The sequence below is a fragment of the Rhizobium sp. BR 314 genome (genome assembly GCF_047445805.1).
Taxonomy (GTDB): Bacteria; Pseudomonadota; Alphaproteobacteria; order Rhizobiales; family Rhizobiaceae; genus Rhizobium; species Rhizobium lusitanum_B.
In genome coordinates, this window is sequence record NZ_JARWLA010000021.1 from 56,446 (window position 1) to 112,371 (window position 55,926).

Here is a 55,926-nt window from a genome sequence, read left to right on the forward strand (position 1 = left end):
GCCGTCGATCTCTAAGACGAAACCCTCGCTTCAGTCGGCCCATTGAAATTGTCCCTCGTCACAGCGACGTTGTTGGCATTCCTAAGCCTGCTGAATGAAGACTGAAAGACAGCTGACATGCCCGGTTCAAAGACCGGCACGCTTCCCGTTCCATTCCTGGCCAGGAAGATGCGTCTGAAAATTCCACCGAAACCGGTTCAATTTGAAGGTGTCAAATCACTACAGGATCCAGGTTGACGCTCTCTCTATTTCACGTTACACTGCGTAACATTAAATCGAGAAGGCGTCAACAGCATGTCTCCGCGAGCTTATCGTCAGTCGGCGCGCGCCGATGCGGTTCTGGATACCGAGCAGCAGATCGTCGACGCCTTAACCGCGCTCCTCGCGGAGCGCTGGTTCGACGAGATCACTCTCGACGACATCGCCGCCGCGGCCGGCACCACCCGCCAAACCGTGATACGGCGCTTCGGCAGCAAGACCGGCGTTCTCAGTGCCATGGCGGCCCGGCTGGATGTCTCGATCCAGGCCCAGCGTTGGAGCACGCCCGCTGAAAGCGTGGCCGACATCGTCGCGGTCCTGATGGACGATTATGAACGCACCGGCGACGTCATCGTGCGCACGCTCGGGCAGGAAGCGCGCTTCCCCGAGTTCACTCCCATTCTCGATCGCGGACGCGAAGGTCATCGCGGGTGGATCGCAGACATGTTCAAGGCCTGGCTCGACAAGCTTGATGACAAGGCCCGCAGGGATCGGTTCGCCCAGTTGTTGGTCCAGACTGATGTCTGGATCTGGCATCTGTTGCGTCGAGCGCAGGGACATTCGGCGATGGAGACACAGCGGCTTATGACGCAGGCGATCGAGCGCCTGCTGCGGGAGGATGGAGCGCACTAATCCGGTCTCCATCGAGTAGGGACTAAGGCGATGATAAAGACAATAGATGCGAGGCAGCATCTGCACATCCTGGTAGCCGCATGGGAAGGTGGCGGCAACGTGCCGCCGACGCTCGCGGCAGTGCGTGCCCTGGCGGACCGGGGCCACGACGTGCGCCTTATCGCCGACGACACGATGAGAGCGGAGGCGATCGCAGCAGGAGCCCGATTCCTGCCATGGAAGCGCGCGCCAAACCGGCCGGATCGGACCTTCGAAAGCTGCTTCATTCGGGATTGGGAAACTGCCGATTCCCTGGCCGGCTTCCAAAGGGGGTGCGAACGGATCTTCGTCGGGCCGGCGCAAGCCTACGCCGAGGATATTCTCGAAGCACTGGCAGCGGAGCCTTGCGATATCCTTATCGGCTCGGATCTGTTGTTCGGCAGCATGCTCGCGGGCGAAGTTGCGAGGGTTCCGACGGCCTTGCTCGCGAGCAACATCTCGCTTTGGCCCCTTCCCGGACACCCGCCATTCGGTCCGGGCTTTCAGCCTGCTCGATCGGCGGCGGACAGGGCCCGCGATGCCGAAGTTTCGGCAATGGTGGAACAAACATGGGATGGCTTCCTGCCTTGCCTCAACGCCGCCCGTGCTCATTTCGGCGTCGCGCCGCTGGCCCATGTTCACGAACAGCCCTTGAGCGCCGGCCGCCACCTCCTTGCCACCAGCAGCAGCTTCGATTTTCCCACCGAGCATCTGCCGGACCATGTACGCTATGTGGGGCCGCTTCTGGAGATGCCGAGTTGGGCTCACGAAGGCTGGACGAGCCAGCAGGCGCGGGCGATGCGGCCACTCGTACTCGTATCGTTCAGCACAACCAATCAAGGGCAGGCCGATGTGCTCCAGCGGGTGATATCCGGCTTGGCTGGGGAGCCGGTCGAGGTGGTCGTTACCCTCGGAAAAGCGCTTGAGGCACTTCATCTTCAGTCGTCGGCGAATATCACAGTTCTTCCCAATGCGGTACATGACGACATCATGGCCAAAGCCGACGCGGTCGTCACTCACGGCGGACACGGCACGATCATGCGATCACTGCACCACGGCGTCCCCCTCATCATTCTCCCAATGGGGCGCGATCAGAACGACAATGCCGCCCGTGTCGCCTACCACGGTGTCGGCCTGCGCCTCGATCCTTCGGCAGCACCGCAAATGCTCTGCGAGGCCGTGCGGCGCGTCCTTTCCGAGCCGAGCTTTGGTGACCGGGCGTTGGCACTTGGGCGCGCCATCGCAGAAGAAGGCCCAGGGGCGGCCCGGCTCGTCGCAGAAATTGAGGATTTCGTGCAAAGGTCTGCCCAAGGAGCCCTGTCCGCCGCGTGATTGACACCCACCGATCGCGGCAAGAACATCGCGACCGGCACCATGCCAAATCCTCTCCCCCTGCCCAACGTCGTTGCCTCCGCATCGGCGAAGGAAGGAGCTTTACGCCCATTTGCTTCATCGGCAGGCATCCGTGTCAGCGCTTGAGTGGAACCAAGACCATGAAGCGCAGGCTGACAGCATAGCCGCATCGGAAATCTCGAAAGCAGTCCATCAAAAGGAACCAAAGGATGACAAGCGCCTCTTCAAGCCAAAATGGAATGACCCTGACGTCCGGCCAACTGGACGCCTATCTTGCAAGGATCGGAGTGGACCGGCCGGTTTCACTCGATTGCGAGAGCCTGTCGAGGCTTCACCGCGCCCATCTCATGGCCTTCACCTGGGAGGCGCTGGATGCTTTCATGGGATGGCCGTCCTCGATCGCCCCATCCGTCGCATTCGCCAAAATGGTGGAGAGCGAGCGCGGCGGCTGGTGCTACGAGATGAACGGTCTGTTCGGTGCGGCGCTTACGGCGCTCGGCTTTCGCGTGACGCGCTTATGCGGCGGCGTCAATCGCGAAATGATAGGCGATGCCGCGATCGGCAATCATCTCACTCTGCGTGTCGATCTCGACCGGCCGTACCTTGCCGAGGTTGGCCTGGCCGATGCCATCGTCGAACCGGTACCGCTTGCCGTCGGGCCGATCAGCCAACGTGGCTTTGATTTTTCGATCTCGCCCACGGACGACGGTTGGCTGCGTTTCAATAACCATACGAACGGCCTCGCGCATAGCTTCGATTTTCGGCCCGATCACAGCGACGAGAGCGCCATCGCCGCCACGCTTGGCTGGCTGACCCAGGATCCCGGTTCACCATTCACAAACGCGCTTGCGATCCTGCGGCATACTTCGGATGGCTATGTCGCCCTGAAGAACGATTGCCTGCGCAGCGTGACGGCAGACAAGATCAGCGAACAGCGCATCACAAGTGCGGACCATCTCGCGGATACGTTCAATACGATTTTCAAGCTCAACATTCCCAAGTCCGATCTCGTGTGGGAAAAAGTCCAGATGGTCGCGCGAAGCGAAACCACCTGAACGAGCACGCTTACCACCCCACCAGGTCGGGCGGCGGATCGAGGCCTGGCTGCGGCAGAATCCGCAGCTCAGCACTCTAAAACTGCGCGACATCGTCCGCCGTCAATGCTTACTCAACCGAAAGCACTTCACCCGTTCGCCGGTCGATCACAACCTTTATGTCGTCGCCATCTCGATCCGAACCTTCGACGATGAACACATTTCGCCTGCGGGCGACATTATCGACTTCGCGCACGCCTTCATCCCGTGCGATGCGAATGGCCTGGCGTTCGCTAATACCCATGTCAACGGGCGGCGGCTCCATGCCGGGATTGACGCGCACACCACCAGGACCGATCTCAATACTTTGCGAGAACGATGGTGTTGCCGATATGATCAGCACTAGTGCAGTGGCCGCTATAGCAAGATTCTTGAACATGGGGGCATCCAGAAAAATGATTAGATTCGTATCGTAGCAATTTCGTCTCGCTTTTTCACGACGAATAATCAAGGGCCTGATTTGGACTCTGATAGCCCCAGGCACTAGCATCGCGAGTAACTTAGCGGATCATTGCACCAGCACGGTTGCGGCTATGACGGCATGAGGTCTTGCAAACCGGATGACCTTGGAGCGGTGCGCAAATTGGGATTCCGCCTTCAGCAAAAGATCATCAATCAGCTTCATGAGATCCACGTCCCGCAAGCCCGGGAAAGTCAGGGCGGCCTCGCCCATAAGCGTCGCGAGAATGACCGCCGGCGGATGGTTTGCGGCGATCAAAGCCATAAGATTTTCAGCCAGGTCATTCATTGATTTGCGTACGCCGCCAACCACATCATGTGCTTGTCGCATTTAAGGTTTCTCGTTGTTGATCTAACGCGGTTCCGGTAGCAGCCCGTGCCTTGCCCAATGGTGTAAACAATCAGTCGCATTTTAACGATCAGGACCAGGATCGGCGCAGCTACGTCCTGTTCAGCTTTTGGGCCTGCCAAAGTATGACAGGCCTGATCGGTGCTGTCCGAAGGGGACCATCGCATAGACGATGCGCCTGGATATCATCATCGATCGAGATGGCGCGCCAGCGAGAAAGAGCTGACATTCGTTCGAACAATGTGGGGGCCAAGGAGCCGCTTGTGGCGGCGTGTCAGACTATGGTCTGAATACACAAGGCATAGGTCCTATGGTCGGAGAAGGATGCGATTTTAGCGATATCGCAGCGCACAGTTTTGCGGAAGCCAAATCAATTGAGACGTCTGAATCGAATAGCTGCAACTCACTTCAGGCTGATTGATCCTTTGGGTTGGCCGCCCGCAGGGCGTCGCTGAGCTCCATCCTGGCCGTTCCGATCAGTTGCTCCATGGCAAAGCGGGCGGCATCAGGCCGGCGCATGCGGATGGCGTCCAACACATCCTGATGCCGAGCGATCGCATATTCGTGCGACTGGCTCGCGCGATTGGTCAATCGAAAACTGGCAAGCAAGGCAGCTCGGATGGCTGTGGCGAACTGGCGAAATACCCAATTGCCGCTCGCATTGATGATGGCAGTGTGAAACTCCAGATCAGCCTGGCTCCACGCTTCATTGTCACGGGCGTTGGCAGCAACCATGTCTTCGAAAGCCCCAGCGATCTGCGCGAGCTGCTTTGCCGTGGCGTTGGCGGCCGCCTGCGCTGCAGCGGCGGGTTCCAACACCTGTCGCGCATCAAGCAGGGAGTCATAGAAGCTGCGGTCATTGCTAAGCGCCAGAGTGGCATCGAGAACCAGCGGGTCCAGATAGTTCCAGTTTTCTCGCGGGAGAACCGTGGTGCCGGCGCGGGTTCGTGAGCGCACCATTCCCAGTGCCGAGAGATACTGCATCGCCTCACGCAAGCTGGTCCGGCTGACACCATGGACGTCGGAAAGCTCGGCCTCATTTGGGAGAATTGAGCCTTCGGCAAGACTGCCCGACACGATCTGCCTGATGAGTTTCTTTAGCAGCTCCTCGCGCACGGTGCGCTTCCCCTGTTCGGGGGTAGCACCACCCCGCTTTGTCCGCAATGACCCCAAACGCGTACTCATCACTTGCACTCCCTTCCGCTGGCCCGGTGGCGATCATGAGTGGCGCCACGCCCAGACATCAATGCGCAACTGCAAGCTCGGCAAACTTCCCCCAAGAAATCTGGTCACTATCAGCGGCTGCCACGCCCTGCCGCCGAAGAGCGCAGATTGTCAAGCAGAACAGCGATCAACAGGATGCAGCCACGCACGAGATATTGATAGAAAGCTTGGATATTGAGCAGGTTCATCACGTTTTCGGCGATGCCCATGATCAGGACGCCGACAATCACGCCGGTCATGGCGGCACGACCGCCGGCGAGCGACACGCCGCCCAGTACGCAGGCAGAGATAACGGAGAGTTCGAGCCCGGTTGCCGCATTCGGCTGTCCAGAAGTAATGCGCGAGGCGAGCAAAATTCCGGCGATGGCGCAGACCAACCCCTGAAGCGCAAAGATCCAGATCCGCATATTGACGACGTTGACGCCGGCAAGACGAGACGCTTCGGGATTGCCGCCGATTGCAAGCGTGTTCTTGCCGAAAACCGTGCGGTTAAGCGTGAAGCCGAAGATGACGAACAGCAGCACCATAATCCAAATCGGCGTCGGCACGGTCAGGAAGCGCGACAGCGCCAGTTGATAGAAGGTCGGATCGTTGATGCCGACAGCGCGCCCATCCGAGGCGATCAGCGCAAGGCCGCGCACGATCTGCATGGTTGCGAGCGTGGTGATCAAGGCATTGATGCGGAATTTGGCGATGACGATGCCGTTGACGACACCGACGACGCTGCCGCAGATCAGGGCCGCCACAAGCCCGAGCGGAATCGAGCCGGTGGAATTCGACACCATGACGGCGATCATGCCCGAGAAGGCGACAGTGGAGCCGACCGACAGGTCGAAGTCGCGCGAGGCAAGGCAGAACATCATGGTGCAGGCGACGATGCCGATCGTCACCACCGACTGTAGCAGGCCGAGCATGTTGCGCTCTGTCAGGAAGCTCGGAACGAGGAGCGAGACGATCACGAATGCGATCGCGAAGATCACCACCAGACCCTGTTCGCCGAGGAGGATTTTTTTCAATGAATTCATCACTACCATTCCTGAATTAGATTGTGCCGGCGGCGCTCTTGTCGGGCAGCGCCGCGGTCAGAATGGCCCGCTCATCGAAATCGACGCGGGCAACATTGGCAGCGACGCGGCCCTGGCACATGACCATGATACGATCGGAGATGCCCATGACCTCGGGAAGCTCGCTGGAAATGACCACAATCGCCATTCCGCCAGCTGCCAGTTCATAGAGAATTTCATAGATTTCCGACTTGGCGCCGACATCGATGCCGCGCGTCGGCTCGTCGATAACGAGAACCTTGACGCCCTGCTCTGAAAGCCAGCGGCCGAGAATGACCTTTTGCTGGTTGCCGCCCGAGAGATTGACGATATCCTGCTTGCGTGTGGGCGTGCGAACCCTGAGCTTGGCGATGAACTGATCTGCGACCGAGGCTTCTTTCTTCGGATTGATGATGCCGAAGGGCGAGAAATGCCGCCGCGAGGAGATGGCGATGTTCTCCTCAATCGATCGTCCCTGAATAATGCCGTCAAACTTGCGATCTTCCGGGCAAAGAACCATGCCAGCACTAATGGCAGCCTTCGGATTGTTCGGCGAAACGGCGACGCCGTCGATTGAGACGCTACCTTCGTGGCGATGGTCGGCTCCATAGAGAAGGCGGGCCATCTCGCTGCGGCCGGCACCGATAAGGCCGAAAAAGCCGAGAATTTCACCCCTGCGGACCGAGAAGGTGACGGGATTGCGCAGCTTCGAGCCCGAGAGCCCGTGGGCTTCGAGACGAACTTCGCCGAGCGGACGTTCGCGCCAGCCCCAGATATTGCTGATCTCGCGGCCGACCATCTGCGAAATGATCTGCTCGCGCGTCGTATCGGCGATCTTTGGATGATGCGCTGCAAGCCTGCCGTCGCGCAGCACAGTGAGACTGTCACAGAGCCGGAAGATCTCATCCAGGCGATGCGAGACATAGAGGATGACCGTGCCGTTGGCTCTCAGCCGGCCGATCAAGGAAAACAGGATTTCGCTCTCGCGTGACGATAGCGACGAGGTCGGCTCGTCGAGCGCAATCACCCGCGCATCGACCATGACAGCCTTGGCGATCTCCACCATCTGGCGGGCGCCGATCGACAGCGAGGAAATCTTGGCTGCCGGATCAACGTCGATGCCGATTTCCCTGAGCTTGCTGCGAACGGTTTCGATCAATGTCCTGCCGTCGATCACACCGGCCTTGCCGGGAAAGCGGCCGAGCCAGAGGTTCTCGGCAACGGTCAGTTCCGGCACCAGCTGTAACTCCTGGTGGATGACGATGACGCCGGCGTGAAAGGCATCGCGGACGGAGCTGTAGTGCTGCTCCACGCCATCGATGACGATGCTACCGGTATCCGCGGCCTGATCGCCCGAGAGGACCCGGATCAGCGTCGACTTGCCGGCGCCGTTTTCACCCATCAGCCCATGCACCGCGCCTCTTTCGACATCGAATGAAACATCCGATAGCGCCTGGACACCGGGATAGCCCTTGGAAATGCCCTTGAATTCAAGGAAAGCCATGCTTGCTCCATCGAGAGAAGGTCCGGCGGCAACAAGCCGCCGGACGGACATCATCCTGGCAGGGCTATCATTCGATGCCGAGATCCTTGCGAACCTTCTCATAGTCGCCGCGCAGCGCAAGCGAACCGGAGGTGAGCGTCAGCTTCGGCGGCTCCTTGCTGTTGGCAATCCAGTCATACATGTTGAGGGCCGTCTCGTAGCCGTGGCGCTTCGGCGAAATGATGACCGTGCCGAAGAATCCGGTTGCAGCAGGCTTCTTGAACTCGTTGATCGCCGAATCCGCGCCGCCGATGCCGACGCCGATCATGTTCGCTGCGGGAATGCCGACCGATTCCGAGGCACGGACAGCACCGAGCACAGCCTCGTCGTTAAGGCCGAAAGCGACCCAATACTTGACATCAGCATGCTTGTTAAGAACCGTGGTCGCGGCGTTGAGGGCAGCTTCAGTATCGGTCTTGGCCTGCGGCGCGTCATAGATATTTGCCGTTGAGAAACCTGCCGCCTTCAGGACCGAGATTGCGCCTTCGACGCGGTCGACAGCGGTCGGCAGCTGATCGTAGGAAACGCGAACCGCGCCGACATTCTTCATGTCCCAGCCGCGCTTCTTGATTTCATCGACGATCGCCTGGCCGACGGTCTCGCCGATCTTGGTGGCGGAAATACCCATATGCGGCACGTCTTCGAGCGGTTTGCCCTCGGCATTGACCAGGCGGTCGTCGACGGTCATCAGCTTCAACTGATTGGCCGTGGCCTTAGCAACGATGCCGGGGCCGAGCTTAACGTCAGGCGTGCAAATGATGAAGCCCCGCGCGCCCTGTGCGCCGAGGTTGTCGATCGCCGACTGCACCTTCTCGCCATCCTCGGCGCCAATCTTGACGAGCGTGAAGCCCTTCTCCTTGGCAGCCTGGTCGGCGAATTTCCATTCATCCTGGAACCAGGGCTCCTCCGGCTGCTTCACGATGAATCCGATCTTGACGTCCTCGGCAAGCGCCGAGCTGGCTGCCAAAACGGCAAACGCCCCCGCAAGGATGGCTGCTTTGAAAAAGCGCATGGTCTCTCTCCCTGAAATCTCGCTCTGCCATTGGTCGGCAGCAGAGTTTGAATAGAAAAAAACATCATACCAGTCAACATTTGTGTATGATTTTTTATCGCGCGGATGCCACGTCCATACCGTCTCTATTTCGGATGTCTGAAATTACTCAAGAAATTCAACGTGCACAGCTGCAATGAGCCGCAGGTCATGTTAAAATAAATCCTATATATCTGTTGACATTGGATGGCGCGAATATAGGGTGCCGCTCCATTCGGGAGCCGCCTTGGCCGTTAAGAGGAAAGCAGCCGCTTCATGAGCATCATCAATTTGCAGAACGGCTTGCTCTCGGCTCGCGTATCGACCGCGGGCGGCACATTGAGGGACTACTCCTGGATGATGGATGGAAGTAAAATTGCACTGTTGAGACCTACCCAGGACGGTGCCAATGCGTCTTCCTCTGCTTGCTATCCCCTCGTTCCCTTCGGCAACCGTGTCAGGAACAACCACTTTACGTTCGAAGGCCGCGATTATCGGCTTCGGCCGAACACAGCCTCGGATCCTCATTATCTGCACGGCGATGGCTGGCAGGCTGAATGGTCCATTCTTTCCCGCACCAGCAGCGAAGTGCAGATCGGTTTTCACCATCAGGAGGCCGATACGCCCTATCGCTACGATACCAGGCAGATTATCACCCTGTCTTCCGAAGGGCTGACGCTTCATATGAGCGTCGAGAATACCGGCATTCACGCGCTGCCGTTCGGGCTCGGCTGGCATCCCTATTTTCCGTTAACCGCACAAACGACGCTCTTTGCACCGGCGCGGCACTTCTGGACCGAGACCGAGGGCTTTTTGCCGGGGCAGCGAACGGACATTCCCGCCGACCTCGATTTCTCGCGGCCGTTGTCGCTCCCCCGTCGCTGGGTCAACAACGGCCTCGAGGATTGGAGCGGTGAGGCGCTGATAGCGTGGCCGGAGAAGCGCGCCAGCCTGCGACTGACAGCGGACGCCACTGTCAGGCACGCCTTCGTCTTCATTCCCGATACGGATTTCATCCCAGCATACCGCCATGACTATTTCTGCTTCGAGCCGATGTCGCACATCGCCAATGGTCATAACCTTCCCGATCTGGGAGACTTGAAGATCCTGCAGCCGGGGGAAACCCTTGCAGCATCCATTCGCCTGCAGCCGCAATCATATCCGCAATAAAGCGCGACCTGCTCATCGGCCGAATTTTCGGAACAAGCTGAAAGAGGAACACCAAATGCCAAATCGCCTTTCCGGAAAGCGGATCTTTATTACCGGAGCCGCGCAAGGAATCGGACTGGCAATTGCCGAGGCCTATGCCGCCGAGAACGCGAGCATCTTTCTGATCGACCGCGACGCGGCCCTCTTGGAACAGGCTGCCGCCAAGCTGAAAGGAGACGGCGCGAATGTCGGTTATAGGGCCGCCGACATCACAGACGCTGCCGCCGTGCGCACCGCGGTCGCTCGAGCTGGTGAAGAGATCGGTAGCATCAATGCACTGGTGAACAATGCTGGCGTCAACGTCTTTGCCGAACCACTGCAGTTGACGGACGAAGACTGGCAGCGCTGCTTCGACATCAACCTCAAGGGCGCCTGGAACTGCTGCCGCGCCGTTCTGCCAGAGATGATCGCCCACGGTGGCGGCGCCATTCTGAATATCGCCTCAACCCATGCCTTCACGATCATTCCGCACACCTTTCCCTATCCGCTCGCCAAGCACGCACTTCTCGGCATGACCAAGTCGCTCGGGATCGAATATGCGTCGAAGAACGTGCGCGTGAATGCCCTGGCGCCGGGCTACGTCGCGACCCAGAAAGTCATCGATTACTGGAACAGCTTTCCTGATCCAGAACAGGCAAAGGCCGAGACCATGAAACTACATCCATGCGGCCGTATTGCCACCCCGCAGGAAATCGCCATGGCTGCCGTCTTCATGATCTCGGACGAATGCCCTTTCATGAATGCCACCTGCCTTACGGTCGATGGCGGCCTGAGCGTCTTGCAGCATCAATGATTGTCGATCGACATCAAGGAGACGCGCAACATGAAATCCGGCGATGCGGAGCGAACTCGGCTTAGGGCCGACCGGGCCAGCAGATCGCCTATGTTCTGGAGTACCTCTCTCCCGGACATCTGCCCAGAGATCGCGCTTTTGGCCGGCTGTTGGGACAGCTCGTACCGGAGGATGAGACGGTACCTGATAATGATCCATGCCATTCCAAAGGAACGTGGATTGATGTCGGCACCGAATGGTGGAATTGAAAGGATTCGAAGCAACGACCCTTTGGCGAGCACGCTTGGCATAACACCCTGTTGTGAAGCGGATACAAACTTCGTGTTGTCCGCCAACCGGGCGGCCACCAAATTCAGGCTCAGCTTTGCGAAGCCAGGGGCATTATTCTTCGCCGACTGAGGTTGGCGTGGTCGTTACGCCTGTGATGACTCTGCTGTTCCGCTAATACCAAGCTGCTGAGGGTGACGTGCTCCCTGCTTGTCCGACGGGATCACGAGCGGAAAATCCAATTCCAAATGGCCTAAAATAATGCAGGTACGTAACTATCAATAGCATTCGAACAGCGTTGACCGCGGGCGACGTTGGATTGAGGGCACTCAAAATGTTGTCAAGCCACACCTGTGTACTACCGCATACGACAAGAACAGAAAATTACTCTCGACATTCCTCGCCTTGGCGGCGGTCAATATACGGCTGCCGTACTTTATCAACAGCGTCTGGCTAGGGCGCGTATCACTGGTTAATTTAGGCGATCGATCTTCGCAAAATATTTAACTGTACCAGCTAGAGCAACACTAACCTGTGACCTTGCTTTGGTGCTCGATGATCAACCAACTGGATATGCCAACAGTCCTCTTTCTGCAGAAGACATCCTACATCGCGGGCGCCTTGACCTTGGGGTATTTGCGGTTGACCTCGACGGAGAGCCGTGGGGTTGGACTTCTGGTCGCCAGTTTTGTTGTCCTCGCGGGAGGCTCGACGCTTGCCGGACATGCCGAGATTCACCCCGCGCTCTACGGTCCCCTGAGCCTTGTGAACATCGTCCTTGCCGTTCTCGGATATTGTCTGCTGGGGTTGGCGTTTGTCGTGATCAGCAACCCTGACCGAAAAATCAAGACCTGGCTCGTCGCTTTACCCGCAGCGGCGACGCTGGTCATTGGTTTGACCACGGCCTTTCACCTGAACAATACATACAGAGCGACGACTTTCACATTTCTAGGCTGCTTAACGATGGCGGCAACTGCAATCATTGTCCTACTCGATGCCCAGCGCGAACCACTCCCAATTCGCAAGCTGGTCGCGGCGATACTCGGCTGTGCGAGTGTTCTTTCTTTGATAATGGGACTGGAATTCGCGTTTAACACGTTTCCGCTACTTGACGTAGCGAACGGTTTTTTCCTGATGATCTTGTCCAAGTTCGTGCTCGCCATCTCCATCGTGATCTTCATAAGCGAGCGCCAGCATCTCAAGATTAGGCGCCTGGCCGATCGTGACGCTCTCACAGGGCTCTATAATCGTCGCTTTTTCAACTCGGCCGTGCCTAGCCGCCTCCATCTCGGCGACGCGATCCTCTATCTCGATCTCGACCATTTCAAACAGTTGAACGATCGCTGGGGACATGCCGCGGGCGACGAGGTCCTCCAAATAATGGGCCAAGCGGTACAGGCAATCCTCCCGCCGCATGCTTTGCTTGCGCGACAAGGAGGCGAAGAGTTTATTGTCTTTCTTCCGGCTGAAGCCGACGATGCTATGATTCACGCGGAAAGAATCCGAAAAGCGATTTGCGACCTTCGCTATCCCTCTCTTCCCGCGGACATCACCGTTACCGCCAGCATCGGCATTGCAAGAGCCTCACAGGCTGGAAGTGACTTGCCCTACTTATGCCGAGAGGCCGATCGGGCCTTGTATTTGGCGAAGGCCGCAGGGCGAAATCGTGTTTGCGATGCCGATGCCGAGATCTTCCCCCAAGACCAGCAGCGACTTGCCGCTATCGGGTTCAGTAGCGGCGTGAAGTAGCGTAAAGGTCACGATGGCGACTAAACTTCTCACGCCCGGTGAGGAAGACATTCGCAGGCTTGGGCGAGAGCGAAAGACCTGATTGCGAAGCGCGCTTTCCAAGTCAATCGGAGGCTCGCCGGAAAGATCGCCCGTGTGACCCGAACTTTGACGAGCACTGATGGTTTGTGTCTTGACCGGACTTGCACCGAGGGCCTGGTTGTCGCAGCGTCTAATCTAGATCCGCTCCGTCAACGTAGACACGCAGGTATCCACTTAGTGTGAATAGGCCTCACATCCGAGTCATTTCGCTGTCGTTGAGGACGTTTTGGTAGTCCGGCCGATCATAAATATGGCGGACATCTTGGTATCCGCCATATCATCGCAAATGGGTGCCGCTTAGTTGGCGGCCGGCGCCGCCTGGGTGGTCATACACTCGGTCAGGCCCATAAAGGCCTTCTCGCCGCCATCGAGGCTGAAATCGACGGTGGTGCTGTTTGCAGTAAGGCTCAGCGCCTTGCCGCTGGTCAGCGCCGTAACGGCCTCGGTCGTGTTCGGGACGTCGATCGTTGCCGTTGCTGCCGTATCAGCAGTCGACGAGAAATTCGTGGCCGCGCCGCCATCGACCGACCAGGAGCCGGTCACCTGGTCACCCTTGGCGAAAGTGAACTTCGAAGAGTTGGCAAACAGGACGACCTTGTCGCCAACGGCGAGAAAGCCGACGCCTGTGGCGCTGTTCTGAGCGAGGCAACCGGTAAAGCTGTCACCATCTTTCAGCGGCGTAATGGAGAAATCCGCAGCATCAACGGACGCAGTGGTCAGAAGCATGGCGGCGAGAGTCATCGTTGTCAGGTGAAGTCTGTTCAAGGCATTTCCTTCATGAGCGCGTAAAGGGATTAAGTGCTTAGTTACAAAAAAATCGGACCCCGGTTTGGACGGGACTGAGAATTTGCGTTCAGCGAAACGGAAGCCTCGCCAAAACCGTCAGAGGTTGTCGTCCGGATTGTCGTTTCCACTTATAACCCCGGCACAATGGTTTCACTCCGATACTTAAATAGAAAGTACCGGGTGATTTCGCGGTTCATTTCTGGGCTGATTTGCTGTTCCGACGGCGAACGCTTCTCTAGGTGACGGTGAGCAGGAGTCTCTATGGCTTGCTGCTATCCCGCCGAATTGATCGCACAACCCAGGTCCCTATCGTGCTTGATGCCATCACCGATTGCTGCCAAATGGCCCAGATCGCGTCCACTGAAAACTCGCCGCAATGCACTGACGGGATGCGCGGGTGGATCAAGTCGAAGGATGTCTCGTTGCAAGCCTTCTTAAAGCCTAGCTGTCAAAGGAAGGTGAATGGTGGCCGCATGCATCATCCGCGCCCGACCATATCGAATGGGACTGCAGACAAGGTCGCTCCATTCGACACTCGACAGTTGCTGTCACACCTGCATTCCATCAGGCGTGCGATCGCGGGTTTCGCGGGTGTGGTCTTGGCGCTCTGGAAATCCGCCGGTTCGCAAGGTCGCCAGTGCCTGGGATTACATGAATGGTCGTTTGGCTGCTGAGTAAACTCGAACCTTCGCCCGCGTCTTATCCGGACATAAGCTTGCGTAGGCGTCCATTATGGAACATTCCGGCGCTACCTGGTCGTATCGCGAGTTAACGACCTGCGGCTTCAGGATCTTTCTTGTGACCACGTAGGACGCTGGGCTAGGTGCTTTTCGAGATTCAGAGCCTCGTGGTGTTCAGCCCATCGAAAGGCGAACGCTGAGCAATCGGCTCGCAAAACACGATTTATCCGCATAATCCCCGGACCAGACCGTTTGATGTCGATGGCCCGATCAATCGTGCCGCTTGAGGAATTCGGACACCGTCTTCAAACAGAGTTCCTTCTCCTCGACATGTGGCATGTGGCTGGAATATTCGAAGAGCACCCATTCACAGCCCTTGACACGGTCGACATAGGGCTTGACCACCAACGGCGTCGCCTCGTCATATTTGCCCGAGATCAACAAGGTCGGCGCTTCGATGAGGGAAAGTCTGTCTTCGATCGTCCAGTCCTTCATCGTGCCGATGACATGAAACTCGGTCGGGCCGTTCATGTTACGGTAGACGGTGTTGTCTTCATCCATGATGGCGAAGGTGCGGGCAACCTCAGACGGCCAGGGCACGACGCGGCAGACGTGACGATCATAAAAGACACGGGAGGCGGAGACATACTGAGGGTCGGTAATTGTGCCGACATCCTCGTGCTTCAACAATGTGTCCTGGACTTCCTGCGGCAGATCCTCGCGAAGCCGGTTTGCTTCGGCGACCCAGGTATGCATGTTGGCCGGCGAATTGGCGATCACTAGCGCCTTCAGTCCTTTCGGTCGACGCACCGCGTGTTCGGCACCCAGCATGCCGCCCCAGGACTGGCCGAGAAAGGCGTAGCGATCCTTGATGCCGAGGTGTCCCAGCAGCGCATCGAGTTCTTCAAGAAAAAGCGCTGGCGTCCAGAAGTCGGGACCTTTTTCGGGCAGGCGCGTGGAGTTGCCGTTGCCGAGCTGGTCGTAGTGGATCACCGGGCGGCCGTCGATCCTCGCAATGTCCTTGAAGCTATCAACGTAATCGTGGGTGCAGCCCGGCCCACCATGGGCAACGACGAGCGGCAGCTTCGCTCCGTCGAGCGAGCCGGTGATGCGATACCATGTCCGGTATTCACGAAAGGGCAGAAAGGCTTCCTGCGTCGGGACTGCGGCCACGGGGGTCTCCATCTCTAGGCTGTGACGGCGAGACCATAACGCGGCGAAGAGGCGGGCGGCAGCTATCAGAAGTTATAGGATGGCCGTTCATCCAGCAGGCGGTAATGCGTGGCGCGAACGACGGCCTGCGTCCGGTTCTTGGCGCCGAGTTTCTTTGCCGCGGCATTGAGATGCATGACGACCGTCGGCACGGAGCGATCGATGATGCGCGAGATCTCCTTGGCGGAATAGCCTTCGGCGGAATGGCGCAGGCATTCCCTCTCCCGCTCCGTCAGCCGGATCTTGCCGACGCTGAGCGCCGCACTATCGAAGAGCGAGTAGGCCGTCTCGTGGAAGACATGGGCGAGCAGGTTGAAATCGGCAATGTAGCGCAGGGCATCGCGCTCGAATTCCCGGTCGCCGCCAAAGCGAATTCCCGTGACGGTTGCATAATCGCCGCGCGGCATGTGCACGGGCACTGTCACACCTGTCGACATATCGCGTTCGTTGAGATAGCGGGCAACCGGGGCGGTATCCTCGCTCATGAAGTGCTTGATCAGCGTGTCGGCGTCGGCATCATAGTTCCAGAAGAAGGGCGCGGAGGTGCGCAGCGCAACCTGCTGCACCGGATCGATATGGAAATAGCCGCGATCGAACCAGTATTCGTGCATGTCGTCCGAGATGTTCCGCAGCTTGAGGAGTGAGGGGATCATCACCTTGCCGTCGAGATCGTAGGGCACCGGCGTATAGTCGTAGATCAGGGCTTCGAAGCCGATCGCTTTCATAGCCTCGAAGACCTGGTCGATACGGCCTTCCAGCGTCTGATGCGCCGTGAACTGGCGCCTAATGGTTCCCATTTGGTCGAACATGCAACGGTTCCCGTATCTGGCTACGCCCCCGAACCTATCACTTCTTATAGCTGGTGCCGGACGCGGTTTAAGGTAAAAATTTAGCCATGCTCAAATATTGAGCAAGCAGAATCTTTCACCGGAGTTGTCAATGTGGCGTGAAATTGAGCCCGAGACGCGACACGACATCGAGGTCGACGGCTACAAGGTGGTCGCCTACAGCTTTGGCAGCGGGCCCGAGACGGTCTTCTGCCTGAACGGTGGTCCCGGCCTCCCCTGCGACTATCTGCGTGAGGCGCATTCCTGCCTGATCGATAGCGGCTACAGGGTCGTCGCCTTCGATCAGCTCGGCACCGGCGCCTCCGATCGTCCCACAAACAAGAGCCTGTGGACCATCGGCCGCTATGTCGAGGAGACCGAAACGGTCCGCAAGGCGCTCGGCCTTGGCAAGGTCCATATGCTCGGTCACTCCTGGGGCGGCTGGCTGGCAATCGAGTACGCGCTGACCTATCCGGACAATCTACAAACATTAATTCTCGAAGACACCGTCGCCGACATGCCGCATCTGGTTTCCGAGTTGGAGCGGCTGCGCGCGGCGCTCGGTCCGGAAACCGTTGCGATGATGCAGAAGCACGAGGCGCAGGGCACCTATAATCATCCTGAATATCTCGCCGCCGTCACCATCCTCAACTATCGCCATGTCTGTCGTCTGCCGGAATGGCCGGAACCTGTTCGCCGCTCGCTCGACGATTGGAACGCGGGTCCCTACGAGACAATGCAGGGGCCGAACGAATTTCTCTACATCGGCAATCTCAAGGACTGGAACCGCATTCCAGACCTTCCGCAACTTGCCATGCCGGTGCTGATCACGGCGGGGGAGCATGACGAGTTGACGCCGGCCTGTGCGCTCAGGATGAAACTTGCCTTGAAGGATGCGGAACTCAAAGTCTTCGCCAATGCCAGCCACATGCCCTTCTATGAGAGCCCGCAGCACTACTATCCAGCGCTCCTCGATTTCCTGTCGCGGTATAGGGCAAGCTGATGCAAGCTAAGGCGATCCAATCCCACCGACGACAAGGGGGCGATCGCCACCATGCATCGCTATAGATTCGTACTGACGCGACCACTGCAGTTCCTGCCTGTCCTCTTCGGCATCAGCGTCATCACCTTCGTTCTGGTCCGCCTCATTCCCGGCGATCCCGCGCGCAACATCCTCGGCACCCGCGCCACGCCGGCGGCACTCGCCAGCATTCGTGCGCAATACGGCCTCGATCAGCCGATGTGGCTGCAATATTTCTATTTCATCAAGAATCTCGGCAATGGTGAGATGGGCAAATCGATCCTCTACAAGATCGACGTGCTGCCGCTGATCTCGACCCGGATCGAGCCGACCATCGCGCTGGTCGTCTCGAGCGTCATCCTGTCGATCCTGATTGCCGTGCCGATGTCGGCGATTGCCGCGCGCAATGCCGGCCGCGCGCCGGATCATATCGTGCGCATCGTCTCGACCTTCGGCATCGGCTTTCCGCCCTTCTGGCTGGGGCTGATGCTGATCATCCTATTCAGCGTCCAGCTGGGCATCCTGCCGGTCTCGGGTTACGGCTCGACGATCGGCGAGAAGATCGCCCATCTCATTCTGCCAGCCCTGACCGTTGCGCTGTCGCTTTCGACCGTGCTTACCCGCAGCCTGCGGGCCGCGATGATCGAATCGCTTAAATCGGACGTGGCGACTGCGGCCCGTGCCCGCGGCATGCCGGAGGGTATCGTCTTCTGGCGGCATGTCGTGCCGAACTCGCTGGTGCCGACAATCAATCTGCTCGCGGTCAACATCGGCTGGCTGATCGGCGGCACTGTGGTCGTCGAAAGCGTCTTTGCCCTGCCCGGCATGGGCCAACTGCTGGTTCGCGCCATCTTCTCGCGCGACTACATGGTCGTCCAGGGTGTGGCGATGGTGTTTGCTTGCGCCACGGTGCTGGTCAACTTCCTCGCCGATATCGTCACCGTCGCGGCCGACCCGAGGGTGAAGCTATGAGCCTCGATACCGTTGCGCACAGCTCCATCGGCTGGAGGAGATTCTTCGGCAAACAGCTGACGCTGACGCTTGGCGGCAGCATCCTGTTGTTCTTCCTCCTTCTCGCAATCTCGGCCCCTCTCGTCGCACCCTACGATCCGATCTTCCAGAATGCCGACGCGCGCCTGCAGGCGCCGTCTCTCCTGCATCCGTTCGGCACGGACAATTTCGGGCGCGATATTCTGTCCCGCGTTATCTGGGGTGCGCGCATCGATCTGCAGATCGCCGTCATCGGCGTGCTCTTCCCGTTTCTGATCGGCACCACGGTCGGCACCATCGCCGGCTTTTTCGGCGGTATTGTCGATGCACTCTTCATGCGCATCGTCGATATCATCCTCGCGTTCCCCTTCCTAGTGCTGATGCTGTCGATCATCGCCATTCTGGGGCCGGGGCTGAGCAGCTTCTACATCGCCATGGCCCTGGTCGGCTGGGTCTCCTATGCGCGTCTCATCCGCGCGCAGATGCTGGTGCTGAAGGGCAGCGATTATGCCGTTGCCGCCGTCAGTCTCGGCTTCAGCCGACCCCGGATCATGTTCCGCCATCTGCTACCGAACGCCATTGCCGGCTCCATCGTCTTTTCCATGTCGGATGCCGTGCTGGTGCTCCTTAGCGGTGCGGCCGTCAGCTACCTCGGCCTCGGCGTTCAGCCGCCGCTTGCCGAATGGGGCGTCATGGTCGCGGAAGGCCAGAGCTTCATCACCACGGCCTGGTGGATCACAATGTTTCCCGGCCTTTCCATTGTCTGCCTCGCCTTCGGCTTCAGCATGCTGGGTGATGCGCTCGGCGAACTGCTCGGAGTGCATGAATGAGCGAGCCCGTCCTTTCCGTTCGCGACCTTGTGGTCAAAGCCAGTTTCGACGGCGGCGCCCATACGTTGATCGACGGCGTTTCGCTCGATCTCAGCAAGGGCGAGATACTTGGCCTTGTCGGCGAAAGCGGCTCCGGCAAGAGCCTCCTGTGTCGTTCGCTGGTGCGGCTGCTGCCATCGTCGCTCCTGAAGATCGACAGCGGCTCCATCCGGCTCGAAGGGCGGGAGCTCACGGAAATCAGCGATGCCGAGATGCTCAAGGTGCGCGGCGGCGAAATCGGCATGATCTTTCAGAATCCCACAAGCCACCTCAACCCTATCATGCGCATCGGCGACCAGATTGCCGAGGGCATCCGCTACCATCAAGGTCTCACGGCGCGCGAAGCACGCGCAGCTGCGACCGAGATCCTTGCCCACGTCGGCTTTCCCGATCCCGCCAGGCAGTATGACAGCTATCCGCACGAGTTTTCCGGCGGGATGCGGCAGCGTGCCATGATCGGCGTAGCACTCTCCTGCAATCCGAAGATCTTGGTTGCCGATGAGCCGACGACGGCCCTCGACGTCACTATCCAGGCGCAGATCCTGCGGCTGCTGATCGACATCCGCGAAAAGCGCGGACTTTCGATCATCCTCATCACGCATGATCTCGGCATCGTCGCTCAAACCTGCGACAGGATCGCCGTGATGCGCAGAGGCCAACTGCTCGAACAGGGTCTTAAAAGGACGATCCTCAGCCGGCCTGAAAATCCCTATACGATCGATCTGATCAACAGCCACCCCTCCTTGCCCGACGAAGCTGCAACGCAGTCGGAGCCTGTCAGGGCGGACACGTCAGCCAAGCCGCTGCTCGAAATCGATGATCTGCATGTACGCTTCAAGGGCACGGGCGTGAGGACGGTCAGCGCCGTTTCCGGCGTCAGCCTACTGATCATGCCGGGCGACGCCGTTGGCATTGTCGGTGAGTCCGGCAGCGGCAAGAGCACGCTTGCGCGCGCCGTTCTCGGCCTCACCCCGATCTCCTCGGGCCATGTCACTTTCGACGGTGTCGATGTCACCCAGCAGAAGAATGCCGGCCTGGCCAGGCTCCGTCGCGAAACCGCCATGGTCTTCCAGGACCCGCTCAATGCACTCAATCCGCGGCTGACGATCGGTCAGACGCTTGCCGAGGTGCTGAAAGTCCATGGCAAGGTCGCAAGGGCCAATATCCCCGCACGCATCGGCGAGTTGCTCGATCTCGTCGGGCTAGAGCGCGAATTCGCCGATCGCAAACCGCGCAGCATGAGCGGCGGCCAATGCCAGCGCGCCGGCATTGCAAGGGCGCTTGCCGTCGATCCGAAGCTGATCATCGCCGACGAATGCGTGGCCGCCCTCGATGTCACCATCCAGGCGCAGATCATCGATCTCTTCCGCGAATTGACCCGCAGGATGAGCCTGACCTTGATCTTCATTGCTCACGACCTCGCCATCGTGCGCGATCTCTGTGAGCGCACCGTCGTGATGCATCGCGGCGAGATCGTCGAGGAAGGGCGTTCGCAGGAAATCTTCTCTCGCCCGAAGCATGCCTATACCGCAGCGCTCATCGCAGCCATTCCCGATATCGATCCGGACAAGGCCTTGCTTGGCGAACGTGATGCGGCACTCGCCGGGCAGACCCAATCAGCCAAACGCATGCGATAACAACGAAGGGAACGAATTCATGACCAACAAATGGAAGACAATCGGGCTTGCAGCAATTCTCGCCGGCCTGACGCTGAGCACGAGCTATGCCGAAGCTGCCGGCGTGCTGACCATCGGCCGCCGCGAGGATTCGACGACGTTCGATCCGATCAAGACCGCGCAGAATATCGACAACTGGGTGTTCTCCAACGTCTACGACGTGCTGCTGCGCGTGGACAAGACGGGCACGAAGCTGGAACCGGGCCTTGCGGAGAGCTGGACGACCTCGGATGACGGCCTTAACTATGTCTTCAAGATCCGTGACGCCAAGTTCTCGGACGGTTCGCCGCTGACGGCGGAAGATGCAGCCTTCAGCCTGCTGCGCATCCGTGACGATCCGGCATCGCTCTGGAGTGATTCCTACAAGGTGATCGACACTGCCGTCGTGACTGATCCGCACACGCTGACCATCAAGCTGAAGCATGCATCGGCGCCGTTCCTTTCGACGCTTGCCCTGCCGAATGCTTCGGTCATCTCCAAGGCCGGCATGCAGTCCATGGGGCCGGAGGCCTATGCCGAAAAGCCGATTGCCTCGGGCGCCTTTTCCGTCGAGGAATGGCGCCGCGGTGACCGCATCATCCTGAAGAAGAACCCGAATTTCTGGCAGGCCGACCGCGTGAAACTCGACGGGGTCGAATGGATATCGGTACCTGATGACAATACCCGGATGCTGAATGTGCAGGCCGGTCAGCTCGATACCGCCATTTTCGTACCCTTCTCGCGTGTCGAAGAACTGAAGAAGGACCAGAACCTCAACGTGGTGATCGATCCTTCCACGCGCGAAGATCATCTGCTGATCAATCACGCTCACGGCAATCTCGGCAAGAAGGAAGTCCGTCAAGCCCTGGACATGGCGATCGACAAGAAAGCAATCGTCGACGCCGTCACCTTCCGCCAAGGCACGGTCGCCAATTCCTACATTCCCGAGGGCGCCTTGTATCATTATGCGGAGAACCTCCAGCGTGCCTACGACCCCGAGAAGGCCAAGAAGATGCTTTCGGCAGCTGGCGCCTCCAATCTCAGGTTAAAATACCTCATTCGCGCCGGCGATGAAGTGGATGAACAGACGGCCGTGCTGGTCCAACAGCAACTCGCCAAGGCTGGCATTGCTGCCGACCTGCAAAAGGTAGATCCCAGCCAGGAATGGGACATGACCATCGCTGGCGACTACGACATTTCCGTCAACTACTGGACCAACGATATTCTCGACCCGGACCAGAAGACGACGTTCGTTCTCGGCCATGACTCCAACAACAACTACATGACCAACTACAAAAATGATGCGGTAAAGGATCTCGTCGCCACGGCGAGGCTCGAGCTGGATCCGAAGAAGCGGGAGCAGATGTATATCGATCTACAGAGGACAGCAAAGGATGACGTCAACTGGATCGACCTCTACTACAGCCCGTATATCAACGTCGCGCGCAAGAATATCGATAATTTCCATCAAAACCCACTCGGCCGCTTTTTCTTGGAAGATACAGTCAAGAATTGACATCGCCTCATGCGAGCGCAGACCCCGCTGTCGTAAAGACAGCGGAGCATTGCTTTGCGAGGCAATCCCTTTCGCAAACTCAGGAAGCAGTTATTCCGTCGTCTTGATAAAGCGAGGGTCGTTGACGGATCCAGACACTGCATGGCGAATTTCGAGAACGCATGACGATACTGGGCAACCTCAGGGGAGCCTCATTCGTCCCGTGGATCCAACGTCATGCCGACAAGCTCCGACTTTCGCAGACATTCTTCCATTCCGATGGGGACAAGATCGAACTTGAGGTCATCGGACCTGTGAAATTGATCGACATGCTTAAAATGGAGGGAGCGGGAAAAAGGTGGCGGGTATGATGCGAGGTCGAGCTTTGCCTGTCTCAGACGGCCGTCGGCAACAGCGACTCGCACCTGAAGGATTCGATGAGCGCCAATCGACGACCAACGCATCTGTCGCTTCTTGTTCATTCGAGCATTAACGAGGCTGTCGGCGGAACTTTCAGCCGGAGAACTGGATATGGGCTGGCCTGATCAGTATCGCTGGCAGTAGTTGACCGTCGAAGCCTTGTTCTGGACCAGATTGGTGATCCGGTCATAGAGGCGCCTAGACTTGTTGGTGGTGACGCGCAAGTCGGGATACCGGTGCAATTGGGCGAGAAGATTTTCTACCGTTCTGGTCGCCTCCCTGACAGGAGCTACCAGACCTTCGCGCTGGCATGCAACTCAGTTGGACATCGTCTCTGGTATCACCAGGGCGACATGTTTCTTATTTGTTCTTGTGCTATTGGGAGCATATTCGAGCCACCAGGGTTGGTGTCATGTCCAGACTATTTGCAATCGCGCGGACGGCCGGGGAGTGCGTTTCAGCGTGCAAATTTGCGCCCCTTGTGGAGTGATGATGAGCGTTGGTGCGTAGATCGGGAATTTTCGAACCTTGATCTTTGATGCCGCCTGCGATGTCATTGACCTGCCATGGAGCAATGGTCGGGCTGAAGGTCAGATCATTTGCTTAAAAGCGATCAAGCGCGCGATGTACGGCAGACCGAGCCCCGAGCTAATCAGAGCACGGATGATGCCGATCAAATTGGCCGATCTCCACACAAAGTGAGCTAGCCCCCCCTAGAAGTTGAGCGTGTATCGGATGCCTCGACAGCCGGCTGGAAGCCGGAAGACGTTGTCGACAAGTGAATTGAAGGAACCAATACTCCACGCAGTCGCAACCACTGCTCCACGCAATCTGGATACTGCGATGATCGAACCTGCCTTCAAATGTCACCACTGAAGGTGGAAGGGAAGATTTTGGAAACCGTCGACTCCAACCCCGCAGACGAGCACGCGGTTGCCACGAGGTTAGTGTCCTGTCCCGATCGGGGCAGACTCCAACTTCCTTTCTCCTCGCAATTTCGGCATCAAGATAATCTGACCACGAAGGACCTTATAATCCATCTGACACGCGCACAAAAACGGCGTCAGCATGCGGAACGACTTTCGTGCCTTCTTTCTTTTTCTACATCGATTTTGACTGCCATTGACGGTCGCCTACTTTTGGAGCGGGCGCAGCAAGAATTCTATCAGCGGAACTTGCATCAGCCCCTTGATCCCTCTGAGCTTACTGATGCCGAGATTGGCTGCTTTCCTTCGCACCGCGAGGTACGGCAAGTAACTGTCGATATGAATATCGATATCGCGTTCGAGAACAGCTCTTACTTAAGCTTATCTCTGCCGTCCAATACCACAGCCCGCTAGTATGCCGATCCCGATTTTGAGATATAGTCAGATCGCCGATCCGACCGAGCAGAGCGCCTTGCTTCGCTCCCAAACCGTTTATCCGAGCAATTTCCGTATCCAGATGCGACGGTTGAAGAGTCTGGGATTTACCGGACTATCACTCCGTGATCTCAAGCCATACCTCTATGGAGAAAAGTCGGGGCCGGTCTTCGGCATCACTTTTGACAACGGCTTTCACAGCATCCACGTGAACGTTCTGGAAACTCTTCAAGAGCTGCGGTTTACAGCGACAGGCTATTTTGTCGCGAACCAAGTTGGCGGATCTAGTATTTCACGTCCAACGCACGTAGGTCCGCGCGAGCGATACATGTCGCGGGTCGAAATGCTCGAATGGGCACTCATGGGTCATGAAGTTGGCGCACACAGCCTCGACCACGTCCGCTTGACGGAGGCTTCGCCCATGGAGGCAAGGCGACATATTACCTCCGGGCGTTATGAGCTCGAAGATATTCTGGGAAATTCGGTCGACAGCTTTTCCTATCCATATGGCGACGTCTCGAAGTACATCAGGACTATCGTCGAGGAGGCCGGCTATGTCAGCGCCGCCACGACCTTTAGCGGAAGGGTACTGCCCGGGGACGACATGCTGCGGTTACCACGACAGACGGTTGAATATGCAGACAGCTGGCTCAGCGTGTTGTGCAAATGCGCAATCGGGTAGACATACATGTGCTCATCTCCACCTGATACTGACGGTAAGCAGCAAAGAACGATTTGCGTCTGCACGGTCACGCGTGCCCGGCCGCATATGCTCGCCAATCTTCTACAATCCTATACCAGGTTGAGCGTGCCCGAGGGCGTTCGCCTCGATTTCATCATCGTCGAGAACAATGACGCAGCTTCGCTCGGCCAAACTGTCATGAGTTTTCGGGAGCGAGTTCCGCATGCAACCGTTCGTTACGAACTGGAGATTCGACTAGGGATCGCCTTTGCCCGCAATCGCGCCCTTGAAGCCGCGCTTGCGGCAGGTGGCGACATCCTGACATTTGCCGACGACGACGAGACTGTCGAGGAAGACTGGCTTCTCCAATTGCTTGCTGCGCGGGACGCTCAGGACCTCGACATTGTTGCATCGCCGGTCAGGTTCGCGCCGCCACCGGCAGACGCCTCCTCATGGAACAGGATCGTTTGGTCCGGAATGGATCGGATAAATCGAAACAGCGAAGCAAGATCCATTCGTATCCTTGAAAGGGGTGAAGCTCGGCGCATAAAGCTCGCAACGGGCAGTTGGATGGGGAAGCTTGATTTCTTTCGTCGCACCGACCTTCGTTTCGACAACACGCTTGGTCTGGCAGGGGGCGAAGATTGGCAATTGTGGACCGATGCTTTGAAGCTGGGCGCTCGTACGAGCTGGACACCCCATGCGATCGCCCACGAAACGGTTCCTATCGAGCGCCTGACTCTCCGTTATCAATACAGGCGCTCTCGGGATCATAACTGCGCTTTGATTGAACGAAAGAAGACGGGAGCATTGCGGATCCTCTTCCCGATTTTGGCTAGATTATGGACGCTGAGCTTCTGCATTGTTGCTGCACCTCTGACCGGAGGAAGGACGTTGGTACGGGCCGCAACGTGCCTGGGCAGTATTGTTGGGCTGCTGCGGGGGCGTCTTGGTCAGCCCTCACTTCACTATCGTACAATCAGTGGCTCGTAATGCGACGAATCGGAGAGCAGATAACAACAGATCGTCGAAGTCGAATGCCGGTTAGCGTCGGCAGAGTTTATATGGTCAACCGGCAATCGCGCAAGTACCAATCGTCATCATCTTGCTTCTTCCCAACGAAGTACTTCCGATATCAACTATGGCAATATATATTGTCTAGAAAATACTGTTGTAGAAAAAAAGTTCTATCTAATTATAGGTGAAAGATTATGAGTGAGTTTAATCGAGATTGCGACGATGAAAATGAGAAGGACACTATGGAGTATCTTCGATCCATTAGAGAATGGCTGATCATCAAAAGGAGGAAGTTGGCATTAGACGCGGCAAAAAACCTCAATATCGATAGCATCGACGCACTTATAGAAATACAGAAGAGGATTGAGACGATTGATCTAATGATTAGCGACGAGATCATGGCGACGGATCTTAAAACCTGGAAAAGCATACGGTCGCTAATGTAATCACTGTACCGACCTCCAGCGACCGTTTGAGCAACTAAAGAAGCTCTAAGCTCTCATGTTTTTACAGCGTTTTGACACCTAGGAAGTAACCAGCCAAGTGTCACTTTCCATTTAATTTTGTTCTTCCTCACTTTCTATGATTCAATTCGATCAGGACAGGTTTCTTTCGCAATCGATGGCGAAAACCATTGCCGCCGCTACCGCGGACTAGTATTGCGCCGCCGGTCTCACAAAGACATAATAACAAGAGCTTCAAAAGTGACCAAACGGCTGAGCAGATGCCATTTTAGCGATCGAGCGCTCCAGAGCCTCATGCGGTTTCCCGCGATAGGTATCCAAGCTCCCTGATACCATTGATTGTCACGCAGGCATTCACATCCGATAGTTTGTAGCGCATCCGAGAAATGTGCGCGTCTTCAGCGCCGTTTTGCGGGCCCGCCACCCGATCACCTAGCTCTCCTCTGGCTGTCAAAACGAGCACAGGAATGGTCTACCCCCTCGCCCGCAATCTCCGCACCAACGTCAAACCGTCACCGTCGGGAAGTTGACGGTCGAGCACCAGGACATCACGCACATTGTCTTTCAGTATGGCATTGGTGCGCCGATCGTTTAGCGGTTACGCTTTAATGGAGCAGCGATCGAAACAACGCCCAGTGACCGCCATGCCTTTCAAACACAATGCTGCCCGCCATCATCGCATCGTCAAGATGAAGTTCAAGGTGACGAACTAGGCGGAGTACGAGGCTGGACGTCGACTGAGGGCACGATCCTTCGGGGCGCAACAGACCGAGGTCACGATCGGCAGCGCCGTCCTTAACCGCATGCTTGCGTGCGCACGCCCGAACTCCGTTCGTCGCGTGACAACCACCGCATAAACGACGGCATCAGAGATCCGAGCCCGAAAAAATCCCGATCCCCGCACCAGCGCTGATCTTGTGTTCATTTGCGTCGTGATTTCATCGTTCTTTTTTCCTGCATTTCGTCGCGACCCTGCCTCGCTATCGCAAATTCGTCAGTCAGTTCCCCGGGGATTGAATGGATCAGCCTCAAGTGCAAATCTGGATCAAAGCGTTGTGAAACTGGATAGCGCTGTCTATCAGGAACGTTCGCTGCTCGCTCAGCGGACCATACCCGACATGCCGCCCAAATCATATTGAACCATAGTATAATATCCAGGGCCTTCATTCCTCATCGAAAGCAGGTCAATATGCCCTGACATCAAGGGGTGCCTTGCGAATCACGGCACCCCAAATGCAGACGAGGAAACGGCAATTTCGCCCAGATGGCAACCACCGTTGGGCGGCATTTCAGCGTAGATATGGGGATCAATGCAATGCACATGAACCGCACAGCTATGTTCTCGGTAATCGCGATGGGGTTGCTATCGACAGCTGCTATTGAGAAGGCATCTGCCTTGCAGCACACCGCGCGTGCAATGGTCGTAAATATTGCGAGCGATGATGATTTGACGGCGATTGATGAAGATGACACGGCAGGCATTGACTCCCGAGACAACGACGACCAAGGCGATGATGATGAAAGTGGGCAACTCGGCAGCGACTATGACCTCGGCGGCCACGACTAACTCGCTTGTGGACCTATCGGGCAGCAGGCACCATCCTGGACCAAGGCACCTCATGGAGATTCTAGGTGTCGGCCCACTGAGAGCAACCGCTGTCCTTTCCGCAATCCGCGATCCGCATGATTTTCCAAGGCCAGGGATGTTGCGGCTTGGTTAGATCTGGTGCCGCGGCAGTATTCGACCGGAGGGAAGCAGAACCTCTTGGGTATCAGTGAACGCTGCAATAACTGTCTTCGGTGCCTAATCATCCATAGAGCAAGGATCGTCTCGGTGTCTGGATCGTATTGATGAAGTTAGGTGCCGCATACTTGCGTCAGGTCGCGGTTAGCCCTGTCGCTGTACTGGTAGTTAAGGCCAGACAGATTGCGAGGTTCGAGGTGATGACGAAACAGTTGATCGGCATTCTGTAAATTCTGGTTGAAAGCGGGCTGCTTGTCCGAAGAAGTTATCTAGATGCGCCCTTGTCCTATCGGTGGCAATTTCAGCGGATTGGGTGCTCGCATTCGCCATCCATATATATTGCTTACGGATTCTTCTTCAGCCAGGGATTCGCTTTCCGGATCTGCTCGGCAGATTCCCCGATCGAGCGGCTATACCAGTGCCTCCATACAAGTTCAAAGTCGCGTCCCACCACCCGATATACTTGTCGCCAAACATCAGCACGTCGTCACCGCAGACCACGAGAAGGTCACATAGCTAAGAGTCGTGAATATAAAGATGGGACTATACTAGGGTTCAATATGATTTGCGCAGGGAATGGGATACGGGTCCTTGCCCCGCCGTTGCACGTCCCCCATTGTATAGCCGCCAGCCCTGTCGCCGCGATCACCCAAGAGCTTGACGGGGCTCATACTTTGGTCGGAATTAGTGCAGGGATCAAATTTGAAGGCTTTCCATCTATGCAGCGGCGATTGACGCGAAGTTGATTGAAACAGCGCGCCGCGCAAACAAAACCCTACTTCCGCCATCGCATGGCCTTGTATGGCATCAGATTCGATCCCGGCAGCTCAATGCCAAACCATCGAATTTTTGCCCTTAAACCAAAGCCTCGTTTTAGGCGATAGAGGCGGCGGCATCAGGCCCTCAAGTTGAAATTGCGGAAAAATCTCAAACTCGGCGACGGGTTTTGTTCGGTCATCCGTTTAACCCGCGGAGAACCTGCTCAGAGACCCGTCTGACGGGAGTTTATTGTGACTACGACTCACTGCGGTCCGGTACAGGAGAGTGAAATTGATCCCATCTTTCAAGACGCTAGCAGACCGGGGACGGGATATCCGGCGCTCTGCATTCCTCGCCCTGATGTTGGTTTTGGCAGGCGTTGTTGCCGTGAGTCCAGCTCAAGCGCAGGGCTCTCCTGAAAAGAGAATAGCGTTTGTCGTCGGCAACGCGGCTTACAAGGCTGGCGCCTTGGCRACGCCTGCCAATGACGCCGGCCTCATTGCGCAGACGCTTCAAGCCGCCGGCTTCGATGTGATCGGCGCGCGCGACCTCGATCAGAATGGGTTGCGCGACGCGATGAGGGACTTTCTGACGAAAGCGAACGCGTCAGGCCCCAACACCGCCGTCTTCGTCTATCTGGCGGGCTACGGGGTGCAATATCAGGGCGACAACTATTTCGTTCCTGTCGATGCGCAAATGGCCAATGCCACCGATGTGCCAGTCGAGGCGCTGCGGATTACGGACTTCACCAAGTCGCTTGCATCGCTGAACAATCGCGGCAGTATCGTCGTGCTCGATGCGGCGAGAGCCAATCCATTTGTTCAGTCCAATCAGCCGCTCGCGGGTGGTCTGGCGCTGGTCGATCCGGATGCCAATCAACTGATCGCCTTCAATGCGGCGCCCGGAACGGTCGCGCCGCAGGAGGCCGGCCCTTACGGCTCCTATGCCCATGCGCTGGCGGAAATGATACGTGTCGGCGGGCTCCCGCTCGATGATGTGTTCGATCGGACGCGACTGCGGGTTAGCGATCTGACCAAGGGCGCACAGATTTCCTGGGATGCTTCCAAGTTCAAGAACGCCTTYACCTTCTTCGATCGTGGCCCCGATGCGCCCTCRGCCCAGGTCTCCAGCTACGACAATGCCGCGATCCGGACCAAGGCGATCCGCGATTTCGACGAGCGCGAYGCCTACTTCGCCGCACTCGATCGCGATACGCTGCAAGGCTATGAGGATTTCCTGGCCGCTTATCCGAATGATGCCATGGCAAAACGGGTGCGCGCCATCGTTGCCGCTCGCCGCGAGGCAATCACCTGGCGCGAAACCTGGCGTGCCGATACRCCCGAGGCCTACTGGTCTTACCTGAGGCGCTATCCACGCGGTCCCCATGTGTGGGATGCGCGCCGGCGTCTCGATCATTTCGAGGCAGCGCTTGAGCCACCGCCATCGTTTGCCGTGATCGAGTATGACGTACCGCCGCCACCACCGCCGGAAATCGTCTATGTCGATCGGCCCGTGCTTTATTTCGACGATGCCGATTTCGGCTATGCGCCGCCGCCGCCTGTCGTCTTTCTGGCCCCGCCGCCGCCGGACTTCGTCGTGCTYGYGCCGCCTGCRYCRGCGGTCGATCTCTATGTCTTGCCKGAGCCGGTTTACGTTCCCGTGCCGGAATGGGTCGAACCRCCCCGCGATATCGCGCCGCCGGAAAACAACGTCATCTTCAACAACATCCACAATACTGTTGTGAACAACACGGTGGTCAACAACAACACKACCGTCAACGAGAACGGTGCCGCTCCGGCAGCGCCAGGSYTGACGACGGGGCAGAAGTTGGTCGGAGCTGCCGTCATTGCCGGCGCAGGTGCTGCGGCACTGCATGTTGCCTTGCCGCCCTCGGTGCAGAAGAAGGCTGCGGTTCTGCAGAAGCAGAATCCCGCCGCTGTCGTCAAAACCGCGCCGGGGGCTGCTCCTGCCGTAACGCCGTCGGCCCAGCCGCAAGCGCAGACGGGAAATGCCGCTCATGCGYTKCCSGGTGCMAATGGCCAACCACTGCCGGCTGCCGGCAAGTTGCCGACCACACCCGGTGCCACACAGGCGCAAAAACCTCAGATCGCACCGAACGCCGTGCAAAATCCGGCCGTCGCGACTCAGCCAGGCCAAGCGGCCACGAATGGCAATGCCCATGCCCTTCCGGGAGCCAATGGTCAGCCGCTGCCGGCAGGTGGCAAGCTTCCGGTTACTCCCGGTGCGGCTCAGGCAACCCAGCCTAAGCCCGGCCAGCCGGGCTCGAATGCCAATGCGCATGTGCTTCCYGGTTCCAAGGCGCAACCCTTGTCGCCTGCCGGCAACGCGCCTTCGGTGAAGGGGCAAAATCCGATTGCCAAAACCCCTGTACCTCCGGCTGTTCCCGGCGCAACGCCGAACTCCGTTGCCGCCGCACCGAAGCCCAATGCGCACGGGCAAGCAGTGAAGCCGGCGTCGCCTACCATTGCCGCCAAGGTTCCGCCGAAGCCGAAGGCCGTTATCAACAGCCGGCCGCCGCAAGTCAGCAGCCAGCCTCGCGTTGTTGCACAGCCGCCTCGGCAGGTTAATCCCGCGGTCTCGCAGCAACCACGGCCGATGCCGCATGCTGCCGTTCAGGCGAGAGCGCCGGCGGCAGTGCAGCAGGCTCAACCTAGGCCTCAGCCTCAGGCTCAGCCGAGGCCGCAACCGCAGCCCCAACCCAAGATCGTGCAACAGAAGCCACTTGCGCCTCCGCCGCAGAAGCCGCCGGAAAAGAAGAAGTGCGGCGAGCCCGGCCTACCTGCATGCCACTGATCCCCGCATGTCAGTAATCGACGATATCGGCCAGTCATATGAAGGCCCGCTCCGGCGGGCCTTCTGATTCAGGACGGCCGTCTTACCGATTTGAAGTCATGTGGCGCCAGATCAAAAAGTTGAGGCGGAGGAAGCGGATCTGCGAGACCGTTACGCGCTTTGGCGCTCGGCTTCCGATCGATACTGGCGTATAGGTTGCAGCGGCTTTGGATCCATTGCGAAACAGGCAGGCAAATGAGTGACACCATCATTCTCGAAACCCCGCGGCTCGTTCTGACGATGTGGGATTGCACGGATGCCGCTATGATTCGGCAGCTGCATTCCTCGATCGAAACGACGCGCTACCTGTCGGGCGCCGCTCCCTGGACGATGGAGAAGGCAGAGGAGCGGTTGAAAAGCTGGTTCGATGAACATGCGCGAGACGGCACGACCAAATACAAGATGCTGCGGCGCGACGACGGGTGCTTTATCGGCCGAGCCGGCTTTTCGCGCTTCCAGGAGCGTGGGCGAGGCGAGTTCGAACTCGGCTATTCGCTTCGTCAGGATGCCTGGGGCAACGGCTACGCCACGGAGATCGCCGGCGCACTGGCGAAGTGGTTTTTCAGCCGCGGCTTTGCCGATCGGTTCATCGCATTCACGCACCCGGAAAACGTTGCTTCGCAGCGGGTTCTCCAGAAAATCGGCATGCTGTACGAAGCACCGATCGTCGTCAGCGGCGCTCCGGGACTTTGTTTCAGGATGTCGCGCTAGGAGCAGTTCCGGGAAAAGTGCTCAGCCGAATTCCTTCTGGAATACGCAAGCAATAAAAAAGAGCGTTTCCGCGTTTCAGAGAACGGCGAAAACGCTCTGAAAGGAGGTGCCTCTTAGCGGATGCGCTTGGCGGCCGGTTCTGGCACCAGTTCGCCGTTCAGGCGGCGATCGAGATAGTCTTCGCATTCGCCGAGCAACGTTTCGACCTGGCCGTTGAAGAAGTGGTTGGCACCCGACACGACCTTGTGCGTGATCAGGATGCCCTTCTGGGTCTTCAGCTTCTCGACGAGACCGTTGACGTCCTTTTCCGGAGCGACCTTATCGGCATCGCCGTTGATGATCAGGCCGGAAGACGGGCAGGGCGCCAGGAAGGAGAAGTCGTAGATATTCGGCTGCGGCGCGATTGACATGAAGCCTTCGATCTCCGGGCGGCGCATCAGCAGCTGCATGCCGATCCAGGCGCCGAAGGAGTAGCCGGCGACCCAGCAGCTTTTCGAATCAGGGTGCAGGCTCTGCACCCAGTCGAGCGCCGATGCTGCGTCGGAGAGCTCGCCGGCGCCGTGATCGAATTCGCCCTGGCTGCGGCCGATGCCACGGAAGTTGAAGCGAAGAGTGGTGAAACCGCGCTTCTGGAACATATAGAAGAGCTGGTAGACCACCTGATTGTTCATCGTGCCGCCGAACTGCGGATGGGGATGAAGAATGATGGCGATCGGGGCGCTTTTTTCCTTCGAGGGCTGATAGCGGCCTTCGAGGCGGCCTGCGGGGCCGTTAAAAATAACTTCGGGCATCGATACTCCGGCTCTTCTTTTTCTGCGTTCAAACCCAACGGCACGCAGCAAGTTGACTTGACGAATGCGCTCAAGTTTTCTAAAACGCAGTTTAGAACAATTCGAAACTTGATGCGGTGTTCCGCGCGTTGCCTGTTCAACGCTGTGTGGAACGTGTCATAAGGCATGCCCGGCTGAAATTTCAAGGAAAATGAGCCAGGCAGACAAAGCAACATGCAGGCAGGAAGACGATCATGGCGACGACGCGCCTTTATCTCGACTGGAATGCCACTGCGCCCCTTCATCCGGCGGCGCGGGATGCAATGCTACGTGCGATGGATATTCAGGGCAACCCCAATTCCGTGCATGGGGAAGGTAGAGCCGCCCGCGCTGCCGTCGAGGCTGCACGTCGCCAGGTGGCGAGCCTTACGGGTGCCGAATCCGCTCATGTCGTCTTTACCAGCGGCGCCACTGAGGCGGCCAATATGGTGCTGACGCCGGAATTCCGCATGGGGCGCACGCCACTTGTGGTCAGCCACCTCTATATGTCTGCGGTTGAGCATCCCGCTGTTCGCGAGGGTGGACGATTTCCGAAAGCTGGAATCAGAGAGATTCCGGTGACATCGGGCGGTGTCGTTGATCTTGCCGCGCTGGAAACGACGCTGTCGGCCCATGATAAAGCCGCAGGGATGCCGATAGTCGCGATCATGCTCGCCAACAACGAGACCGGAATCCTGCAGCCCGTTGCGGAGGCGTCGCGGATCGTTCAAGCCGCTGGCGGTCTCTTCGTCGTCGACGCGGTTCAGGCGGCCGGTCGTGTGCCCGTCGACATCAATGCCATCGGGGCGGATTTTCTCATCGTATCCTCACACAAGATCGGCGGCCCTAAGGGCGCGGGTGCGCTCGTCTCGCGCGGAGAGGTGCTGATGCCCAAGCCGCTCATCCATGGCGGCGGCCAGGAAAAGGGCCATCGTTCGGGTACGGAAAACACTTTGGCAATCATCGGTTTTGGTGCGGCAGCGGAGGCGGCCGTTGCAGACCTCGACGGTCGGAATGCCGAGATCGGCGCGCTGCGGGATCGGCTCGAAGAAGGCATGCAGCTCGCGGCGTCTGACGTCATTATTCACGGCAAGGATGGCCCGCGCGTCCCGAATACCAGCTTCTTCACCTTGCCGGGTCTGAAATCCGAGACCGGACAGATTGCCTTCGATCTCGAAGGCGTCGCCATTTCGGCCGGATCGGCCTGCTCGTCAGGCAAAGTCGGCGAAAGCCACGTGCTCATGGCGATGGGATGCGATCCGAAGCTCGGAGCGCTTCGCATTTCGTTGGGTTCCACCACGAGCGCTGAGGATGTCGATCGTGCCATTGCGGCTTTCGCCCGCATCGCCGGCCGGCGCAAACTGGCAGGTGCCGCGGCCTGACGGCCACAAATTTGCGGAAATGGAAATTTCCGCTTGCCAAGTGGGCTGAAAAGTCCCTTTTGGCCGACTACATAGGGGGCAGACATAAGTCTGCCGCTACGTTGACAAGCTGCCGGACCTTGGATCCGGCGAGATTGGAGAACGAAATGCCTGCAGTCCAGGAAACAGTCGATCAGGTTCGCCAGATCGATGTGGACCAGTACAAGTATGGTTTCGAGACCACGATCGAGGTGGAAAAGGCTCCCAAGGGTCTTTCCGAGGATATCATCCGCTTCATCTCCGCTAAGAAGCAGGAGCCGGAGTGGATGCTGGAGTGGCGCCTCGAAGCCTATCGTCGTTGGTTGACGCTTGAAGAGCCCACATGGGCGCGTGTCGACTATCCGAAGATCGATTTCAACGACATTCACTATTATGCCGCTCCGAAGAAATTCGCCGGTCCGAAGTCGCTCGACGAGGTCGATCCGGAACTTCTGAAGACCTATGAGAAGCTCGGCATTCCGCTGCGCGAGCAGGAAATTCTCGCCGGCGTCGAGAAGCCGAAGATCGCCGTCGATGCAGTGTTCGATTCCGTTTCGGTCGTCACCACTTTCAAGGAAGAGCTGAAGAAAGCCGGCGTTATCTTCATGTCGATCTCGGAAGCCATCCGCGAGCATCCGGATCTGGTGCGTAAGTATCTCGGCTCCGTCGTGCCGACCTCGGATAATTTCTATGCGACGCTGAACTCGGCCGTCTTCACCGATGGTTCCTTCGTTTTCGTGCCGAAGGGCGTTCGTTGCCCGATGGAACTGTCGACTTACTTCCGCATCAACGAGAAGAACACCGGACAGTTCGAGCGCACGCTGATCATCGCCGAAGAAGGGGCCTATGTCTCCTATCTCGAAGGCTGCACGGCGCCGCAGCGCGATGAAAACCAACTGCATGCCGCAGTCGTCGAGCTGGTTGCGCTTGACGATGCCGAAATCAAGTATTCGACCGTCCAGAACTGGTATCCGGGCGACAAGCAAGGCAGGGGCGGCATCTACAATTTCGTCACCAAGCGTGGCGATTGCCGCGGCCATCGCTCCAAGATCTCCTGGACGCAGGTCGAAACCGGCTCAGCGATCACCTGGAAGTATCCGTCCTGCATCCTGCGCGGCGACGACAGCCGTGGCGAGTTCTATTCGATCGCGGTGTCGAACGGCCACCAACAGGTCGACAGCGGCACCAAGATGATCCATCTCGGCAAGAACACGTCCAGCCGCATCATCTCGAAGGGCATCGCTGCCGGCGTTTCGCAGAACACCTATCGCGGTCAGGTCTCGGCGCATCGCCGCGCGACCAATGCCCGTAACTTCACGCAGTGCGACTCGCTGCTGATCGGCGACAAGTGCGGCGCGCATACGGTGCCTTACATCGAGGCGAAGAATTCCTCCGCGCAGTTCGAGCACGAAGCGACGACGTCGAAGATCTCCGAAGACCAGCTGTTCTACTGCCTGCAGCGGGGCATTCCCGAGGAAGCGGCGATCGCACTGATCGTCAACGGCTTCGTCAAGGAAGTGCTGCAGGAGCTGCCGATGGAATTTGCCGTCGAAGCGCAGAAGCTGATCGGCATCTCGCTTGAAGGCAGCGTCGGCTGACATCCACGAAACAAAATTAGCTTTGGCGCGCCACGCGCGCCGCACACTCATTCCTGCGATAGGATACTAAAATGCTTGAGATCAAGAACCTGCACGCCCGCATCGCCGAAGACGGCACAGAAATCATCCGTGGCCTGAACCTGACGGTGAAGGCGGGCGAAGTTGCCGCTATCATGGGCCCGAATGGCTCGGGCAAGTCGACGCTGTCCTATATTCTTGCCGGCCGCGACGACTACGAAGTGACCGAGGGTGACATTCTCTATAACGGCGAAAGCATCCTGGAACTCGACGCCGCCGAGCGTGCTGCCAAGGGCATCTTCCTGGCCTTTCAGTATCCGGTCGAAATCCCCGGCGTTGCCACCATGCAGTTCCTGAAGGTGGCGCTGAACGAGCAGCGCAAGGCACGAGGCGAAGACGAGCTGACGACGCCGGATTTCCTGCGCCGCGTCAAGGATTCCGCCGCCAAGCTGCAGATCAACATGGACATGCTGAAGCGCCCGCTCAACGTCGGCTTCTCCGGCGGTGAAAAGAAGCGCGCCGAAATCCTGCAGATGGCGCTGCTGGAGCCGCAGCTTTGCGTGCTTGACGAAACCGACTCCGGCCTCGACATCGATGCGCTGAAGATCGTTGCCGATGGCGTCAATGCGCTACGCTCTCCGGATCGTGCCGTGATCGTCATTACGCACTATCAGCGCCTGCTCGACTACATCGTTCCGGACACCGTTCACGTTCTCTACAAGGGCCAGGTGATCAAGTCCGGCGACAAGACGCTGGCCCATGAACTCGAAGCCAACGGTTATGCCGACATCATCGGAGCTGCAGCCTGATCGAGGCGGAAAGGACACGTCGATGAACATTCAGACGACGAACCGCCTGACGTCAGCAGAAACGGCGCTGATCGAGGCATATAACGAACAGCTTGGCGATCTGCCGGGTGATGGCGACGTGTTCGCCGTCCGCGACCGCCTGCTGGACGAACTGAAGACGGAAGGCCTGCCAACGCGCCGCGTCGAGGCCTGGCACTATACCGATTTCAAGAATCTGCTGCGGCTGGTGCCGAGCGACATCGGTAAGGGTCTCGTCGAGGCTCTCCCGGCGACGGTCGAAGGCTCCTCCGTTCTCGCGGTTCTGCAGGGCAAGGCAAGCGAGAAGGCTGCCGTCAAGGCTTTGACGGTCGGACGCTACGCCGACAGCCTGATCAATGGCACGGCTGCGGCCGGGCTCGAAGCGCTCGACAAGGATGACGCCATCGGGCGCATCAATGCGAGCTTCGTGCGCGATGGTTATGTCATCGATATTCCTGCCGGCACCGAACTCGAGGCGCCTCTGGAAGTGCAGTTCATCCATGCCGGCGGCCAGATCCATAGCCGCCTGCCGGTTTCCTTCGGTGCCGATGTCAAGGCAACCTTTATCGAGCGCCATCAGGCGGTTGAAGGCGCTGCCGCACTCGTCTCTTCCGTGAGCGAAGTCACGATCGGCAAAGGTTCCGAAATCACCTGGATTATCCTGCAGGAGCAAGGCAGCGAAGACACCCATCTTGGCCAGCTCCGCATCGATCTCGGAGAAGATGCCAAGCTGAAGCTGTTTGTCATCAATGCCGGCGGCAAGCTCGTACGTCAGGAACTGTACATCAAGGTAACAGGCGAAGGCGCAGATCTGACGCTTCGCGGCATCAATCTGCTCGGTGGTGATGCCCATACGGACGTGACGATGGTGCTTGGCCATGACGTTCCGAACACCGGTTCCACGGAAGTTATCCGCAACGTAGTGTTCGATCGCGCTCGCGGCGTCTTTCAGGGCATGATCCGGGTCGCACCGGATGCGCAGAAGACCGACGCCAAGATGGCCTGCAACACGCTGCTGATGTCCGACGATGCCGAGTTTTCGGTGAAGCCCGAACTCGAAATCTTCGCCGACGACGTTCAGTGCGGTCACGGCGCGACGGTTGCCGATATCGACAAGAACCATCTCTACTATCTAATGGCGCGTGGCATTCCCGAGAGCAAGGCTCGCGCTATGCTGGTCAACGCTTTCGTTGCCGAGATCGTCGAGGAACTGGAAGACGAAGCCCTGGTCGAGGCGCTGGAAAGCGTTATCTCCGCCTGGCTGGAAAAGCACGCCTGATTGGAGGCAAAGCTCGTGGACAAGATCGTGCCGGCAACAGCCTATGACGTCGAAGCTATTCGCCGGGATTTCCCGATCCTGGCGAAAACGGTGCATGGCAAACCGCTGGTCTATCTCGACAACGGCGCCTCCGCGCAGAAGCCGCAGGTCGTTATTGACGCGATTTCCCATGCCTATTCGAACGAGTATGCGAATGTGCATCGCGGCCTGCACTTCCTGTCCAATGTGGCCACGGAAGCCTATGAAGCGGCACGCGAAAAGGTACGTCGCTTCCTGAATGCGCCGTCGGTCGACGATATTGTCTTTACCAAGAACTCGACCGAGGCGATCAACACGGTCGCCTATGGCTGGGGCATGCCGAAGATCGACGAGGGCGATGAGATAGTCGTCTCCATCATGGAGCATCACTCTAATATCGTTCCATGGCATTTCATCCGGGAACGGCAGGGCGCCAAGCTGGTCTGGGTGCCCGTCGACGACGAGGGTGCATTCCATATCGAGGATTTCGAGAAGAGCCTCACGGAGCGCACGGAGCTTGTCGCCATCACGCATATGTCGAATGCGCTGGGAACAGTCGTTCCGGTGAAGGAAGTGTGTCGAATCGCCCATGAGCGCGGCATTCCCGTGCTGATCGACGGCTCACAGGGCGCAGTGCATATGCCCGTCGACGTGCAGGATATCGATTGCGACTGGTATGTCATGACCGGTCACAAGCTTTACGGTCCTTCGGGTATCGGCGTGCTCTACGGCAAGAAGGAACGGCTTGCCGAGATGCGGCCGTTCCAAGGCGGTGGCGAGATGATTTTCGACGTCACCGAGGAAAACGTTACCTACAACGAGCCGCCGCATCGCTTCGAGGCGGGAACGCCGCCGATCGTGCAGGCCATCGGCCTTGGCTACGCGCTCGACTATATGGACAGCATCGGCCGCGAGGCGATTGCGCGACACGAGGCAGATCTAGCCGCTTACGCGGCGGAACGGCTGCGGGATATCAATTCCCTGCGCGTTATCGGCACGGCGCCCGGCAAGGGCGGCATCTTTTCCTTTGAGCTTGCCGGAATTCATTCCCACGACGTTTCAATGGTGATCGACCGGCAGGGTGTTGCCGTTCGCGCCGGTACCCATTGTGCCCAGCCGCTCTTGAAACGCTTCGGGGTCACCTCCACATGCCGTGCATCGTTCGGCATGTACAATACGCGCGCCGAGGTGGATGCCTTGGCGGATGCACTGGAATATGCACGGAAATTCTTTGCCTGAGGAGGCAAGTGATGTCACTCGACGAAAGCGAACAAAAGATTGACGTGCGTGAAGGGATCGTGCACTCCAGCATTCCCGAGGATGAGTTGGCACGCCTGAGCGACGACGTCATCTCGGCGCTGAAAACGGTCTACGATCCGGAAATTCCCGCTGATATCTTCGAACTGGGCCTGGTCTACAAAATCGACATCGAAGACGACCGCATGGTGAAGATCGTCATGACCTTGACCGCTCCCGGTTGCCCGGTCGCCGGTGAAATGCCGGGCTGGGTTGAAAATGCAGTCGGTGCCGTCGAAGGCGTTTCCGGCGTCGACGTCAGCATGACCTTCGATCCGCCATGGACGCCGGATCGTATGTCCGAAGAAGCACAGGTTGCGGTCGGCTGGTATTGAAGGTTTAAGCCGCCGGCTTTACATTGAGACTCGAAGCGCTGGATCTTGACCCCGGTTGCATTTCAGTAGGCATCGGATGATCCGAAAACCGGACCCACTTTTCGGGCCGATGCCAGAGGAGAATGAGCCCATGGGCTTTGCAGTCATGAGCATGACGGATGCGGCGGCAGCCCGCGTCAAAGCGATCGTCGAAAATTCAGGTCCTGATGCCAAGGGCGTTCGCGTCGGCATCAAGAAGGGCGGCTGTGCCGGGATGGAATATACCATCGACCTAGTGACCGAGCCGAATGCGAAGGACGATCTGATCGAGCATGATGGTGCCCGGGTTTGGGTCGAGCCGTCGGCCGTGCTTTATTTGCTCGGCACCCAAATGGGCTTCGAGATCACGACTCTCCGGTCGGGGTTCACCTTCACCAATCCGAACCAGACCTCAGCCTGCGGTTGCGGCGAATCCGTTGAATTGAAGCCCGCAGATCTTGCCGCCCTGGCTGCTCAGCGTCAGGCCGCACAACCCGCGTAAAGCGGACGTTGCCGTATTTCACCACGATGCGTTTCGTGCTTTGATGGAAGCACGCCCAGGTTTTCTCCGCCGCCTCCTTGGCTGCCGCTCGACCGGATAACCGCCAAGGCGCGCGACGGGGGATGTTATGGCCGCATCGGCGTGGGCTTACACATTGATACCGGCAGGCGCGGCGATCGCCGGTGCTGCCGTCGCGGTGAACACGCGGCCGGGGCCAAATCTCGTCAGCGCAATCCAGCATTTTGCTGCAGGCGTCGTGTTTGCGGCAGCCGCCGGTGAAATCCTACCCGATGTGATGCATCGCGGCTCTCCCTTGGCGACGGTTATCGGCGGTGCGATCGGCGTCGGCGTCATGCTGCTGGTCAAACAGCTGGAAAATTGGGCCAAAGGACCGGTGGGCCTGCTCGCGGCTATCGGCATCGACATCCTGATCGATGGCCTCGTGCTCGGTATCGGCTTTGCGGCCGGCCCGAAGGTCGGGCTGCTGCTGACGATCGCCTTGACGATCGAGGTATTGTTCCTTGGGCTGACCGTTGCAAACGAGCTTGGCGACAGCGTTCGCTCCCGCGCGAGGATCGTCGCGATCACGGCGGCGCTTACGCTCCTGCTACCGATAGGCGCTTTACTTGGAACTCCTATCGCTTCCCTGCCGGATCCCATTCTGACCGGGTTCTTCGCGTTCGGGCTGATTGCGCTTCTCTATCTCGTCACCGAGGAGTTGCTGGTCGAAGCGCATGAAACACCTGACCGTCCCTGGGTGACGGCCATGTTCTTCGCAGGCTTTCTCATCCTGCTCCTGCTGGAAGAGGCGATCGGCTAGGCGACAGAAGCATGTCCGCTTTTCCTGAAATTGCTCGACGGGTGGATTTTCCAGATCTCAGTTTGCCGCTGGTACCGGCGTCAGCTTGAGGCCGAGCGCCCTGACGACTTTCAGGATCGTCGCGAATTCCGGGTTTCCGTCGCCGCTCAACGCGCGATAGAGCGCGGAGCGGTTCATGCCGACATCCTTGGCGAGCTTGCTCATATTACGGGTGCGCGCCACTTCGCCCAATGCCTTAGCGATCGAGGACGGATCGTCCGTTTCGAAGGCGGCGGCGATGTAGCTGTCGGGATTGTCCACGTCGAAGGAATTCTCCTCGTTCATTGTCATAAGCCTTTCCGTATGAGCCAGTCACGGACGATCTTGGGCTCGTCCGGATGGAGGTCGTGGCCGATAGGTAGTTTGTGGTCGCTGACGTCAGCACCGGCCTTTGTGAATTGTTGGCTGACGAGATCCGCGTCACCGGGCGTCCGGCGCTGATCATATTCGCCTGAGATGATCAGGATCGGCAACGCTGTCAGTAACGGCAAATCTGCATCGGGTGCCGGTGAAAGGGGCCGCAGCAGAATCGCGGCCGAGACGATCGGGGGGATGTGCCGAAGGAGCGAGGCGGCCATGATGGCTCCGTTGGAGAAACCAAGCAAAACAGGCAGTCGCGCAAGCAGCGTTCGCTCCATCGCTCTCTCGATGAAATGACAGAGGTGCTCCGTCTGTCTGTCGAGATCCGTGTGATCCAGGCTGCGATCGGGATTGCGGCGAAAGAAGGCGAAGCCACCCTCCCATTCGATCCCGCCGCGCAGCGCCATATACGGACGTTGTGGTGCGACCGCGTCCGCAAATGGGATAAGCGAGGTTTCATTCATACCGCTGCCATGCAGTAAGAGCAGCGGGGGCAACGAGTGCTCCGTTCGCCTGAAGGCGAAATGAAATTCCGGTTGTTCCGGCATAAATCTGAATTCCAGGCCCCGTTGCCTCGTCATGAAAAACGCCGCGCATCCAAAGGACGCGCGGCGTTTTCTTAGACAAGTTTCGCAATAGATTTATGTCGACTGCAGGCGAAGCGACTGAACCGCTTCGCTTTTTCGCAAAAATACTATTCGGCGGCCTCGGCGTAGGACTCGACCGGCGGGCAGGAGCAAATCAGGTTCCTGTCGCCATAGACGTTGTCGACGCGGTTAACCGGCGACCAGTATTTGTCCACGCGGAAGGCACCAGGCGGGTAGCAGGCCTGTTCGCGGGAATAGGGACGATCCCATTCGCCGACGAGGTCTTCCACCGTATGCGGTGCGTTCTTCAGCGGGTTGTTGTCCTTGTCCATGCGACCTTCTTCGATGTCGCGGGCTTCCTGGCGGATTGCCAGCATCGCCTCGCAGAAGCGATCGATCTCGGCCTTCGTTTCCGACTCGGTCGGCTCGATCATCAGCGTGCCGGCAACCGGCCAGCTCATGGTCGGTGCGTGGAAACCGCAATCGATGAGGCGCTTGGCGACATCGTCGACCGTGACGCCGGCGCTTGCGACCAGCGGGCGGGTATCGATGATGCATTCATGCGCGACGCGTCCGGCCTTGGACTTGTAGAGCACGTCATAGGCGCCCTTGAGGCGTGCGGCGATGTAGTTGGCGTTGAGGATCGCCACCTTCGTTGCCTGCGTCAGGCCTTCGCCGCCCATCATCAGGCAGTAGCTCCAGGAGATCGGCAGGATGGAGGCCGAACCGAAGGCTGCTGCCGAGACCGCACCGCTGCGGCCGTCCGTTTCCGGATGGCCGGGCAGGTGAGGTGCCAGATGTGCCTTGACGCCGATTGGGCCCATGCCGGGGCCGCCGCCGCCGTGCGGGATGCAGAAGGTCTTGTGCAGGTTCAGGTGGCTGACGTCGGAGCCGATGTCGCCCGGACGCGAGAGGCCGACCATGGCGTTCATGTTGGCGCCATCAAGATAGACCTGACCGCCATGCTTGTGCACGAGATCGCAGATCTCCTTCACCGTCTCTTCGAAAACGCCATGCGTCGAAGGATAGGTGATCATGCAGCAGGAGAGGTTGTTGGCATATTGCTCGGTCTTGGCGCGGAAATCGGCCATATCGATATCGCCGTTGTCGCTAACCTTGACGACCACGACCTTCATGCCCGCCATCTGCGCCGAGGCCGGATTGGTGCCGTGCGCGGAGGTCGGGATAAGGCAGATGTCGCGATGACTCTGGCCATTGGCAATATGGTAGTTGCGAATTGTCAGGAGGCCGGCATATTCACCCTGCGCGCCGGAGTTCGGCTGCATCGAGAAGGCATCGTAACCTGTCACCGCGCAGAGCTTGTCCGTGAGATCATCGAGCATTTCGCGGTAGCCCAGCGCCTGGTCGACCGGCACGAAAGGATGGATGTCGGAGAACTCCGGCCAGGTGATCGGCAGCATTTCCGCCGTGGCGTTCAGCTTCATGGTGCAGGAGCCGAGCGGGATCATCGAACGGTCGAGCGCCAGGTCGCGGTCCGAGAGACGACGGATGTAACGCGTCATCTCGCTTTCAGCGCGGTTCATGTGGAAGATCGGATGCGTCAGATACTCGCTGGCGCGCAGCAGATCCTTCGGCAGGCGATAGGAAGGCTCGAAGTCTGCGATACGGAAATCCCCGCCGAATGCACGCCATACCGCTTCCAGCGTTGCTGGGCGGGTTCGCTCGTCGAGGCTGATGCCGATCTTCGTTTCGCCGACCTTGCGAAGGTTCACACCTTCGGCAACTGCCGCGCGGAGGATGAGACCCTGCATGTGGCCGACTTCGACCGTGATCGTGTCGAAGAAAGTCTCCGGCTCGACGGTGTAACCGAGCTTTTCCAGACCCTTGGCCGTCAGTACAGCCTTCTGGTGGACCTGCTGGGCGATGGCCTTCAGGCCCTGCGGACCGTGGAAGACCGCATACATGGAGGCCATGACGGCGAGCAGCACCTGGGCGGTGCAGATGTTCGACGTCGCCTTCTCGCGGCGGATGTGCTGTTCGCGGGTCTGCAGCGACAGGCGATAGGCGCGATTGCCACGGGCATCGACCGAAACGCCGACGAGACGGCCGGGCATGGAGCGCTTGATGGCATCCTTGACAGCCATGTAGGCCGCATGCGGGCCGCCGTAACCGACGGGAACGCCGAAACGCTGCGACGAGCCGATGGCGATATCCGCACCCATTTCGCCGGGCGACTTCAGCAGCGTCAAGGCCAGGAGATCGGCTGCCATAATGGCGATCGCACCGGTCTGGTGCAGACGCGCGATCAGGCCGCCGAAGTCGTTGAGGTGACCATGCGTGCCCGGATACTGGAAGATCGCGCCGAAGACATCGACCGGATCCAGATCCGTGAAGGGATTGCCGACGATGACGGTCCAGCCGAGCGGCTCGGCGCGGGTCTGGATGAGCGCGATGGTCTGCGGGTGGCAGGCGGAATCGACGAAGAAAGCCTTCGCCTTGGACTTGGCGACGCGTTCCGCCATCGCCATGCCTTCGGCTGCGGCGGTCGCTTCATCGAGAAGCGAAGCGTTGGCGACATCGAGGCCAGTGAGGTCGCTGATCATCGTCTGGTAGTTCAGCAGCGCCTCGAGGCGGCCCTGGCTGATTTCGGGCTGGTAGGGCGTATAGGCCGTGTACCAGGCCGGGTTTTCCAGAATGTTGCGCTGGATGACCGGCGGCGTGATAGTGCCGTAGTAGCCCTGGCCGATCAGCGAGACGAGAACCTTGTTCTTGTTCGCGGTCTCGCGCAGCCTGTCGAGCGCTTCGCGCTCCGTCATCGGCGCGCCCCAGGAGAGCGGCGTCTTCTGGCGGATGGCCGGCGGCAGCGTCGCGTCGATCAGGCCGTCGAGGCTGTTATAGCCGATGACTTTCAGCATCTCGGTCATCTCCGACGGAGACGGACCGATATGACGACGATTGGCAAAATCGTACGGCTGGTAGTCGGTGAACGTGAATTCCGTAGGCGTCGTCATTATCCGATCAGCTCCTTGTAACCGGATTCATCAAGAAGACCATCAAGATCGCTGACATTCTTCAGCTTGAGCTTGAAGAACCAGCCTGCGCCCATCGGGTCGGAGTTGACGAGTGCCGGATCGGCCGTGATGGCTTCGTTGACTTCAGTGATCTCTCCGTCGAGCGGACAATAGACTTCCGAAGCTGCCTTGACGGATTCGACGGTCGCTGCGTCGCCGCCCTTGGAGAAGCTGGCGCCGACTTCAGGCAATTCCACGAAAACGAGATCGCCGAGCTGTTCGGCGGCATGTGCCGTGATGCCGACAGTTGCGACATCGCCTTCAACCTTCAGCCACTCGTGTTCTTCGGTGAATTTCAGCATGGGTAATCCTCTCTGGAAAAGACGTTCAACGTTTGTAGGTAGGCTTGATGAAAGGCAGGGCGCTAACGACGAGCGGCAGATACTTGCCACGCACTTCGGCATAAACGACGGTGCCAGGCGCGGTGAGTGCGGTCGGCACATAGCCCATGGCAACCGGGGATTCGACGCTCGGGCCGAAGCCGCCCGAGGTGACCTCGCCGATTTCGGTCTTGCCTTCGGCGTCGGCATAAAGCTTGGCGTGGCTGCGCACCGGCGCCTTGCCCTCGGGCTTCAGGCCGACACGACGACGCGAGGTGCCGCCATCGAGTTCACCGAGAATGCGAGTCGCGCCGGGGAAATTGCCTGTACGGGCGCCACCGGTCTTGCGGGCCTTCTGGATGGCCCATTCGAGCGCGCCTTCGATTGGGGACGTCGTCTGGTCGATATCGTTGCCATAGAGGCAGAGACCGGCTTCGAGGCGCAGCGAGTCACGGGCACCGAGGCCGATCGGCTGCACATCCGGATGTTCCAGTAAGCGCTTGGTGATATCCTCGGCCTTGTCAGCAGGCACGGAGATCTCGAAGCCGTCTTCGCCGCTATAGCCGGAGCGAGATACCAGGCAGGAGACGTCGTGGAGGCGACAATGGCGTACGTCCATGAACTTCATATAGGCGATGTCGGCCCAAAGCTCGGCGAGAACGTCGACGGCGCGCGGCCCCTGCAGCGCAATGAGGGCGCGATCAAGTAAGGTAATCTCGCAACTGTCGCCGATATGGTCTTGAAGATGCTTGAGATCCTGCTCTTTGCAGGCAGCGTTGACGACGACGAAAAGATAGTCGTCCATATGGGTGATCATCAGGTCGTCGAGGATGCCGCCCTTGTCATCGGTGAAGAAGCCGTAACGCTGGCGGTTCTCGGCGAGGCCGAGAATATCGACCGGCACGAGGCTTTCCAGCGCCAGCGCCGCATCCTCATATTTGCCGGAACGGGCGCGGATCGTCACCTGGCCCATGTGGGAGACGTCGAACAGGCCGGCGGAAGCGCGGGTCCAGAGATGCTCCTTCATGACGCCGGCGGGATACTGCACGGGCATGTCGTAACCGGCAAACGGCACCATGCGGGCGCCGAGCGATACATGCAGGTCGTGAAGCGGTGTTTTCTTGAGGGCAGCGGTCTCGTCCAAATGACGCCTCCGGGTTTTGCGCTTGTCTCGAAGCGCAGAGCTCACAATTTCGGCGCGGTTGCGCCTGACGATGAGCCCCCTCTGTCTGTTTTGCCTGAGATTGTTATCCCTTCGGCGAACGCTTTCGCGCTTCTCTCCAGAGTTCCGTCTGCCCCTTGCTGGTCCTTTGGCCTGAGAGTTTCCGGGGCGGTTGCTCCTTCGGCACCGGCTTGCGCCGGATTCTCCCAACAAGGTCGAGTGCCATTATCCGGTCCCGGCCAGAGATGGCAAGGGGCAAGTGTCGCCGCTGAACAAATTTTTGTCGCGCCGATCAATCCTGCGTTTCGCAACGATTACGGGCCTTTGCAACTGGCATGGGAGAGGCTATCCCTTCTGCTCGATTGAGGACCGGGCAGGAGACGCAGATGAACCGCAACCATGCCGCTGCAATGTTGATTTCTGTTGCAGCTTTTTCGCTTTCTACGAGTGCTGCGATCGCACAGGACAGCGGTGCAATGAAGTCCATGCCGGGGATGCATATGGATGCCGGTCCCGCACCCTCCGGCTCTGCTGCCGGCAAGCTCGGCGATCTCGACATCAGCGGTGGTTATGTTCGCGCCATGCTTCCGGGTCAGCCGGTCGGCGGCGGCTATATTACCATCCACAATGGCGGCAAGACGGACGACAAGCTGGCATCGGTCACCTCATCGGCGGCGGGCAAGGTCGAGCTGCATGAGATGAAGATGGAAGGCGAGATCATGAAGATGCGCGAAATCAAGGACGGGATCGCCATTCCGGCGGGTGCGACCGTGACGCTTGCGCCGAACACGATGCATATGATGTTCAAACAGGTGAAGACGCCTTTCAAGAAGGGAGGCACGGTGCCTGTCATGCTGATGTTCGACAAGGCCGGAATGGTCGATCTCAACCTGCCTGTCGTATCAGCCAAAGGGAACTGAGCCAGAAAAATATCCGGCCCGGACAATTCCAGTTTCCACTTTTCCTCGAAATGCTCTAAAGCCACGTCAAAAGGCCGGAAACTTCCGGCCGCGGGCAGATGTCCCGTCACTTGAATTAGCGCGATTCCATCCAGCAAGCGTTTGGCATTCTCGGATCGCGCTACGGCGTTTGAAAGAAGAAGAATGGCCGGGATTGAACATATACAGGTCGAGCCTGACGAAGCCGGCATGCGCCTCGACCGCTGGTTCAAGGTGCATTTCCCAGGGCTTGGCTTCGGGCAACTGCAGAAGCTGATGCGCTCCGGACAGGTGCGCGTCGATGGTGGCCGCGTCAAGACCGATGCGCGCGTGCAGCCGGGGCAGATCGTCCGCATACCGCCGCTCGACGTGGATTCCAAGGATGCCAAGAGCGGCCCCATCGCTGGAAAAGACTTGAAGCACGCCGGCGATGCCGAACTCCTGTCGCGCATGCTGCTGCATGAAGACGAGAAGGTCTTTGTGCTGAACAAGCCTGCAGGGCTTGCGGTGCAGGGCGGCTCCGGCCTTACCCGCCATATCGACCAGATGCTGGAGGCTTGGACGAGCAAAAAGGGCGAAAAGCCTCGCCTCGTTCATCGTCTCGACCGAGACACGTCGGGCGTCTTGGTGATCGCCCGCACCCGCGGCGCAGCCCAGAAGCTGACGGCCGCCTTCCGCGAGCGTGACACCAAGAAGACCTATTGGTCGCTGGTCAAAGGCGTACCGCGCAAGCATGAAGACAAGATCTCGACCTGGCTGGTGAAGGAGGCGACAGCCGATGGCGACCGCATGCGCATCGCCAAGCATGGTGAAGAGGGCGCCGATCACGCGATCTCCTATTATCGCGTGCTTGAGACTGCCGCGCAGAGCCTCGCTTGGCTGGAGATGGAGCCCTATACCGGACGCACCCACCAGTTGCGTGTCCATGCGCTGCATATCGGCCACCCGATCATCGGCGATCCCAAATATTTCGACGACGATCCGAACTGGGATTTCCCTGGCGGCGTCCAGAAGCGCTTGCATCTGCATGCGCGCCACATCGATATTCCGCATCCGAACGGTGGGCGCCTGCGCGTCACCGCTCCTTTGCCACCGCATATGGTGCAGACATGGAACCTCCTCGGTTTTGATGAGACATCGGCAGGGGAGCCGGACGACGAATGAAACTGGTCCTTTTCGATTGCGATGGCACGCTCGTCGATAGCGTGCGCCTGATCCATGAGGTGATGGCGCGGACTTTCGTCGATTTCGGCTACAAGCGTCCGGATATTTCGGCAACGAAATCCATCATCGGCCTCTCGCTCGAGATCGCTATTGCCCGGATGCAAGGCAAGCCGCATGTCGATGACGAAGCGATTGCCATGTCGGCGCACTATAAGTCCATCTCGCCCGGCGTACGCGACGAGAGCGATATGCAGACGCCGCTCTTTGATGGCATCAAGCCGCTGATCGAGACGCTCGCGGCCCACGATGAGATCCTGCTCGGCGCCGTGACAGGCAAATCCCGCCGTGGTCTGGTGCATACTCTTGAAGTCAACGATTTCACGCCATACTTCGTGGTTTCGCGTACCGCCGACGATTGCCCGTCGAAGCCGCATCCGGCCATGGTAACGGAGTGCTGCGACGAGACAGGCATGGATCCGCACGATACGATCGTCATCGGTGATGCGATCTATGACATGCAGATGGCAAAGGCAGCGGGCGCCACGGCGATCGGTGTATCCTGGGGCTACGCGTCCGTGGAAGAGCTTCTTGCCGCCGGCGCCGATGCGATTGCGCATCATCCGAACGACTTGTTGAGCCATATTCTCTGAGGTGACGCCATGCGCGACCTGTTGAACGATCTTTCCGAAGGTCTGAGCCATCCCGACCCGATCCGCCGCGCGCAGATCCAGATGAAGAAGCCGCTGCCGAAGCGCTTCTACAAGGATGTAACAATCGGCAAGGACGAGGGCGGTCATGCCATCGCGCTCGACGGCAAGGTGGTGAAGACGCCTGCGCGTCACGCCCTTGCCCTTCCGACGGAAGCACTCGCCAAGCTTGTTGCCGCCGAATGGGCGAGGCAGGTCGAGATCATCGATCCCGCGACCATGCCTGTTACTCGCCTTGTGAATACTGCGATTGATGGCATGGCAGCCGAAAGCGGCGCCGTTTTTGACGAGATCGTGCGCTTTTCCGGCAGCGATCTGCTTTGCTATCGTGCCGGTGGCCCGGAGCGTCTCGTGGAGCGGCAATCGGAGCGTTGGAACCCGGTGATCGAATGGGCCGCCCGCGATATCGGCGCGCGCTTTATTCTTGCTGAAGGCGTGATGCGCCAGGAGCAGCCAGCCGAAGCCATCGCTGCCTTTGCCTCGGCCCTGCGTAAGTTCGACACGCCGATGGAGCTTGCGAGCCTGCATACGATCACCACGCTCACGGGTTCGGCGATCCTCGCGCTTGCCTTTGCCGAAGGCCGCCTGCCGCTTGCCGATGTTTGGTCGCTCGCACATCTCGACGAAGACTGGACGATCGAGCATTGGGGCAGCGACGAGGAAGCGGAACAGCGCCGGGCTCAGCGTTTCGAGGAGTTTCAGGCGGCAACCGACGTTTTTTCTGCTCTTCACAGTTGAATATTGTTGATTTCCAGTTCTTTATAGCGGCTTTCGTATCTTGCAAGTTCGAAAGTTGGGGCAGGGATGATGTCGTGGGTGAGGTCGGGTGCCATATCGGCGCTCGTGGGATGTCTGGTACTGACGGCGTGCTCGACCTGGTCCGCTGATCCCCCGCCTCCGACCTATGATATCCGCAGCGCGAGCATCGTGGCCGACAAGGTCATACCGCCGGTTTCACCGGCTTTGATCGACGCCGTCAGCGATCGCGTAAACGCTGCCATTGCCATAACGCCCCACAACACTACCTTGCCGGCGGTTGCGCTGACCGTTCGCCTGACTGAGGTCAGCAAGGGGCGCGGCTTCAACAAGGATCGCAATACCGCCAAGGTCAATATCGACGCGGCGTCGCTCGATGGCGGCGCGGTGATTGCCATGGCGTCCTTCGACATTGCAACAACCGCGCCCGACTTGAGCACGGCGGATGAATTGATGGCGGAAGATATCGCTGCCCGTATCCGCGCGATCTTCTCGCTCAACACGCCGCGGCTGTCGGAATGAGCCTATAGCTTCAAAGATGGCTCGCGCCATGCTAAGCCCGAGCAACGAAGGAGAGAGGGCCGCATGAAGGAAATCCTGTTGGAACTGGAGCGTCGTCGTGAGGTCGCAAGGCTTGGCGGCGGACAGGCGCGCATCGATGCTCAACACGCCCGCGGCAAGCTGACGGCCCGCGAGCGTATCGACATCTTCCTGGACGAAGGTTCCTTCGAGGAGTTCGACATGTTCGTCGAGCATCGCTCGACCGATTTCGGCATGGAAAAGAGCAAGATCGCCGGCGACGGCGTTGTGACCGGCTGGGGCACCGTCAACGGACGTACCGTTTTTATTTTTGCCAAAGATTTCACGGTCTTCGGTGGGTCTCTTTCAGAAGCACATGCGGAGAAGATCACCAAGGTCCAGGATATGGCGCTGAAGAATAGAGCGCCGATCATCGGGATCTATGATGCCGGCGGCGCCCGCATTCAGGAAGGCGTGGCAGCACTTGGCGGCTATGCCGAGGTGTTCCAGCGCAACGTTTTGGCTTCGGGCGTCATTCCGCAGATCTCCGTCATCATGGGGCCATGCGCCGGCGGCGACGTCTATTCGCCTGCCATGACCGATTTCATCTTCATGGTGCGCGATACCTCCTACATGTTCGTCACCGGGCCGGACGTGGTGAAGACCGTCACCAACGAAACGGTCACCTCCGAGCAGCTCGGTGGTGCTTCCGTCCATACGACGAAGTCCTCCATCGCCGACGCGGCTTACGACAACGATGTCGATACGCTGCTGCAGGTGCGCCGGCTCATCGATTTCCTGCCGCAGTCGAACACGGCGGCACTGCCCGAGATCGAATGCTATCAATCCGTTACAGAGCCGGACACATCGCTCGATACGCTGATCCCGGCCAATGCCAACAAGCCCTACGACATCAAGGAGCTGATCCTGAAGGTGGCGGACGAGGGTGATTTCTTCGAGATCCAGGAAAGCTTCGCCAAGAATATCGTCTGCGGCTTCGGCCGCATCGAGGGGGCTACGGTCGGATTCGTCGCCAATCAGCCGATGGTGCTGGCCGGCGTTCTCGATAGCGACGCATCGCGAAAGGCTGCCCGCTTCGTGCGCTTCTGCGATTGCTTCAATATCCCGATCGTCACCTTCGTCGACGTGCCTGGATTCCTGCCGGGGACGGCGCAGGAATATGGTGGCTTGATCAAGCATGGCGCCAAGCTGCTCTTCGCCTATGCCGAAGCAACCGTGCCGAAACTCACGGTCATCACACGCAAGGCTTTCGGCGGCGCCTATGACGTGATGGCGTCGAAGCATCTGCGCGGCGATCTGAATTATGCCTGGCCGACGGCGCAGATTGCCGTCATGGGTGCCAAGGGCGCAGTCGAGATCATCTTCCGCAAAGACATTGCGCACCCGGAGAGGATTGCTGCGCATACCAAGATGTATGAGGATCGCTTCCTGTCACCGTTCGTCGCGGCCGAGCGCGGTTACATTGACGAAGTGATCATGCCACGCTCGACCCGGCGGCGCCTCGCGCAGGGGCTCCGGATGCTGCGCAACAAGGATCTGACCAATCCTTGGAAAAAACACGACAACATCCCTCTGTAATCTGTGACATCAAGTCACGGATTTCACACGGAAATTTGATTGGACGTCAGAATCCTTGTTTTCCCGTTCAGGGCAGGTCGCTCTATTGCTTCCTGCAGGGAGTCGAAACTGGAGTTCAAAAAATGGCGCTTTCCCAACGGCTGAATCAATATCAGCCCTATGCTCTTACCGTACTGCGTATCGTTATTGGCCTGTTGTTCATCGAACACGGCACACAGAAGCTTTTCGGCTTTCCCGCCGGCGGCCACTTCACTGGTTCGCTGCCGCCTCTGATGCTGTTTCAGGGTATTCTAGAAGCGTTTGGCGGTCTGGCGATCGTTTTGGGCCTGTTCACTCGCCCTGTTGCCTTCATTCTTTGTGGCAACATGGCAGTCGCCTATTTCATGGCGCACATGCCGCAGAATTTCTTCCCGGTGAACAATCAGGGCGATGCGGCCATTCTGTATTGCTTCGCTTTCCTGTTCCTGATCTTCGCAGGTCCGGGTCTGTTGGCGATCGACGGCCGCAAGAAGTAAGTCATTTTGAAGCCGGGCTTGGGTTCTCCAGGCCCGGTGAATAATTTCGTCTCTCGCGTGTTGATTCCATATCGGCGAAACGGGAGAGTCTTTCCGACAGTATCCCGTTCGCATTGCCAATTCGTACGGAGATCTTCATGTCACTTGCCGAGCGCCTGTCGCCCTACCAACCCGCAGCCCTCGCAATTTTGCGAATAGTGACTGCCGTGCTGTTCATCGAACACGGTACGCAAAAGCTCTTCGGCTTTCCGCCGGCGCCTTTCGAGATCACGACGCTGTTCTTCGTCGCAGGGATAATCGAGCTTATCGGCGGCATTCTCATCCTGCTCGGGCTTTTCACCCGACCTGTCGCCTTTCTCCTCAGCGGCGAAATGGCAATTGCCTATTTCATGGTGCACATGCAGATAGACTTCTTCCCGGCCAACAACCAGGGTGACGGTCCGATAATGTTCTGCTTCGTCTTTTTGTTTATGGTATTTGCCGGCCCAGGAGCGTGGGCACTGGACAATCGCCAGCACCCTTAGCGAGAGGTTCTGAGGTCCGTCAGGCGGCGAGCTTGAGGCCGGCGATGCCTGCCACGATCAGGCCGATGCACAGCAACCGAACGAAGGTTGCGGGATCGCCGAGCAACCAAATTCCGAGCAGAACGGTGCCCACCGTGCCGATGCCGGTCCAGACCGCATAGGCTGTGCCCATCGGCAGGGTTTTTACGGCAAGACCCAGCAGTGCGACACTGACGATCATGGAAAGGACGGTGAGAACCGTCGGCATCATTCGCGTGAAGCCATCGGTGTATTTCAGGCCGACTGCCCAGCCAATTTCAAACAAGCCTGCAAGGAAAAGCAGGAACCAGGCCATATTACGCTCCATTGTTAAGAGCGAGGCCGTCCCCGCGATGTCTACGGCCGGTTTTGGATGCCGGCCGCCGCAGTCGTCTGCGTGATTTCTATATGCCTGCGTCTTCGGCGCGTTTCAAGGCCGGAGCGTAAGGCGGTCACGCCACCATCACTTTTCCAGCCGCTCGGCATGCCACTTCAGGTGATCATCCATGAACGTGGAGATGAAATAGTAGGAATGGTCGTAGCGTTCATGCATACGCAGCGTCAGGCCGATGCCGGTACCCTTGATCGCATCCTCGAACAGCCACGGACGCAGCCCGGTTTCGAGAAAGTTGTCGGCCTTGCCCTGATCGATCAGGAATTCCGGGAAGCGGGCGCCGTCTTCGACGAGCGAGCAGGCGTCATAGCGGCGCCAAACGGCCTTGTCGCTGCCGAGATATTTTTCGAGTGCCGGTGCGGACCAATCTGCCGTCGACGGCTGGACGATGGGAGCAAACGCGGAGCAGCTCTTGAAGCGTTCCGGGTTCTTCAGCGCGATCGTCATGGCGCCGTGGCCGCCCATCGAATGGCCGAAGATGCCCTGGCGGCTCATGTCGGCACGGAATTGCTTGGCGACGAGGGCCGGCAGCTCCTCGGTAATGTAGGTGTACATCTGGTAGTTTTCGGCCCAGGGCGTCTCGGTGGCATCGACATAGAATCCGGCGCCTTTGCCCATCTGCCAATTGGTCAATTCGTCTGGCACATCATTGCCGCGCGGGCTGGTGTCCGGGCAAACGATGATCAGGCCAAGCTCTGCGGCCATGCGGCGATATTCGCCCTTTTCCATGACGTTGGCATGGGTGCAGGTAAGACCGGACAGATACCAGAGAACCGGGCGCGGTTCCTTGATCGCCTGCGGCGGCACGAAGACGGCAAAGGTCATCTCGCCCTCGCAGGCTTCTGACTGATGCGAAAAGACACCCTGCATGCCGCCGAAGGCGGTGTTTTGGGAAATGATGTTCACGGCAGGTCTCCAGGCGTTTGATGGGTTTGGAAGTGCGATGGCTGTTCCTTTAAACGCCACTGCGCACTTTGAGGGATCATGCTTTCGCCCACCGGCAAAGCCGGTCGAAGGTTTCGAGGAAAGCGGAGCGATCGCGGGGCGAGAAGGCGGCATTGTATCCCTTGCTTTCGCCGGTCTCACGAAGATGTGCGCCGAGATCGCGCATAGCCGTCGCCATGCCGATATTCGTCTTGTCGAAGACGCGTCCGGTCGGTCCCGTCACGAAGGCTCCGGCGGCTACACAGCGCCCGGCGAGCGGCACATCGGCAGTGACGACGATATCGCCGGCGCCCGCATGTTCGGCGATCCAGTTGTCGGCGGCATCGAAAGCGTTGGAGACGATGACGTTGCGTACCATCGGATCGCGCGACGGCCGCAGCCCCGAATTGGCGACGAAGGTCACCTCGATGCCGTGGCGTTCAGCAACTTTCAGGATTTCCGGTTTAACCGGACAGGCATCAGCATCGACATAGATCATAAAATTCAATCTTTTTAGATAGATGCGATGATTTTCTTATGCGTCGCATCTATCTGCTTTTCAGTAGCTTCAAGCTCAGTAAATCACGACGCCTCTGACGCTCTTTCCGGAATGCATGAGGTCGAAGCCCTTGTTGATGTCTTCGAGCGGCATGGTGTGGGTGATCATCGGATCGATCTGGATCTTGCCTTCCATGTACCAGTCGACGATCTTTGGAACATCGGTGCGGCCACGGGCGCCGCCRAAGGCCGTGCCCATCCACGAGCGGCCCGTCACCAGCTGGAACGGACGCGTCGAGAT

At 58.6% G+C, this 55,926-nt stretch carries 52 protein-coding genes, 3 pseudogenes and 2 riboswitches; of the genes and pseudogenes, 35 read left to right on the top strand and 20 right to left on the bottom strand.

The window, feature by feature from the left end:
* Window positions 1-294: 294 nt before the first annotated feature.
* The 3 genes from QD461_RS23185 to QD461_RS23195 all read left to right on the top strand — a co-directional run bounded on the left by QD461_RS23185 (window position 295) and on the right by QD461_RS23195 (window position 3,317).
* Window positions 295-891, top strand: a complete 597-nt coding sequence (locus QD461_RS23185) for a TetR/AcrR family transcriptional regulator (RefSeq protein WP_414089841.1) — start codon at window positions 295-297, stop codon at window positions 889-891.
* Window positions 892-921: 30 nt separating this feature from the next.
* On the top strand, window positions 922-2,241 hold the full coding sequence (locus QD461_RS23190; protein WP_414089842.1) for a glycosyltransferase: 1,320 nt from the start codon (window positions 922-924) through the stop codon (window positions 2,239-2,241).
* A 230-nt stretch (window positions 2,242-2,471) separates the two neighbouring features.
* Window positions 2,472-3,317, top strand: coding sequence for an arylamine N-acetyltransferase family protein (locus QD461_RS23195; protein ID WP_414089843.1), 846 nt, complete (start codon window positions 2,472-2,474; stop codon window positions 3,315-3,317).
* A gap of 109 nt (window positions 3,318-3,426) precedes the next feature.
* Here QD461_RS23195 and QD461_RS23200 read toward each other — a convergent pair whose 3' ends face one another.
* The 6 genes from QD461_RS23200 to QD461_RS23225 form a co-directional block, all read right to left on the bottom strand.
* Window positions 3,427-3,735, bottom strand: a complete 309-nt coding sequence (locus QD461_RS23200; RefSeq protein WP_414089844.1) for a PepSY domain-containing protein — start codon at window positions 3,733-3,735, stop codon at window positions 3,427-3,429.
* A 129-nt stretch (window positions 3,736-3,864) separates the two neighbouring features.
* A complete protein-coding gene (locus tag QD461_RS23205; protein WP_414089845.1) occupies window positions 3,865-4,146 on the bottom strand; it encodes a hypothetical protein in 282 nt (93 codons plus the stop codon).
* Window positions 4,147-4,572: 426 nt separating this feature from the next.
* Window positions 4,573-5,349: a FadR/GntR family transcriptional regulator gene (locus tag QD461_RS23210; protein ID WP_414089846.1), complete on the bottom strand. Its 777-nt coding sequence runs from the start codon at window positions 5,347-5,349 to the stop codon at window positions 4,573-4,575.
* Between the two features lie 110 nt (window positions 5,350-5,459).
* Entirely contained in the window at window positions 5,460-6,413 is a 954-nt protein-coding gene (araH, locus tag QD461_RS23215) for an L-arabinose ABC transporter permease AraH (protein ID WP_184707580.1), read from the bottom strand.
* A 16-nt stretch (window positions 6,414-6,429) separates the two neighbouring features.
* Window positions 6,430-7,935: an L-arabinose ABC transporter ATP-binding protein AraG gene (gene araG / locus QD461_RS23220; RefSeq protein WP_414089847.1), complete on the bottom strand. Its 1,506-nt coding sequence runs from the start codon at window positions 7,933-7,935 to the stop codon at window positions 6,430-6,432.
* A gap of 67 nt (window positions 7,936-8,002) precedes the next feature.
* On the bottom strand, window positions 8,003-8,986 hold the full coding sequence (locus tag QD461_RS23225; protein WP_414089848.1) for an arabinose ABC transporter substrate-binding protein: 984 nt from the start codon (window positions 8,984-8,986) through the stop codon (window positions 8,003-8,005).
* Between the two features lie 294 nt (window positions 8,987-9,280).
* Between QD461_RS23225 and QD461_RS23230 the strand changes: the two genes are divergently transcribed.
* The 3 genes from QD461_RS23230 (at window position 9,281) to QD461_RS23240 (ending at window position 13,022) form a co-directional block, all read left to right on the top strand.
* Window positions 9,281-10,174 (top strand): aldose 1-epimerase, encoded by an 894-nt coding sequence (locus QD461_RS23230; RefSeq protein ID WP_414089849.1) that lies wholly within the window; start codon window positions 9,281-9,283, stop codon window positions 10,172-10,174.
* Between the two features lie 55 nt (window positions 10,175-10,229).
* Window positions 10,230-11,006 carry an SDR family oxidoreductase gene (locus tag QD461_RS23235; protein ID WP_414089850.1) on the top strand — a complete coding sequence of 259 codons (777 nt, stop codon included), beginning with the start codon at window positions 10,230-10,232 and terminating at the stop codon, window positions 11,004-11,006.
* A gap of 822 nt (window positions 11,007-11,828) precedes the next feature.
* Window positions 11,829-13,022 (top strand): GGDEF domain-containing protein, encoded by a 1,194-nt coding sequence (locus QD461_RS23240; protein ID WP_414089851.1) that lies wholly within the window; start codon window positions 11,829-11,831, stop codon window positions 13,020-13,022.
* A 378-nt stretch (window positions 13,023-13,400) separates the two neighbouring features.
* Here the strand turns inward: QD461_RS23240 and QD461_RS23245 are convergent, their stop codons facing one another.
* The 3 genes from QD461_RS23245 to QD461_RS23255 form a co-directional block, all read right to left on the bottom strand.
* On the bottom strand, window positions 13,401-13,868 hold the full coding sequence (locus QD461_RS23245; protein ID WP_414089852.1) for a hypothetical protein: 468 nt from the start codon (window positions 13,866-13,868) through the stop codon (window positions 13,401-13,403).
* Between the two features lie 971 nt (window positions 13,869-14,839).
* On the bottom strand, window positions 14,840-15,754 hold the full coding sequence (locus QD461_RS23250) for a proline iminopeptidase-family hydrolase (RefSeq protein ID WP_414089853.1): 915 nt from the start codon (window positions 15,752-15,754) through the stop codon (window positions 14,840-14,842).
* 53 nt (window positions 15,755-15,807) lie between these two features.
* The gene (locus QD461_RS23255) at window positions 15,808-16,590 is read right to left on the bottom strand and encodes a helix-turn-helix transcriptional regulator (protein ID WP_414089854.1); all 783 of its coding nucleotides are present in this window, start codon (window positions 16,588-16,590) and stop codon (window positions 15,808-15,810) included.
* 130 nt (window positions 16,591-16,720) lie between these two features.
* Between QD461_RS23255 and QD461_RS23260 the strand changes: the two genes are divergently transcribed.
* The 5 genes from QD461_RS23260 to QD461_RS23280 are packed head-to-tail and all read left to right on the top strand — an operon-like array spanning window position 16,721 to window position 22,659.
* Window positions 16,721-17,611 carry a proline iminopeptidase-family hydrolase gene (locus QD461_RS23260; protein WP_414089855.1) on the top strand — a complete coding sequence of 297 codons (891 nt, stop codon included), beginning with the start codon at window positions 16,721-16,723 and terminating at the stop codon, window positions 17,609-17,611.
* A gap of 51 nt (window positions 17,612-17,662) precedes the next feature.
* Window positions 17,663-18,601, top strand: coding sequence for an ABC transporter permease (locus QD461_RS23265; RefSeq protein ID WP_414089856.1), 939 nt, complete (start codon window positions 17,663-17,665; stop codon window positions 18,599-18,601).
* A complete protein-coding gene (locus tag QD461_RS23270) occupies window positions 18,598-19,449 on the top strand; it encodes an ABC transporter permease (RefSeq protein ID WP_414089857.1) in 852 nt (283 codons plus the stop codon). The genes QD461_RS23265 and QD461_RS23270 overlap by 4 nt, the downstream gene beginning before the upstream one ends.
* Window positions 19,446-21,125, top strand: coding sequence for a dipeptide ABC transporter ATP-binding protein (locus QD461_RS23275; RefSeq protein WP_414089858.1), 1,680 nt, complete (start codon window positions 19,446-19,448; stop codon window positions 21,123-21,125). Before QD461_RS23270 ends, QD461_RS23275 begins: the two co-directional genes overlap by 4 nt.
* Before the next feature lie 19 nt (window positions 21,126-21,144).
* Window positions 21,145-22,659 (top strand): ABC transporter substrate-binding protein, encoded by a 1,515-nt coding sequence (locus tag QD461_RS23280; protein ID WP_414089859.1) that lies wholly within the window; start codon window positions 21,145-21,147, stop codon window positions 22,657-22,659.
* 347 nt (window positions 22,660-23,006) lie between these two features.
* Here the strand turns inward: QD461_RS23280 and QD461_RS23285 are convergent.
* Window positions 23,007-23,342 (bottom strand): annotated as a pseudogene (locus QD461_RS23285) (ISKra4 family transposase); the annotation flags it as partial.
* A 579-nt stretch (window positions 23,343-23,921) separates the two neighbouring features.
* Here QD461_RS23285 and QD461_RS23290 point away from each other — a divergent pair.
* From QD461_RS23290 to QD461_RS23325, 8 genes and pseudogenes are all read left to right on the top strand, one after another.
* Window positions 23,922-24,398: a glycosyltransferase family 25 protein gene (locus tag QD461_RS23290; RefSeq protein WP_414089860.1), complete on the top strand. Its 477-nt coding sequence runs from the start codon at window positions 23,922-23,924 to the stop codon at window positions 24,396-24,398.
* 1 nt (window position 24,399) lies between these two features.
* Window positions 24,400-25,101, top strand: coding sequence for a polysaccharide deacetylase family protein (locus tag QD461_RS23295; RefSeq protein WP_414089861.1), 702 nt, complete (start codon window positions 24,400-24,402; stop codon window positions 25,099-25,101).
* 6 nt (window positions 25,102-25,107) lie between these two features.
* A complete protein-coding gene (locus tag QD461_RS23300; protein WP_414089862.1) occupies window positions 25,108-26,094 on the top strand; it encodes a glycosyltransferase in 987 nt (328 codons plus the stop codon).
* 1,216 nt (window positions 26,095-27,310) lie between these two features.
* A pseudogene (locus QD461_RS23305) lies at window positions 27,311-27,439 on the top strand (IS5/IS1182 family transposase); the annotation flags it as partial.
* Between the two features lie 407 nt (window positions 27,440-27,846).
* The gene (locus tag QD461_RS23310) at window positions 27,847-28,149 is read left to right on the top strand and encodes a hypothetical protein (RefSeq protein ID WP_414089863.1); all 303 of its coding nucleotides are present in this window, start codon (window positions 27,847-27,849) and stop codon (window positions 28,147-28,149) included.
* Window positions 28,150-28,308: 159 nt separating this feature from the next.
* The gene (locus tag QD461_RS23315; protein ID WP_414089864.1) at window positions 28,309-28,434 is read left to right on the top strand and encodes a hypothetical protein; all 126 of its coding nucleotides are present in this window, start codon (window positions 28,309-28,311) and stop codon (window positions 28,432-28,434) included.
* A 1,011-nt stretch (window positions 28,435-29,445) separates the two neighbouring features.
* Window positions 29,446-31,899, top strand: coding sequence for a caspase family protein (locus tag QD461_RS23320; protein WP_414089888.1), 2,454 nt, complete (start codon window positions 29,446-29,448; stop codon window positions 31,897-31,899).
* 234 nt (window positions 31,900-32,133) lie between these two features.
* Entirely contained in the window at window positions 32,134-32,649 is a 516-nt protein-coding gene (locus tag QD461_RS23325; RefSeq protein WP_414089865.1) for a GNAT family N-acetyltransferase, read from the top strand.
* Window positions 32,650-32,762: 113 nt separating this feature from the next.
* Here the strand turns inward: QD461_RS23325 and QD461_RS23330 are convergent, their stop codons facing one another.
* Window positions 32,763-33,440 (bottom strand): alpha/beta hydrolase, encoded by a 678-nt coding sequence (locus QD461_RS23330; protein WP_047633174.1) that lies wholly within the window; start codon window positions 33,438-33,440, stop codon window positions 32,763-32,765.
* A 233-nt stretch (window positions 33,441-33,673) separates the two neighbouring features.
* On the opposite strand from QD461_RS23330, the gene QD461_RS23335 reads away from it, so the two are divergent.
* The 8 genes from QD461_RS23335 to QD461_RS23370 all read left to right on the top strand — a co-directional run bounded on the left by QD461_RS23335 (window position 33,674) and on the right by QD461_RS23370 (window position 41,569).
* Window positions 33,674-34,840, top strand: a complete 1,167-nt coding sequence (locus tag QD461_RS23335; protein ID WP_414089866.1) for a cysteine desulfurase family protein — start codon at window positions 33,674-33,676, stop codon at window positions 34,838-34,840.
* 146 nt (window positions 34,841-34,986) lie between these two features.
* Window positions 34,987-36,456 carry a Fe-S cluster assembly protein SufB gene (gene sufB, locus QD461_RS23340; protein WP_414089867.1) on the top strand — a complete coding sequence of 490 codons (1,470 nt, stop codon included), beginning with the start codon at window positions 34,987-34,989 and terminating at the stop codon, window positions 36,454-36,456.
* Window positions 36,457-36,527: 71 nt separating this feature from the next.
* Window positions 36,528-37,283, top strand: a complete 756-nt coding sequence (sufC, locus tag QD461_RS23345) for a Fe-S cluster assembly ATPase SufC (RefSeq protein ID WP_414089868.1) — start codon at window positions 36,528-36,530, stop codon at window positions 37,281-37,283.
* 22 nt (window positions 37,284-37,305) lie between these two features.
* Window positions 37,306-38,580, top strand: a complete 1,275-nt coding sequence (sufD, locus tag QD461_RS23350; protein ID WP_414089869.1) for a Fe-S cluster assembly protein SufD — start codon at window positions 37,306-37,308, stop codon at window positions 38,578-38,580.
* A gap of 15 nt (window positions 38,581-38,595) precedes the next feature.
* Window positions 38,596-39,837, top strand: coding sequence for a cysteine desulfurase (locus QD461_RS23355; RefSeq protein WP_414089870.1), 1,242 nt, complete (start codon window positions 38,596-38,598; stop codon window positions 39,835-39,837).
* Window positions 39,838-39,848: 11 nt separating this feature from the next.
* Window positions 39,849-40,229 carry an SUF system Fe-S cluster assembly protein gene (locus tag QD461_RS23360; protein WP_414089871.1) on the top strand — a complete coding sequence of 127 codons (381 nt, stop codon included), beginning with the start codon at window positions 39,849-39,851 and terminating at the stop codon, window positions 40,227-40,229.
* 130 nt (window positions 40,230-40,359) lie between these two features.
* Window positions 40,360-40,749 (top strand): Fe-S cluster assembly scaffold SufA, encoded by a 390-nt coding sequence (gene sufA, locus QD461_RS23365; RefSeq protein ID WP_184704216.1) that lies wholly within the window; start codon window positions 40,360-40,362, stop codon window positions 40,747-40,749.
* Between the two features lie 127 nt (window positions 40,750-40,876).
* A complete protein-coding gene (locus QD461_RS23370) occupies window positions 40,877-41,569 on the top strand; it encodes a ZIP family metal transporter (protein ID WP_414089872.1) in 693 nt (230 codons plus the stop codon).
* 57 nt (window positions 41,570-41,626) lie between these two features.
* Here QD461_RS23370 and QD461_RS23375 read toward each other — a convergent pair whose 3' ends face one another.
* From QD461_RS23375 to gcvT, 5 genes are all read right to left on the bottom strand, one after another.
* On the bottom strand, window positions 41,627-41,893 hold the full coding sequence (locus QD461_RS23375) for an addiction module antidote protein (protein ID WP_184704283.1): 267 nt from the start codon (window positions 41,891-41,893) through the stop codon (window positions 41,627-41,629).
* Window positions 41,894-41,895: 2 nt separating this feature from the next.
* Window positions 41,896-42,465 carry an alpha/beta hydrolase gene (locus QD461_RS23380; RefSeq protein WP_414089873.1) on the bottom strand — a complete coding sequence of 190 codons (570 nt, stop codon included), beginning with the start codon at window positions 42,463-42,465 and terminating at the stop codon, window positions 41,896-41,898.
* A 197-nt stretch (window positions 42,466-42,662) separates the two neighbouring features.
* On the bottom strand, window positions 42,663-45,527 hold the full coding sequence (gcvP, locus tag QD461_RS23385) for an aminomethyl-transferring glycine dehydrogenase (protein ID WP_414089874.1): 2,865 nt from the start codon (window positions 45,525-45,527) through the stop codon (window positions 42,663-42,665).
* The gene (gene gcvH / locus QD461_RS23390; protein WP_184704224.1) at window positions 45,527-45,889 is read right to left on the bottom strand and encodes a glycine cleavage system protein GcvH; all 363 of its coding nucleotides are present in this window, start codon (window positions 45,887-45,889) and stop codon (window positions 45,527-45,529) included. Before gcvH ends, gcvP begins: the two co-directional genes overlap by 1 nt.
* A gap of 25 nt (window positions 45,890-45,914) precedes the next feature.
* The gene (gene gcvT / locus QD461_RS23395) at window positions 45,915-47,051 is read right to left on the bottom strand and encodes a glycine cleavage system aminomethyltransferase GcvT (RefSeq protein WP_414089875.1); all 1,137 of its coding nucleotides are present in this window, start codon (window positions 47,049-47,051) and stop codon (window positions 45,915-45,917) included.
* Window positions 47,052-47,122: 71 nt separating this feature from the next.
* Window positions 47,123-47,201, bottom strand: a riboswitch (glycine riboswitch).
* Window positions 47,202-47,204: 3 nt separating this feature from the next.
* Window positions 47,205-47,288: riboswitch (glycine riboswitch) on the bottom strand.
* A 167-nt stretch (window positions 47,289-47,455) separates the two neighbouring features.
* Here gcvT and QD461_RS23400 point away from each other — a divergent pair.
* The 8 genes from QD461_RS23400 (at window position 47,456) to QD461_RS23435 (ending at window position 53,791) form a co-directional block, all read left to right on the top strand.
* A complete protein-coding gene (locus tag QD461_RS23400) occupies window positions 47,456-47,989 on the top strand; it encodes a copper chaperone PCu(A)C (RefSeq protein ID WP_184704228.1) in 534 nt (177 codons plus the stop codon).
* Between the two features lie 183 nt (window positions 47,990-48,172).
* Window positions 48,173-49,171 (top strand): RluA family pseudouridine synthase, encoded by a 999-nt coding sequence (locus QD461_RS23405; RefSeq protein ID WP_414089876.1) that lies wholly within the window; start codon window positions 48,173-48,175, stop codon window positions 49,169-49,171.
* Window positions 49,168-49,821, top strand: a complete 654-nt coding sequence (locus tag QD461_RS23410) for an HAD-IA family hydrolase (RefSeq protein ID WP_184704232.1) — start codon at window positions 49,168-49,170, stop codon at window positions 49,819-49,821. Before QD461_RS23405 ends, QD461_RS23410 begins: the two co-directional genes overlap by 4 nt.
* Window positions 49,822-49,830: 9 nt before the next feature.
* A complete protein-coding gene (locus tag QD461_RS23415) occupies window positions 49,831-50,616 on the top strand; it encodes an ATP12 family chaperone protein (RefSeq protein ID WP_414089877.1) in 786 nt (261 codons plus the stop codon).
* Window positions 50,617-50,682: 66 nt separating this feature from the next.
* Window positions 50,683-51,156: a hypothetical protein gene (locus QD461_RS23420; protein WP_414089878.1), complete on the top strand. Its 474-nt coding sequence runs from the start codon at window positions 50,683-50,685 to the stop codon at window positions 51,154-51,156.
* Window positions 51,157-51,219: 63 nt separating this feature from the next.
* Entirely contained in the window at window positions 51,220-52,752 is a 1,533-nt protein-coding gene (locus QD461_RS23425) for an acyl-CoA carboxylase subunit beta (protein WP_414089879.1), read from the top strand.
* Between the two features lie 122 nt (window positions 52,753-52,874).
* Window positions 52,875-53,267 carry a DoxX family protein gene (locus QD461_RS23430; RefSeq protein ID WP_184704238.1) on the top strand — a complete coding sequence of 131 codons (393 nt, stop codon included), beginning with the start codon at window positions 52,875-52,877 and terminating at the stop codon, window positions 53,265-53,267.
* A gap of 137 nt (window positions 53,268-53,404) precedes the next feature.
* Complete coding sequence (locus QD461_RS23435; RefSeq protein ID WP_414089880.1) at window positions 53,405-53,791, top strand: DoxX family protein; 387 nt, start codon at window positions 53,405-53,407, stop codon at window positions 53,789-53,791.
* A 19-nt stretch (window positions 53,792-53,810) separates the two neighbouring features.
* On the opposite strand, the gene sugE is transcribed toward QD461_RS23435, so the two are convergent.
* From sugE to QD461_RS23455, 4 genes and pseudogenes are all read right to left on the bottom strand, one after another.
* Window positions 53,811-54,125 carry a quaternary ammonium compound efflux SMR transporter SugE gene (gene sugE, locus QD461_RS23440; protein WP_414089881.1) on the bottom strand — a complete coding sequence of 105 codons (315 nt, stop codon included), beginning with the start codon at window positions 54,123-54,125 and terminating at the stop codon, window positions 53,811-53,813.
* Between the two features lie 147 nt (window positions 54,126-54,272).
* Window positions 54,273-55,109, bottom strand: a complete 837-nt coding sequence (fghA, locus tag QD461_RS23445; protein WP_414089882.1) for an S-formylglutathione hydrolase — start codon at window positions 55,107-55,109, stop codon at window positions 54,273-54,275.
* A 76-nt stretch (window positions 55,110-55,185) separates the two neighbouring features.
* Entirely contained in the window at window positions 55,186-55,626 is a 441-nt protein-coding gene (locus tag QD461_RS23450; protein ID WP_414089883.1) for a YaiI/YqxD family protein, read from the bottom strand.
* 75 nt (window positions 55,627-55,701) lie between these two features.
* Window positions 55,702-55,926, bottom strand: a pseudogene (locus QD461_RS23455) (S-(hydroxymethyl)glutathione dehydrogenase); the annotation flags it as partial.

Coding starts and splice junctions, on each gene's coding strand:
- QD461_RS23185 (WP_414089841.1), top strand. CDS start 295: ATGTCTCCGCGAGCTTATCGTCAGTCGGCGCGCGCCGATGCGGTTCTG.
- QD461_RS23190 (WP_414089842.1), top strand. CDS start 922: ATGATAAAGACAATAGATGCGAGGCAGCATCTGCACATCCTGGTAGCC.
- QD461_RS23195 (WP_414089843.1), top strand. CDS start 2,472: ATGACAAGCGCCTCTTCAAGCCAAAATGGAATGACCCTGACGTCCGGC.
- QD461_RS23200 (WP_414089844.1), bottom strand. CDS start 3,735: ATGTTCAAGAATCTTGCTATAGCGGCCACTGCACTAGTGCTGATCATA.
- QD461_RS23205 (WP_414089845.1), bottom strand. CDS start 4,146: ATGCGACAAGCACATGATGTGGTTGGCGGCGTACGCAAATCAATGAAT.
- QD461_RS23210 (WP_414089846.1), bottom strand. CDS start 5,349: ATGAGTACGCGTTTGGGGTCATTGCGGACAAAGCGGGGTGGTGCTACC.
- araH (WP_184707580.1), bottom strand. CDS start 6,413: ATGAATTCATTGAAAAAAATCCTCCTCGGCGAACAGGGTCTGGTGGTG.
- araG (WP_414089847.1), bottom strand. CDS start 7,935: ATGGCTTTCCTTGAATTCAAGGGCATTTCCAAGGGCTATCCCGGTGTC.
- QD461_RS23225 (WP_414089848.1), bottom strand. CDS start 8,986: ATGCGCTTTTTCAAAGCAGCCATCCTTGCGGGGGCGTTTGCCGTTTTG.
- QD461_RS23230 (WP_414089849.1), top strand. CDS start 9,281: ATGAGCATCATCAATTTGCAGAACGGCTTGCTCTCGGCTCGCGTATCG.
- QD461_RS23235 (WP_414089850.1), top strand. CDS start 10,230: ATGCCAAATCGCCTTTCCGGAAAGCGGATCTTTATTACCGGAGCCGCG.
- QD461_RS23240 (WP_414089851.1), top strand. CDS start 11,829: ATGATCAACCAACTGGATATGCCAACAGTCCTCTTTCTGCAGAAGACA.
- QD461_RS23250 (WP_414089853.1), bottom strand. CDS start 15,754: ATGGAGACCCCCGTGGCCGCAGTCCCGACGCAGGAAGCCTTTCTGCCC.
- QD461_RS23255 (WP_414089854.1), bottom strand. CDS start 16,590: ATGTTCGACCAAATGGGAACCATTAGGCGCCAGTTCACGGCGCATCAG.
- QD461_RS23260 (WP_414089855.1), top strand. CDS start 16,721: ATGTGGCGTGAAATTGAGCCCGAGACGCGACACGACATCGAGGTCGAC.
- QD461_RS23265 (WP_414089856.1), top strand. CDS start 17,663: ATGCATCGCTATAGATTCGTACTGACGCGACCACTGCAGTTCCTGCCT.
- QD461_RS23270 (WP_414089857.1), top strand. CDS start 18,598: ATGAGCCTCGATACCGTTGCGCACAGCTCCATCGGCTGGAGGAGATTC.
- QD461_RS23275 (WP_414089858.1), top strand. CDS start 19,446: ATGAGCGAGCCCGTCCTTTCCGTTCGCGACCTTGTGGTCAAAGCCAGT.
- QD461_RS23280 (WP_414089859.1), top strand. CDS start 21,145: ATGACCAACAAATGGAAGACAATCGGGCTTGCAGCAATTCTCGCCGGC.
- QD461_RS23290 (WP_414089860.1), top strand. CDS start 23,922: ATGTCACCACTGAAGGTGGAAGGGAAGATTTTGGAAACCGTCGACTCC.
- QD461_RS23295 (WP_414089861.1), top strand. CDS start 24,400: ATGCCGATCCCGATTTTGAGATATAGTCAGATCGCCGATCCGACCGAG.
- QD461_RS23300 (WP_414089862.1), top strand. CDS start 25,108: ATGTGCTCATCTCCACCTGATACTGACGGTAAGCAGCAAAGAACGATT.
- QD461_RS23310 (WP_414089863.1), top strand. CDS start 27,847: ATGGCAACCACCGTTGGGCGGCATTTCAGCGTAGATATGGGGATCAAT.
- QD461_RS23325 (WP_414089865.1), top strand. CDS start 32,134: ATGAGTGACACCATCATTCTCGAAACCCCGCGGCTCGTTCTGACGATG.
- QD461_RS23330 (WP_047633174.1), bottom strand. CDS start 33,440: ATGCCCGAAGTTATTTTTAACGGCCCCGCAGGCCGCCTCGAAGGCCGC.
- QD461_RS23335 (WP_414089866.1), top strand. CDS start 33,674: ATGGCGACGACGCGCCTTTATCTCGACTGGAATGCCACTGCGCCCCTT.
- sufB (WP_414089867.1), top strand. CDS start 34,987: ATGCCTGCAGTCCAGGAAACAGTCGATCAGGTTCGCCAGATCGATGTG.
- sufC (WP_414089868.1), top strand. CDS start 36,528: ATGCTTGAGATCAAGAACCTGCACGCCCGCATCGCCGAAGACGGCACA.
- sufD (WP_414089869.1), top strand. CDS start 37,306: ATGAACATTCAGACGACGAACCGCCTGACGTCAGCAGAAACGGCGCTG.
- QD461_RS23360 (WP_414089871.1), top strand. CDS start 39,849: ATGTCACTCGACGAAAGCGAACAAAAGATTGACGTGCGTGAAGGGATC.
- sufA (WP_184704216.1), top strand. CDS start 40,360: ATGGGCTTTGCAGTCATGAGCATGACGGATGCGGCGGCAGCCCGCGTC.
- QD461_RS23370 (WP_414089872.1), top strand. CDS start 40,877: ATGGCCGCATCGGCGTGGGCTTACACATTGATACCGGCAGGCGCGGCG.
- QD461_RS23375 (WP_184704283.1), bottom strand. CDS start 41,893: ATGAACGAGGAGAATTCCTTCGACGTGGACAATCCCGACAGCTACATC.
- gcvP (WP_414089874.1), bottom strand. CDS start 45,527: ATGACGACGCCTACGGAATTCACGTTCACCGACTACCAGCCGTACGAT.
- gcvH (WP_184704224.1), bottom strand. CDS start 45,889: ATGCTGAAATTCACCGAAGAACACGAGTGGCTGAAGGTTGAAGGCGAT.
- QD461_RS23400 (WP_184704228.1), top strand. CDS start 47,456: ATGAACCGCAACCATGCCGCTGCAATGTTGATTTCTGTTGCAGCTTTT.
- QD461_RS23405 (WP_414089876.1), top strand. CDS start 48,173: ATGGCCGGGATTGAACATATACAGGTCGAGCCTGACGAAGCCGGCATG.
- QD461_RS23410 (WP_184704232.1), top strand. CDS start 49,168: ATGAAACTGGTCCTTTTCGATTGCGATGGCACGCTCGTCGATAGCGTG.
- QD461_RS23415 (WP_414089877.1), top strand. CDS start 49,831: ATGCGCGACCTGTTGAACGATCTTTCCGAAGGTCTGAGCCATCCCGAC.
- QD461_RS23420 (WP_414089878.1), top strand. CDS start 50,683: ATGATGTCGTGGGTGAGGTCGGGTGCCATATCGGCGCTCGTGGGATGT.
- QD461_RS23425 (WP_414089879.1), top strand. CDS start 51,220: ATGAAGGAAATCCTGTTGGAACTGGAGCGTCGTCGTGAGGTCGCAAGG.
- QD461_RS23430 (WP_184704238.1), top strand. CDS start 52,875: ATGGCGCTTTCCCAACGGCTGAATCAATATCAGCCCTATGCTCTTACC.
- QD461_RS23435 (WP_414089880.1), top strand. CDS start 53,405: ATGTCACTTGCCGAGCGCCTGTCGCCCTACCAACCCGCAGCCCTCGCA.
- sugE (WP_414089881.1), bottom strand. CDS start 54,125: ATGGCCTGGTTCCTGCTTTTCCTTGCAGGCTTGTTTGAAATTGGCTGG.
- QD461_RS23450 (WP_414089883.1), bottom strand. CDS start 55,626: ATGATCTATGTCGATGCTGATGCCTGTCCGGTTAAACCGGAAATCCTG.